50 protein-coding genes and 1 tRNA gene (1 of these 51 running past the window's edge) are annotated in these 50,760 nt (G+C 67.1%); 33 read left to right on the top strand and 18 right to left on the bottom strand.

All coding sequences use genetic code 11. The annotated features are described in order from the left end of the window. Positions 1–152 precede the first annotated feature (152 nt). Together AUL30_RS07275 and AUL30_RS07270 are read right to left on the bottom strand one after the other, a co-directional pair. Positions 153–1,133 carry a tripartite tricarboxylate transporter substrate binding protein gene (locus AUL30_RS07275; protein ID WP_062227194.1) on the bottom strand — a complete coding sequence of 327 codons (981 nt, stop codon included), beginning with the start codon at positions 1,131–1,133 and terminating at the stop codon, positions 153–155. 51 nt (positions 1,134–1,184) lie between these two features. Then, the gene (locus tag AUL30_RS07270; RefSeq protein ID WP_062227193.1) at positions 1,185–2,585 is read right to left on the bottom strand and encodes an FAD-dependent oxidoreductase; all 1,401 of its coding nucleotides are present in this window, start codon (positions 2,583–2,585) and stop codon (positions 1,185–1,187) included. A 160-nt stretch (positions 2,586–2,745) separates the two neighbouring features. Between AUL30_RS07270 and AUL30_RS07265 the strand changes: the two genes are divergently transcribed. Continuing rightward, complete coding sequence (locus AUL30_RS07265) at positions 2,746–3,519, top strand: IclR family transcriptional regulator (protein ID WP_062227192.1); 774 nt, start codon at positions 2,746–2,748, stop codon at positions 3,517–3,519. 27 nt (positions 3,520–3,546) lie between these two features. Here the strand turns inward: AUL30_RS07265 and AUL30_RS07260 are convergent, their stop codons facing one another. The 5 genes from AUL30_RS07260 to AUL30_RS07240 all read right to left on the bottom strand — a co-directional run bounded on the left by AUL30_RS07260 (position 3,547) and on the right by AUL30_RS07240 (position 9,822). Continuing rightward, entirely contained in the window at positions 3,547–5,208 is a 1,662-nt protein-coding gene (locus tag AUL30_RS07260; protein WP_202814482.1) for a Na/Pi cotransporter family protein, read from the bottom strand. 75 nt (positions 5,209–5,283) lie between these two features. Continuing rightward, positions 5,284–6,105 (bottom strand): ethanolamine ammonia-lyase subunit EutC, encoded by an 822-nt coding sequence (gene eutC / locus AUL30_RS07255; RefSeq protein ID WP_062227190.1) that lies wholly within the window; start codon positions 6,103–6,105, stop codon positions 5,284–5,286. Positions 6,106–6,109: 4 nt separating this feature from the next. After that, positions 6,110–7,501: an ethanolamine ammonia-lyase subunit EutB gene (locus tag AUL30_RS07250; protein WP_062227189.1), complete on the bottom strand. Its 1,392-nt coding sequence runs from the start codon at positions 7,499–7,501 to the stop codon at positions 6,110–6,112. Between the two features lie 112 nt (positions 7,502–7,613). Beyond that, entirely contained in the window at positions 7,614–8,867 is a 1,254-nt protein-coding gene (eutH, locus tag AUL30_RS07245) for an ethanolamine utilization protein EutH (RefSeq protein WP_062227188.1), read from the bottom strand. An 82-nt stretch (positions 8,868–8,949) separates the two neighbouring features. Continuing rightward, positions 8,950–9,822, bottom strand: coding sequence for a helix-turn-helix domain-containing protein (locus AUL30_RS07240; protein ID WP_083507736.1), 873 nt, complete (start codon positions 9,820–9,822; stop codon positions 8,950–8,952). A gap of 109 nt (positions 9,823–9,931) precedes the next feature. On the opposite strand from AUL30_RS07240, the gene AUL30_RS07235 reads away from it, so the two are divergent. Together AUL30_RS07235 and AUL30_RS07230 are read left to right on the top strand one after the other, a co-directional pair. Then, positions 9,932–10,696: an SDR family NAD(P)-dependent oxidoreductase gene (locus AUL30_RS07235; protein ID WP_062227224.1), complete on the top strand. Its 765-nt coding sequence runs from the start codon at positions 9,932–9,934 to the stop codon at positions 10,694–10,696. Positions 10,697–10,710: 14 nt separating this feature from the next. Continuing rightward, positions 10,711–11,955 carry a D-arabinono-1,4-lactone oxidase gene (locus AUL30_RS07230; protein WP_062227187.1) on the top strand — a complete coding sequence of 415 codons (1,245 nt, stop codon included), beginning with the start codon at positions 10,711–10,713 and terminating at the stop codon, positions 11,953–11,955. Here the strand turns inward: AUL30_RS07230 and AUL30_RS07225 are convergent. Genes AUL30_RS07225 through AUL30_RS07215 form a run of 3 tightly spaced genes read right to left on the bottom strand, consistent with a single transcriptional unit; the run spans position 11,952 to position 14,337 of the window. Continuing rightward, complete coding sequence (locus AUL30_RS07225; protein ID WP_062227186.1) at positions 11,952–12,629, bottom strand: aspartate/glutamate racemase family protein; 678 nt, start codon at positions 12,627–12,629, stop codon at positions 11,952–11,954. The two genes, AUL30_RS07230 and AUL30_RS07225, sit on opposite strands and share 4 nt — an antisense overlap. After that, positions 12,626–13,591 carry a polysaccharide deacetylase family protein gene (locus tag AUL30_RS07220; RefSeq protein WP_244490735.1) on the bottom strand — a complete coding sequence of 322 codons (966 nt, stop codon included), beginning with the start codon at positions 13,589–13,591 and terminating at the stop codon, positions 12,626–12,628. The genes AUL30_RS07225 and AUL30_RS07220 overlap by 4 nt, the downstream gene beginning before the upstream one ends. Positions 13,592–13,596: 5 nt before the next feature. Next, complete coding sequence (locus AUL30_RS07215) at positions 13,597–14,337, bottom strand: GntR family transcriptional regulator (RefSeq protein ID WP_062227185.1); 741 nt, start codon at positions 14,335–14,337, stop codon at positions 13,597–13,599. 216 nt (positions 14,338–14,553) lie between these two features. On the opposite strand from AUL30_RS07215, the gene AUL30_RS07210 reads away from it, so the two are divergent. From AUL30_RS07210 to AUL30_RS07160, 11 genes are all read left to right on the top strand, one after another. Continuing rightward, a complete protein-coding gene (locus tag AUL30_RS07210) occupies positions 14,554–15,609 on the top strand; it encodes an extracellular solute-binding protein (protein WP_062227184.1) in 1,056 nt (351 codons plus the stop codon). Continuing rightward, positions 15,609–16,709, top strand: a complete 1,101-nt coding sequence (locus AUL30_RS07205; RefSeq protein ID WP_062227183.1) for an ABC transporter ATP-binding protein — start codon at positions 15,609–15,611, stop codon at positions 16,707–16,709. The genes AUL30_RS07210 and AUL30_RS07205 overlap by 1 nt, the downstream gene beginning before the upstream one ends. Then, on the top strand, positions 16,706–17,551 hold the full coding sequence (locus tag AUL30_RS07200) for an ABC transporter permease (protein ID WP_062227182.1): 846 nt from the start codon (positions 16,706–16,708) through the stop codon (positions 17,549–17,551). Before AUL30_RS07205 ends, AUL30_RS07200 begins: the two co-directional genes overlap by 4 nt. Next, positions 17,548–18,348 (top strand): ABC transporter permease, encoded by an 801-nt coding sequence (locus AUL30_RS07195; RefSeq protein ID WP_062227181.1) that lies wholly within the window; start codon positions 17,548–17,550, stop codon positions 18,346–18,348. Before AUL30_RS07200 ends, AUL30_RS07195 begins: the two co-directional genes overlap by 4 nt. A gap of 11 nt (positions 18,349–18,359) precedes the next feature. After that, complete coding sequence (locus AUL30_RS07190) at positions 18,360–19,103, top strand: aspartate/glutamate racemase family protein (RefSeq protein ID WP_062227180.1); 744 nt, start codon at positions 18,360–18,362, stop codon at positions 19,101–19,103. Next, on the top strand, positions 19,096–20,463 hold the full coding sequence (locus tag AUL30_RS07185) for an amidase (protein WP_062227179.1): 1,368 nt from the start codon (positions 19,096–19,098) through the stop codon (positions 20,461–20,463). Before AUL30_RS07190 ends, AUL30_RS07185 begins: the two co-directional genes overlap by 8 nt. Positions 20,464–20,619: 156 nt before the next feature. After that, a complete protein-coding gene (locus AUL30_RS07180) occupies positions 20,620–21,687 on the top strand; it encodes an ABC transporter substrate-binding protein (protein WP_062227178.1) in 1,068 nt (355 codons plus the stop codon). Between the two features lie 74 nt (positions 21,688–21,761). Further along, complete coding sequence (locus tag AUL30_RS07175; protein WP_062227177.1) at positions 21,762–22,655, top strand: ABC transporter permease; 894 nt, start codon at positions 21,762–21,764, stop codon at positions 22,653–22,655. After that, positions 22,652–23,446: an ABC transporter ATP-binding protein gene (locus AUL30_RS07170; protein WP_062227176.1), complete on the top strand. Its 795-nt coding sequence runs from the start codon at positions 22,652–22,654 to the stop codon at positions 23,444–23,446. The genes AUL30_RS07175 and AUL30_RS07170 overlap by 4 nt, the downstream gene beginning before the upstream one ends. Then, the gene (locus AUL30_RS07165; RefSeq protein WP_062227175.1) at positions 23,443–24,261 is read left to right on the top strand and encodes a carbon-nitrogen hydrolase family protein; all 819 of its coding nucleotides are present in this window, start codon (positions 23,443–23,445) and stop codon (positions 24,259–24,261) included. The genes AUL30_RS07170 and AUL30_RS07165 overlap by 4 nt, the downstream gene beginning before the upstream one ends. A 24-nt stretch (positions 24,262–24,285) precedes the next feature. After that, on the top strand, positions 24,286–25,827 hold the full coding sequence (locus tag AUL30_RS07160) for an amidohydrolase family protein (RefSeq protein WP_062227174.1): 1,542 nt from the start codon (positions 24,286–24,288) through the stop codon (positions 25,825–25,827). Here AUL30_RS07160 and AUL30_RS07155 read toward each other — a convergent pair. Further along, positions 25,803–26,765, bottom strand: coding sequence for a LysR family transcriptional regulator (locus AUL30_RS07155; RefSeq protein WP_062227173.1), 963 nt, complete (start codon positions 26,763–26,765; stop codon positions 25,803–25,805). The two genes, AUL30_RS07160 and AUL30_RS07155, sit on opposite strands and share 25 nt — an antisense overlap. A gap of 399 nt (positions 26,766–27,164) precedes the next feature. Here AUL30_RS07155 and AUL30_RS07150 point away from each other — a divergent pair, with 399 nt between their 5' ends. After that, on the top strand, positions 27,165–28,217 hold the full coding sequence (locus AUL30_RS07150) for an AbrB family transcriptional regulator (protein WP_192843028.1): 1,053 nt from the start codon (positions 27,165–27,167) through the stop codon (positions 28,215–28,217). 60 nt (positions 28,218–28,277) lie between these two features. Continuing rightward, positions 28,278–28,577, top strand: coding sequence for a PRC-barrel domain-containing protein (locus AUL30_RS07145; protein ID WP_062227172.1), 300 nt, complete (start codon positions 28,278–28,280; stop codon positions 28,575–28,577). A 21-nt stretch (positions 28,578–28,598) separates the two neighbouring features. Here AUL30_RS07145 and AUL30_RS07140 read toward each other — a convergent pair whose 3' ends face one another. Beyond that, positions 28,599–29,087 (bottom strand): MarR family winged helix-turn-helix transcriptional regulator, encoded by a 489-nt coding sequence (locus AUL30_RS07140; RefSeq protein ID WP_157069974.1) that lies wholly within the window; start codon positions 29,085–29,087, stop codon positions 28,599–28,601. Positions 29,088–29,270: 183 nt separating this feature from the next. On the opposite strand from AUL30_RS07140, the gene AUL30_RS07135 reads away from it, so the two are divergent. The 14 genes from AUL30_RS07135 to AUL30_RS07070 all read left to right on the top strand — a co-directional run bounded on the left by AUL30_RS07135 (position 29,271) and on the right by AUL30_RS07070 (position 44,142). Then, positions 29,271–31,436, top strand: a complete 2,166-nt coding sequence (locus AUL30_RS07135; RefSeq protein ID WP_244490732.1) for a TonB-dependent receptor domain-containing protein — start codon at positions 29,271–29,273, stop codon at positions 31,434–31,436. A gap of 49 nt (positions 31,437–31,485) precedes the next feature. Then, entirely contained in the window at positions 31,486–32,412 is a 927-nt protein-coding gene (locus AUL30_RS07130; protein ID WP_062227170.1) for a siderophore ABC transporter substrate-binding protein, read from the top strand. A 17-nt stretch (positions 32,413–32,429) separates the two neighbouring features. After that, entirely contained in the window at positions 32,430–33,443 is a 1,014-nt protein-coding gene (locus AUL30_RS07125) for an ABC transporter permease (protein ID WP_244490731.1), read from the top strand. Next, positions 33,440–34,426 (top strand): iron chelate uptake ABC transporter family permease subunit, encoded by a 987-nt coding sequence (locus AUL30_RS07120; protein WP_407638269.1) that lies wholly within the window; start codon positions 33,440–33,442, stop codon positions 34,424–34,426. Before AUL30_RS07125 ends, AUL30_RS07120 begins: the two co-directional genes overlap by 4 nt. Next, positions 34,423–35,181, top strand: a complete 759-nt coding sequence (locus AUL30_RS07115; protein ID WP_062227169.1) for an iron ABC transporter ATP-binding protein — start codon at positions 34,423–34,425, stop codon at positions 35,179–35,181. Before AUL30_RS07120 ends, AUL30_RS07115 begins: the two co-directional genes overlap by 4 nt. 93 nt (positions 35,182–35,274) lie before the next feature. Then, a complete protein-coding gene (locus tag AUL30_RS07110) occupies positions 35,275–36,300 on the top strand; it encodes a LacI family DNA-binding transcriptional regulator (RefSeq protein ID WP_062227168.1) in 1,026 nt (341 codons plus the stop codon). Positions 36,301–36,328: 28 nt separating this feature from the next. Next, complete coding sequence (locus tag AUL30_RS07105; RefSeq protein WP_062227167.1) at positions 36,329–37,099, top strand: glutamine amidotransferase; 771 nt, start codon at positions 36,329–36,331, stop codon at positions 37,097–37,099. Between the two features lie 15 nt (positions 37,100–37,114). After that, positions 37,115–37,888, top strand: a complete 774-nt coding sequence (locus AUL30_RS07100) for an ATP-binding cassette domain-containing protein (protein WP_062227166.1) — start codon at positions 37,115–37,117, stop codon at positions 37,886–37,888. Positions 37,889–37,917: 29 nt separating this feature from the next. Further along, positions 37,918–38,904, top strand: coding sequence for an autoinducer 2 ABC transporter substrate-binding protein (locus tag AUL30_RS07095; RefSeq protein ID WP_062227165.1), 987 nt, complete (start codon positions 37,918–37,920; stop codon positions 38,902–38,904). 81 nt (positions 38,905–38,985) lie between these two features. After that, a complete protein-coding gene (locus AUL30_RS07090; protein ID WP_202814481.1) occupies positions 38,986–39,957 on the top strand; it encodes an ABC transporter permease in 972 nt (323 codons plus the stop codon). After that, complete coding sequence (locus tag AUL30_RS07085) at positions 39,954–40,901, top strand: ABC transporter permease (protein ID WP_062227164.1); 948 nt, start codon at positions 39,954–39,956, stop codon at positions 40,899–40,901. The genes AUL30_RS07090 and AUL30_RS07085 overlap by 4 nt, the downstream gene beginning before the upstream one ends. Then, positions 40,898–42,226, top strand: a complete 1,329-nt coding sequence (locus AUL30_RS07080) for a M20 family metallopeptidase (protein ID WP_062227163.1) — start codon at positions 40,898–40,900, stop codon at positions 42,224–42,226. Before AUL30_RS07085 ends, AUL30_RS07080 begins: the two co-directional genes overlap by 4 nt. Before the next feature lie 30 nt (positions 42,227–42,256). After that, the gene (locus AUL30_RS07075; RefSeq protein WP_062227162.1) at positions 42,257–42,802 is read left to right on the top strand and encodes a GNAT family N-acetyltransferase; all 546 of its coding nucleotides are present in this window, start codon (positions 42,257–42,259) and stop codon (positions 42,800–42,802) included. 263 nt (positions 42,803–43,065) lie between these two features. Further along, a complete protein-coding gene (locus AUL30_RS07070) occupies positions 43,066–44,142 on the top strand; it encodes an acyltransferase family protein (protein ID WP_157069972.1) in 1,077 nt (358 codons plus the stop codon). Positions 44,143–44,220: 78 nt separating this feature from the next. On the opposite strand, the gene AUL30_RS07065 is transcribed toward AUL30_RS07070, so the two are convergent. Then, positions 44,221–44,296: transfer RNA gene (locus AUL30_RS07065), tRNA-Ile, on the bottom strand. A 131-nt stretch (positions 44,297–44,427) separates the two neighbouring features. Between AUL30_RS07065 and AUL30_RS07060 the strand changes: the two genes are divergently transcribed. Beyond that, positions 44,428–45,180: an SIMPL domain-containing protein gene (locus AUL30_RS07060; protein WP_062227160.1), complete on the top strand. Its 753-nt coding sequence runs from the start codon at positions 44,428–44,430 to the stop codon at positions 45,178–45,180. A 19-nt stretch (positions 45,181–45,199) separates the two neighbouring features. Here the strand turns inward: AUL30_RS07060 and AUL30_RS07055 are convergent, their stop codons facing one another. Then, complete coding sequence (locus tag AUL30_RS07055; RefSeq protein ID WP_083507729.1) at positions 45,200–46,216, bottom strand: DUF2125 domain-containing protein; 1,017 nt, start codon at positions 46,214–46,216, stop codon at positions 45,200–45,202. A gap of 66 nt (positions 46,217–46,282) precedes the next feature. On the opposite strand from AUL30_RS07055, the gene AUL30_RS07050 reads away from it, so the two are divergent. Then, a complete protein-coding gene (locus AUL30_RS07050) occupies positions 46,283–46,837 on the top strand; it encodes a gamma-glutamylcyclotransferase (protein WP_062227158.1) in 555 nt (184 codons plus the stop codon). Here AUL30_RS07050 and AUL30_RS07045 read toward each other — a convergent pair. Both AUL30_RS07045 and AUL30_RS07040 read right to left on the bottom strand, forming a co-directional pair. After that, positions 46,828–47,772 (bottom strand): SMP-30/gluconolactonase/LRE family protein, encoded by a 945-nt coding sequence (locus tag AUL30_RS07045; RefSeq protein WP_062227217.1) that lies wholly within the window; start codon positions 47,770–47,772, stop codon positions 46,828–46,830. The genes AUL30_RS07050 and AUL30_RS07045 overlap by 10 nt on opposite strands. Before the next feature lie 88 nt (positions 47,773–47,860). Further along, on the bottom strand, positions 47,861–48,412 hold the full coding sequence (locus AUL30_RS07040) for a DUF924 family protein (RefSeq protein WP_062227157.1): 552 nt from the start codon (positions 48,410–48,412) through the stop codon (positions 47,861–47,863). Between the two features lie 104 nt (positions 48,413–48,516). On the opposite strand from AUL30_RS07040, the gene AUL30_RS07035 reads away from it, so the two are divergent. Continuing rightward, entirely contained in the window at positions 48,517–48,738 is a 222-nt protein-coding gene (locus AUL30_RS07035) for a sulfurtransferase TusA family protein (protein ID WP_062227156.1), read from the top strand. Here the strand turns inward: AUL30_RS07035 and AUL30_RS07030 are convergent. After that, entirely contained in the window at positions 48,725–49,870 is a 1,146-nt protein-coding gene (locus AUL30_RS07030) for a CobW family GTP-binding protein (RefSeq protein WP_062227216.1), read from the bottom strand. The two genes, AUL30_RS07035 and AUL30_RS07030, sit on opposite strands and share 14 nt — an antisense overlap. Before the next feature lie 12 nt (positions 49,871–49,882). Further along, positions 49,883–50,760: the 3' portion of a D-alanyl-D-alanine carboxypeptidase family protein gene (locus tag AUL30_RS07025; protein WP_244490730.1), read on the bottom strand. 301 nt of this gene lie beyond the right edge of the window; the window shows 878 of its 1,179 coding nt (coding positions 302–1,179); its start codon lies beyond the right edge, outside the window; the stop codon is at positions 49,883–49,885.

The following is a 50,760-nucleotide window of genomic DNA, read 5'->3' as shown; positions in this document are numbered from 1 at the left end:
TCTGGTCGTCACCACCGTCGCCAGCCTGATCAAGAGCCGGCACAGCGCCGGCAAGGAATGACGGCGCGGCCACAGGCCGGCGTACAAACGGAAAAAGGGGGGCGCCGTCGATCGGCGCCCCCCTCTCTTTTTTGCCGGGTTGGATAGCGCTCTTACTGCATGCCGAGTTCGATCCCGGTCTCGTCGATCAAGGATTTCCATTTGTCCATCTCGGCACGGATGAAGGTGCCGAAGGCTTCCGACGTCGTGTGGATCGGCTCCACACCCATTTCGGTGAGCCGCCCGGCCACTGCGGGATCGGCCATGGCCTCCCCCATCGCTGCGTTGAGGCGCTCTATGACAGGCTCCGGCGTTCCGGCCGGCACCAGGAAGCCGAACCATGCCGTCGCCTCGAAATCGTCGATGCCCGCCTCCTGCATGGTGGGCACATCGGGCAGGCTCGGCGCGCGGGATGCGGTGGTGACGGCCAGGGGCTTCAACGTCCCGCGGGCCAGATGCGGCGCAAGCGGCACGATATTGTCGAACATCACGTCGGAGCGCCCGGAGATCAGGTCCGTATGCGCCTGGGCGCTGCCGGCATAGGGCACGTGGAGCATCTCCACACCGGCCAGCGACTGGAACAGTTCCCCGGACAGATGGTGGGTGGTCCCAATCCCGGAAGAGGCGAACATGATCTCGCCGGGCCGCTCGGTGGCAAGCGCCTTCAGCTCGGCCACCGTGTCGACGCCGAGCCCGGGATTGGCGACGAGCACCAGCGGCGTGACGGCGAATTGCGACACCGGAACAAGGTCCGTCAGGGCATCGAAGCTTTGTTGATGGGTAAAGGGCGTGATGGCATAGGCGGCGGAGGCGAGGGTCACCGTATGGCCGTCCGGCTCGGCATGGACGCCTGCCGTCGTGCCCACGCTGCCGCCCGCTCCGGGGCGGTTCTCCACGATGATCGACTGCCCGAGGATCGATCCCAGGCGCTGGCCGATGATCCGCACGATGACATCCGAGGCCTGCCCTGCCGGGAAGGGAACGATCACCGTCACCGGCTTGGTGGGGTAGTCCAAGGCCTCTGCCCGCCCATGCGGAACGAGGGCCGTTGCGAGCGCGCCGGCAAGCGCGCAGGTGATGACGAGATGTTTCATCGATCCTCCCAGATCATTCTGTTGCTTCGTCCTCCCGGGCCGGCGGGGCGTTCAGGCCGCGCCGGCCAGTTCCGCCGCGTGGATCGGCACGCCACTGTCGCGCAGGATCTTCTGGACCTTGTCGATCGGCACGTCGCGCACGCTGGTCCCCTCGTCGATCGCGACGGCCGCCGCCACGCCGGCGGCCTGACCCGTCGCCATGCAGGCGGGCATGTTCCGGCTGCGCGCATGCGCATCGTGATCGGCCGAGATGCAGCGCCCGGCCACCAGCAATTGCTCGACGCCTTTCGGGACCAGGGTCCGGTAGGGAATTTCGTAGGCATCCAGCCCGCGGAAATCGACGTCGCCGCCGCGCGGCTCGTGAATGTCCAGCGCCGAGGTATCGGCCGCGATACTGTCGGCAAAATGCGTGCCGCCCAGGACGTCCGGACCGGTCAGGACGTAGTCGCCCTGGATATGACGGGTTTCCCGCACGCCGAGCACGGGCGCGATCTGCAGGATGCGCGACGCCTCGAAACCGGGCACGCGTTCGATGAGGAAGGCCGCCACGGCCTCGATCTGGCGGTAGCATTCCACGATGGCCGCAGTGAACTCGGCATGGTCGAACACGTCGACGCCCATCACCCGCGTGGCATTCACATACATCAGGCCCCCGGCGGTCTTGAGCGTGATGTTCTCACGCTGGAGGCTGACGCCGGTTTCCCGTCGATAGGCCAGGAGCGCGCGGTTGAAGCCGGTCAGCCACAGACCGAAATCCAGCCCTTCCGGGGTCTCCGGTATGGAGCGGGCGGGAATGTCGTCGCTGTTGCGGGCCCAATCCGCCAGACGGGCGATGTCGACGCCGCTCATGGTGAAATACATGGAGACCGGCTGCGTCGTTTCCTCCGCATCGCCCGCGCCCATGATGAAGGGCGCGCCGGCATGGGCGGCGATGTCGGCATCGGCCGAACAGTCGATCACCACCTTGGCCGCGATGAACTGGCGGCCGGACTTGCCCTCCACGACGACGCCGGTCGTGCGTCCACCCTCCACGATGGGGCAGGATACGAAGGTCTCGAACAGGATGTCCACGCCGCAATCGACACAGAGCCGCGTGAGCAGCATCTTCATGGTTTCCGGATCGCAGGGCGAAGCGATCTTCACATCCGACGTCTTGGTCAGGGCCATGTAATCCGCGCCGGCGCCACCCGCCGAACGGGCAAGGTTCCAGACCTCCAGCGGCAGGCCGCCGTTCAGGGCGCCCGATGGCTTGGTGTTGAGGCCGAGGGTGAGATTGCCGCCGAGGGAGCCGAAGCGCTCGATCAGGACCACCCTCTTGCCCTGGCGGGCCGCGGCGATGGCTGCGAATGGCCCGGTCGTTCCGCCGCCCACCACGACGATGTCGGTTTCCATCAGGCAGGGAATGTCCCGCGCGCTTTCGCGGTAGGTCCTGGCGGTGGCGGTGTCGAGCATGCGGCTCTCCTTGCTTTCCTAATAAAACAATGCTTTTTATAAGAACCAGCATTTCGTGATGCCTGCTGCCTGTCAAGGGCGCGGCATGGTGCAGCGCAGCGTTTGGCGTGGCGCCTTCGATGCGCTAAGGCGGACAGGATCAGGCAGCGGGGTCGAGCCCATGGTGGATACGCAAGAGCGCTATATCGTCCCGGCTTTGCGGCGCGGCCTGGCAATCCTGCGCATGTTCGACCGCGCGCGGCGCGTCGTGACAGTGCCCGAGATGAGCCGGGAACTCGGCATTCCCAGGGGCACGGCGTTCCGGCTGGCCGTCACGCTGGAGGCGGAGGGCTTCCTGCAGCGCGCGGCCAACTCCAACGCGTTCCAGCTCGGTGTCGGGGTGCTCGGTCTCGGCTTCGACTATCTGGGCTCCCTCGACGTGGTGGAGATCGCCCGGCCGATCCTGGAGGCGCTGCGCGACGAAACGGATGCCTCCGTGCACCTGGCGATCGGCGACGGATGGGATGTCGTCTACCTCCTGAGCCTCTCCTCGCGCCATCGCATCAGCGGCAACCTTGCCGTGGGGACACGCATGCAGGCGCATGAAAATTCCATCGGACACGCGCTTCTCTTCGATTGCTCGGCGCAGGAACTGTTCGGCCTGGCGCGGGCCGCCGGCGTCACGCTCGATGGCGATGAAGCGGAACGGCTTCACAAGACCATCGCCGCAGAGGCGGCGCGCGGCTTCGTCTTCTTCCGGGGACTTTACGTCCCCGGGATCGCCAGCGTGGCCACCCCCGTGCGGGATCGGGCCGGGCGCATCGTGGCCGGCATCAACGTATCGGATTATGAAACGCTGCCTGCGTTCCAGGATGCCGAGGGCGCCTTGGCAGAGGCGGTCGGGCGGTCCGCGCGGCGCATATCGCAGGGGCTCGGCGCCAGCGGACTCGCCTGAGCGCTGCGCACCGACCCATGTGGCTTATCAGCCTTCGCCGTCGCCATCGACCGGCTTGAGGCGCGTTTCCCGCAGGGCGCCGAGATCGTCCAGAATGGGATAGGCGACCGAGATGAGGTGCGCGTTGACGCGCCGCAGGTCGCGCAGGACGTCGAGGTGCATGCCGGAGGTTTCCATCGTTTCGGTCCGCTGGGCGCGCAGGCGCTCCATATGCCGCTCGGCGGATTCGCTCTCCAGCCGCCGGACATCCGGCTTCTGCGCCACGAGGCGGCGTGCCAGATCCGCATCCCGCGTGAAGAAGACGCTCTGCGCCGTCTGCATGATGTCGAGCGTCTGGCGGTAGAAGGCGGTGATTTCGCTCAAGCCCTCGGCGGAGAACTTGTAGCCGCGCCGCGCCTTGCGGATCGACAGTTCGACAAGCCCCGTATCGACGATATCCCCCACATGCTCCAGATTGACCGCATAGGCGAGGACCTCGTCGGCCCGCTTGATATCGTCGGCGTCCATATGGGCGCGGTCGAGCCGCGCGATGTAGGATTTGATGGCAAGGTAGAGCGTGTCGACGTTCTCCTCGATCCGGGTCAGCTTGCTGCCGGCCCCGGGATCGTCGCCCTGCAGGGCATGCATGCTGCCCTCGATCTGGTCGTGGATCATGTCGCCCAGCCGCAAGGTTTCACGCGCGGCGGCCGCAACGGCGATGGTGGGCGTGGCCAACGCGGCCTCGTCCAGATAGCGCGGACCGAACACATCCATGCTGCCGGCCGGCAACATGCGTTCGACCAAGCGCGTCAGCGGCGTCAGCAACGGCATGAAGATGACGAGCAGCGTCAGCGAAAAGCCGATATGCGCGGCCAGGGCCATGTGGCCGGTATCAGGGAACATACGGCTGAGCCAGGGCGCCAGCCAGGGTGCGGACACGGTCAGGACCAGCGCCCCCAGCGTGCGCACGGCCAGATTGGCCGTGGCGACGCGGCGCGCCTCCACCCCCTCCCCGGCAATGGCGACATAAGGCGGGATCGCCCCGCCCAGATTGGCGCCCGCCACCAGCACGAGGGCGGCGACGGGCGTGATCACGCCGCTGTCTGCCAGAAGCACGACGAAGAGCACCACGGCCAGGCTCGACGATGCCAGGAAGGCGAGGCCGCTTCCGAAGATAAGGCCGAGGAACGGCGCCTGCGAAATGCTGCCGAGGATCGTCGCCACGACGGGCGAATCACGCACCGGCTGCGTCGCCTCGCCAAGCAGGTTGAGCGCCAGGAGCATGAGGCCGAGGCCGAGGACGGCCCGTCCGATGCCCTTGCCCCGCGCCTCGCCCGAGCGGGAGAAGACGGTCACGCCGATCAGGATGAGGAGCGGTGACAGCCAGTGCAGGTCGAGCGACAGGAAGGCGGCGGCAAGCCCGGTGCCGATATTGGCGCCGAGCATGACCGCCTGCGCCATGGCGCCGGACATCAGATCGCGCGCGGCGAAGGACGCGGTGATGACGGCTGTCGCGGTGCTGGACTGGACGGCCAGCGTGGCGAGCAGGCCGACGCCGGCGGCGGTAAAGCGGTTCGAGGTTCCCCAGGCGATCCAGGCGCGCAAGGATGCGCCGAAGGCCCGCAGCATGCCCGTCTTGATCATGCGCAGGCCCCACAAAAGAAGGGCGGCCGCGCCGAGCATGTCGATCAGGACCAGATTAGCACTCACGGTCCGATCTCCCCCCTAATCGCTGGACAGGAGGACAAGATAGAGCGCCCAATCGCCTGCGCTATAGGCACGGCGTCACCGCTCGCCCGTCAGGAAATTTCCGGCTCCCGCCTCCACGCTGGACTGCGGTGCGTCCTCCTCGTCCTTCAGGGCGACGCCGGACAGATTGCGCCGGAACGCTTCGCGCATCAGGTAGCGCAGTTTCTGCGCGGCGCGTGGTGGCGCAAGGCCTTCCGCCCGGACATTGGAGATGCAGTTGCGCGCTTCGTCCGTCAGGCCGACACGGGGCGACAGGGTCATGTAGATGCCCAGACTGTCGGGCGACGACAGGCCGGGCCGCTCGCCGATCAGCATGACGGCCATGCGGGACTTCAGAATCCCGCCCACCTCATCCCCCAGCGCGACACGCGCCTGCCGCGCCACGACGAGCGGCGCGCATGTCCACCCTTCCGCATCCAGCATGGGCATGAGCGCGCCGAGAAGCGGCACGATATTTTCTTCCACCGCAAAGGCGGAAAGCCCGTCGGCAACGATCAGCGCGACATCCGGGCCGGTGCTGGCGGCGGCCTGGGCCTGCAGGCGCTCGGCCGATTGTGGCGCAAGACGCCGCCCGGCATCCGGCCGCTGGAGATAGGTGGCCCGGTCGTCCGCCCGGCTGTCCAGAACCAGCGCGTCCTGCCCGAGCGGGCCGAGGGCAGCCAGGAGCTTATCCGTATCGAGCGCCCGGTGCACGGCGCTGCGGGCCCGGGCATGGGCGAGCTGGAACTGAAGATGCGGGCCTGTCGGCAGGCTCGTGCCGGCGCGCCCGAGCGCGATCCGCGCCGGGGTGTGGCGCCGGAGCGCTTCCCAGCCGCTGGGGATCACGACCGGCGGGCGGGCATCGTCGTCCTTGGCCATGGCGTCAGCCCCCGACGACGGACAGTGCGCGCTCGAAGGCACGCGGAAGGGCGGTTCCGAGCCGTCCCGGTTCGCCCGGCTCGAAAATGCCGGCCTCTTCCAGCCAGGCCTCGAACTCGGGCGCAGGTCGCAGCCCGACGACCTTGCGGGCATAGAGGGCGTCGTGGAACGAGGTCGTCTGATAGTTGAGCATGATATCGTCCGAGCCCGGAATGCCCATGATGAAGGTGACGCCGGCCACCGACAGCATGGTCAGAAGCGTGTCCATGTCGTTCTGGTCGGCCTGCGCATGGTTGGTGTAGCAGATGTCGCAGCCCATCGGCACGCCGAGTAGCTTGCCGCAGAAATGGTCTTCCAGCCCGGCCCGGATGATCTGCCGTCCGTCGTACAGATATTCCGGCCCGATGAAGCCGACCACCGTATTGACGAGGAGCGGCCGGAAGCGGCGGGCAACGCCATAGGCCCGCGCCTCCAGCGTCTGCTGGTCCACTCCATGATGGGCATCGGCGGACAGGCAGCTCCCCTGCCCCGTCTCGAAATACATGGCATTGTCGCCGACGGTCCCGCGCGACAGGCTTGCGGCCGCGTCATACCCCTCGGCCAGGGTGGACAGGCTGATGCCGAAGGAGCGGTTGGCGCGCTCGGTGCCGGCGATCGACTGGAAGACGAGGTCCAGCGGCGCGCCGCGATTGATCACGTCGATCGAGGTGGTGATATGCGTGAGCACGCAGGACTGTGTGGGGATCGCGTAGCGCTGGATCACCTCGTCCAGCATCATGACGAGGTTGCTGACGGCGGGGATGGAGTCGGTCGCGGGGTTGATGCCGATCGTGGCATCGCCGCTGCCATACATCAGCCCGTCCAGGATAGAGGCGGCGATGCCCGTCGGGTCGTCGGTCGGGTGGTTCGGCTGCAGCCGCGTGGACAGGCGCCCGGCAAGGCCGATCGTGTTGCGGAAGCGTGTGACGACGCTGCACTTGCGGGCGATGAGCACCAGGTCCTGGTTGCGGCACAGCTTGGCGACGCCCGCCACCATTTCCGGTGTCAGGCCCGGGGCCAGCGCGGCCAATGACTGCGCATCGGCGGCATCGGACAGGAGCCAGTCCCGCAAGTCCCCCAGCGTCATATGGGCCACGGGCCGGAAGGCCTGCGCATCGTGCGTGTCCTGGATCAGCCGGGTGACCTCGTCATCCTCGTAGGGGATGACGGTCTGCGACAGGAAGGTCCGCAGCGGAAGGTCGGCCAGAGCGAGCTGGGCCGCGGCGCGCTCCTCCTCGTCGCCGGCGGCGACCCCGGCGAGCACGTCTCCGGAGCGTTCCGGCGTGGCCTTGGCCAGAAGCTCCTTCAGATCGGCGAAGTGGAAGCGTCGTCCTGCGGTGTCGAAGCGATAAGCCATGTCAGCCCTCCGGAAAGGTTCGGCGCCGCGCCGGTTCTGCGCCCCGCCGCAGCGCCATCATGCCATGCCGGGCCGTGGAAGGCGAAGCGGCAGCCACGCCGCCGCCGTCCTGTCAGCCCATCGGCACCGCCGATCCCTTTGCCGCGGCCGGATCGGGCGCGCTGGCGGCCACCCGCGCCGCCGCGCCCATCATCTCGGCCCGCGGCACGGCGATGTAGAGCGCGATGGCAAAGCCTGCCAGCGCGCCGGCAATCTTGCCGATCATGATGATGATGATGAGGCTCGGCTGGAAATTCGCCGTGAAGGCGAGATGGTCGCCGAACAGGAACGCCCCGCAGACCGCAAAGGCCAGGGTGAGCACCTTGTCACGCGGGGTCATGTCTTGGACCAGCCGGAACAGGGCGATGATGTTGGCGCAGGCCGCCAGAAGGCCGGCCGCGCCTTCCGCCTGCAGGCCGAGCCGCCGCCCGAGCCGCTCCATGGGCGCCGACAGGTAGCGGGTGATGAGATGGACCATCGGAAACGCGCCCGCCAGCATGATGCCGATATAGCCGGCAAGCTCCAGCGCGCGGAACTGGTCCGCCTCGTCGGCGATGATCGGATCGAAGCCCCAGCCCCCGAACAGGGTCGAGAAGGCGCTGGTGAAATATTCGATGATCGACAGGACCAGAATGATGCGCAGCACCGCCGTCAGCACCCGCCCGAAGATCAGGAAGCCGCGGATCATGGCGGCGGGGATCAGGGCCAGCCCTGCCGCGAAGGCGGCGCAGATGATGGCGAGCGGAATGAGATTGGCGATGAGCTGGCCGAAGGTGATCGCCAGCGTGTAGGTCGCCTCCGCATTGGTGGAGACGGCCTCACGCACCACCGGGTCGGTGACGATCAGGAGGATGCCCGCCACCAGGGCGCCGACCGGTATGGACAGGAAGCCCGCCATGGTGCCGAGCGCCATATAGGGGCGGTCCTCTTCCCGCAGCATGGTCAGGCCGATGGGAATGGAGAAGATGATGGTGGCGCCCGCCAGATAGCCGACCACCATGGCGATGATCCAGTCCTCACGCGAGCGGGCAATGGCGTCCGCAAGCTGGTAGCCGCCCATGTCGACGGCGATGAAGGTGTTGGCCGCCACGGCCGGGTCCGCCCCGACCGCCGCGAAGGCCGGGCCGAAGATCGCCGGTATGGCGGCCGAGACATAGGGTTGCGCAGCCATGATGCCGGCCACCGGCACGAAGATGATGCCGATCGTATAGATGCCCGACAGGAACTCGCGGCCCAGCGCGCTGTCCTCATCGATGATGGATGCGATGGCGCCCGCCAGGGCGCAGGCCATGATGATGTAGATGACGAGATTGCCGACGAATTCCATGGGATCACCTCGTGTCGAGAATGCCTGAGGTTAAGGCACTGCTCGATCGGGAGGCAATATCCGCCCATACCTGCCTTTTGGCCTATTGCGCTGGCAGGCCTTCTGCGATCCCACCCGCTGGCCGGGGCCGATTGCCCAAGGCGGGCGCCGTGGCGGCGGGGCGCCTGCCGAGATGGTCGATGAAGAGCCGGAACAGTTCCCCCTGGCTGGAAATGTTCAGCCGCTTGTAGATGTTGGCGCGGTGGTTCTTGGCCGTACCTTCCGAAATGCCCATGGTCATGGCGATGGACAAGGCGCTGTGGCCGCGCAGGAGAAGGGACACGACACGCCGCTGCGTCACCGTCAGGCAGTCCGAGAACAGCGCCGCGAAGAGCGTTTCCATGTCCTGCCCGGCACAGATGCCCTGGTTCTGCGGCGGTTGCCGCAGGCTCCACTCATCGGCGATCGACCGGCGCAATATGGGCTCGATGGCGCGGAGCGCCTCGAACTCGGCGGGCGAAAAACCCTGGCCTTGCACCACGCGCATCAGCGAATAGGTGGCGGTGACGCCGTCCTGAAGCGGAATGAGGAAGCCGACCTCCTCGGCAAGCGTCCCGGCCTCCGTGGAAATGCACGGATGCACGTCCGGCGCCGTCATGAAGCCGGATGCGAAGAAGCTGTCCGGGGCAAGGTCGCCCATGCGCCACAGGCCGGGCGGATGGCCGCCGACACTCGCCACATAGAACGGGTCGAGAAGGTAGGCGTGGTCAAGGTAGGCGTCGAGCGCCGGCTGCGAGATGCGGTCGGTATAGCCGTCATGGATCAGCACCGGCCGGCGCCGTGGCGAGTAGACGAGCAGCACCGACATGTCGAAGGCGGCCTGCCTGCGCGCGAGCGCGTCGAGCGCCGCGCCGAAGCCGTCCGTCCCGGCAGCGCCCATCAGCCGTGCGATCGATTGTGCTTCGCCTGCGTCCATGCGTCTGCCCGGCCATCCATATGCCTTGGAGCATATCGACCGTCTCTCGCGGTTCAAGAAATTTGTTCCCGTGGGTCCGGCATGGACCATGGTTCAGGGAACGTCTTCGATGTCCAGGCTCGACGGTAAGGTGGCGATCATATCCGGCGGCGCGGGCGGGTGCGGGCTGGCTGCCTCCGAACTCTTCGCCGCGCGCGGCGCTGCCGTGGGGATCGTCGACCTTGCCTCGAGCGATGGGGCGGAGGTTGCGGAACGCATCCGCGCGGCCGGCGGGCGGGCCGTCTTCGCGGCGGCCGATGTATCGCAGGAGGATGCCGTCACTGCTGCGGTGGGAAGCATAAAGGGCGCACTTGGGCCGGCCACCGTCCTGTTCAACCATGCCGGGACGATCACCATCAAGCCGTTCCTGGAAACGAGCCTTGCCGAATGGGACCGGCTCATGGCGATCAACGTCCGGTCCATGTTCCTGATGACGCGCGCCGTGCTGCCGCAGATGATCGCGGCCGGGGGCGGCTCCATCGTCTGCACCTCGTCCATTTCGGCACAGGTGGCGACCCCCATGGAGGTCCTCTACAACACGACCAAGGGGGCCTGCCACATGTTCGCGCGCGCCATCGCGGTCGAGTTCCGGGATCGCAATATCCGCTGCAACGCCGTCTGCCCGGGCTTCATCGCAACGGCACACGGCCGGCGGGAGGTCGAGGAACTGTCACGCTACGGCGTCGACGTTTCGGATGCGGCCATCGCCGCGCAGCAGGGCCGCATGTGCCGCCCCGAGGAGGTGGCCCAAGCGGCGCTCTTCCTGGCCAGCGACGACGCGAGTTTTGTGTCGGGCACGCATCTCTTCGTCGACAATGGCTTCACCGCGATCTGAGAGGGGACAAGGGCATGGAGTTCGAAAAGGGCGGCGTCTGGCGCAACTGGGTGGGCAACCAGTATTGCGTGCCGCAATTCAGGGCCTCCCCTTCGAGCGAGGCGGAGTTGAGCGAGGCCGTGGCACAGGCCGCGGCGCAATCGCTGCCGGTGCGCGTCGCCGGGTCCGGCCATTCCTTCACGCCGGTCGTTGGAACCTCGGGGCTGCTCCTGTCGCTCGAAAATCTGGCCGGCATCCGCTCCGTGGACAAAGCGGCCCGGCAGGTCACGGTGGCGGCGGGCACCCGGATCAACGCCGTGGGCAAGGCGCTGAAGGCCGAGGGGCTCTCGCTTGTCAACCAGGGCGACATTGACAGCCAGGCCGTGGCCGGCGCCTTCACCACCGGCACGCACGGGACGGGCCTGAAGCTCGGCAACCTCGCCTCCTCCATCGCGGGGATGCGGATCGTTACGGCGGACGGTTCGGTCATGGTGATCGACGGCAGCGATCCGGACCTTCTCCATGCGGCGCAGGTTTCCATTGGCACGCTCGGCGCGATCTCCGAACTCACCCTGAACGTCACCGACAGCTACAATCTGCACGAGCGCCTGTGGCGCGACGATTTCGAGACCTGCATGGAGCGCCACGACGAACTGGCGGCGCAGCATCGCCATTTCGGGTTCTTCTGGTGTCCGGTCCCGGAAAGCCGGCACCTCTACTGCCTTGCCGATACGTCGGACGCGCCCTGGTCCACCACCCGCAAGGACGCCGATATCTGCGAGATGAAGGTGATGGACATCACCGATGCGCCGCCGATGACATCGGCGTTCGAGACGATCGCCTATTCCTCCGATGTCTACCCGATCGAATATGTGCCCAATTTCGTGGAGCTCGAATATGCCGTGCCGCTGGAGCACGGCAAGGACAGCATCCGCGCCGTGCGCGAACTGATGCTGACGCGCCATACGAACTGCATCTATCCGATCGAGTACCGCTTCACCGCAGGCGATCCCGCCTGGCTCAGCCCCTTCCACCGGCAGGATTCCATCACCCTGTCGGTTTCCGGCGGCCCGGGCATCGATTACTGGGCCTTCCTGCGCGACACGGACGCGATCCTGCGGCGCTACGGTGCACGGCCGCACTGGGGCAAGATGCACTTCCTCGACCGGGACGACGTCACGGCGCTCTATCCGCGCGCCGACGATTTTCGCAAGCTGCGGCGCGACCTCGACCCGCAGGGCCGCTTCCTGAACGACCATCTCCGGCCGCTCGTCGGCTAGGGTTTCGCGGCCGGGGCGTGAATGAGCCAGCGCATGGCCTCACGAATGGGCTCGATCACCGGAACGGGCAGATGCTGCCCGAGCGAGCGCGCGGCACGTCCGAGCGGACCGCCCCCGATGATGATGGCCTCGACGCCCTCTTCTTCGTGGACCCGGCCGCACAGATGCAGCAGCGCATCGAGCAGCCGCGGCGGATCGATCATGAGCGAGGCCGGGTCCTGCGTGGTGCAGAAGGTGCCGGCATAGGCCGCGGCATGGCCGTGGCCATGCGCCGATGCGGTGATGAGCGGCGCAAGCTCCGGCGTGGTCGTGACCACGCAGAAGCGGCGCCCTCCGGCACCGGCCCGGGCCATGGACGCCTCCCCAAGCCCAGCGACCGGGCAGGACAGGCTCGCCCGCAGCGGTTGCAGGGCGGGATCGCCGAAAGCCGAAACGATGACGCCTCGCGGCGCGGCCGCGACCAGCCCCGGCACGAGATCCAGAACGGCGCGCCGACTTATCGCAAGGGCGGCCGGATCGAGGATGAGCGGCGCGCCGAAGGCGGCCGTCACGCCATCGACCCGCCAATCGGCCGGCGCGTCCTCTGCCGCGATCCGCACCATCTCGGCCGTCACCGACGCGCTGGTGTTGGGGTTGATCAGGATGATGCTGCGCGGCGCAGCGCCCGTCGTCACGGGGTGGTGGCCATGTCGGGGGTTGCGTGCGCGGGCGTCCAGCGCGGCAGGCTCAAGCCCTGGCGCCAATGATGGGCGATGTCCTCTCGACGTGCGAACCAGACGCCCTCCTGCGCCAGCGCATGGTCCAGAAAGGCCTCCAGCCCCCCGATCCGCGCCGGCCGGCCGATGATGCGCAGATGCAGCCCGATCGACAGCATGCGCGGCGCACTCGCGCCCTCGGCCAGCAGACGGTCAAACGCGGCGGTGCAATAGCGGGTGAAATCCTCCGCAAAGACGAAGCCGCCGCCATTCTGGAAGCGCATATCGTTGGTGTCGAAGGCATAGGGCAGGACGATATGCGGGTGGCCGCCGACATCCACGCAATAGGGCAGATCGTCGTTATAGGCGTTGGAATCGTAAAGGAACCCGCCTTGCTCCACCAGCAGATCGCGCGTGCGGGCGCTGGTGGCCGAGCGTGTGTGCCAGCCGACGGGCGGGGCCCCGGCCGCTGCCGTGATGGCCGCGATGCTGCGCTGGATGGCAAGGCGTTCCTGCGCCTCGTCCATATGGGCGTGGCGCTCCCACCGCCATCCATGGGCGGCCACCTCGTGCCCGTCCGATACTGCCTCCTCTGCAATCCAGGGCGACAGGGCCAGCGCCCGGCCATTGGCATTCAGCGTGGCCGGAATGGAGCGGGACGCCAGCGCGTTTCGGATGCGCGGCCAGCCCGCCCGCGTCCCGTATTCGAAATGGCTTTCCATGCACAGGTCGGGCACATCGTCCACGCGTTCGACCGCCTCGTAGACATGCTCGTTGCGCTCGTCGCCCATGCCGATGGACAGTTCGGCGCCTTCCTCGACATTCACGACGATGGACAGAGCGAGCCGCGCGCCACCTGGCCAGGCAATCGCGGGCGGAGCATTGCGGTAGCCGGCGAAGTCACGTCCACCGGAGGGCACTGGCAGCATGGTCGATCGCATGCGCGTCACGTCGCTCCGACGGGGGTGGGCTGGTCTTCGTCAGCGCGCTCCGGCGCGGCGGTCACGGGGCGGACCGTGCGGGCGATCTCGTCCCGCACCAGCGTGTCCAGATCGACCGTCTCGCAGCGCGGGCGCATGCGAAGACGCGTTTCCACAAGGGACAGATGCGAGCACATCGCCTCACGCGCGCGCATGGGATTGCGGGTCGTCACCGCTTCGATGATGGAGCTGTGTTCCCGGCAACTGCAGGCCGGACCATCGCGCGGACCGAAATAGGACAGGAGCGTCGATGTCCGGTGCACCATGGAGCGCAGCGTATCGACGATCAGGGAATTGTGGGTCAGTTCCGCCAGGCCGAGATGCAGCGCGCCGCCGAGCCGCATGGCCGCCGCATCGTCGCCCCGCTCGATCGCATCGCGCTCCTGAGCGTGGAGGCTTGCAAGTGCTTCGATCTCGTCCGGGGTAATGCGCTCGGTGATCGAGAAGGCGATGCCGCCTTCCAGGACGCGCCGCGCCTCGTAGACGATCCGCGCATCCGCATGGCCGGGATCGATGACTCGGGCACCCCGGTTGGGGACCAGCGCCAGCCGTCCCTCATGCCCAAGGCGGTGGAGGATACGCCGCATCCTGTCGCGCGAAATGCCGAACCGATCGGCCAGGTGCTGCTCCGCCAGCTTGGTGCCGGGCGCAATCACCCCCGACGCCAGGATACGGCTCATGATCTCGTGTACCTGGTCGTCTTTCATGATCAGCCGGTGATGTTGCAACCGGATACAGCCTAAAGGCCTGCCCCCGCGGACACTAGAGACGTGCTGCGGATGTTTTGTGCACAAAACAAAAATTATTTGCACAAAAATGGCGCTGCATTCTTGCGCATTTGAATGCGTCCCCCTGCCGAAAGGGCATCCAGCGTTTGGCACGAGGATTGCAGAGGTTGTGGCGGAACCTCTGAGGAGTACAGAATGACCGGAACCTTCCCCACGACCACACTGAACCGCCGCAGCTTCCTCACGGTGGCTGCCGGGGCCGCGGCCGCGCTGTCCATGCCTTCGATCCTGCGCGCTCAGACACGCGAGATGGTCGTGGGCGGCGCAGCCAGCCATCGTGAATGGGTGGAGGGAATTTTGATCCCGGCCTTCGAGGCCAAGCATGACTGCCGGGTCCTCTTCGAAGGCACCCGCTCGCTCGTCAACCTGGAGAAGATGCAGCAGAACCGGGACCGGCCGTACCTGTCCGTCGTCCAAATGGACGATCCGGTCATGATCCTCGCCAACGAGGCCGGGCTCATCGAGCCGATCAGCGCGGGGGAGGTTCCTAACCTTTCGGCGCTCGTTCCCAATACGGTCCATGCCGATGGAGCCTGGGTCAACTATCTCCGGCCATTCCAGGCCATCGCCTACAATACCGAGGCGCTGCCCGACGGCATCGGCTCCTGGACGGAACTGTGGGAGGAGCGCATGGCCGGCCGTGTCATCCTGCCGTCGCTTCAGAACACCGAGGGCGTCTTCCCGCTTTTCATGGCTGCAGCTTTGCAGAGCGGCAAATCGCTCGAGGACGCGCAGTACGACATCGATGCCGGCTTTACCAAGCTGCAGTCACTCAAACCCAACATCCTGACCATCTACACACAGATGCCGCAGGCCTTCAACCTGCTGGAAACCGGCGAAGCCTGGGCTGTCGCCGGCGCCCTGTCCTCCTTCACCATGCCGCGCCAGAACGACGGTGCGCCGGTCGCCCTCGCAGTCCCGAGCGAGGGTGCCTTTGCCAGCCCGTCCGGGGTCTGCGTGGTGAAAGGCGGTCCGCATCCGGACCTCGCCCGGGCCTGGATCGACGATCTCCTGTCCGCGCAGATCCAGGAGCAGATCGTCGGACCGACCTTCTCCTTGTCCACCAATGCGTCGGTGCCGGCACCGGACGGCATGCCATCCATCGACTCCATCCATGCGGTCGACTGGCAGAATGTCGCCGAGAACCGGACTGCCTGGGTGGAGCGCTGGGATCGTGAGATGGCGATCTGATGCGGAGCGTACCTGATCCGCGCCGCGACGGCGCCTTCCTCGACATCCTCGCGGCCGGCAAGTCCTTCGGCGATGCACGCGTGCTCGACGGCGTGGACCTGTCGATCGCGCGGGGTGAGTTCGTCTCGCTGCTGGGCCCGTCGGGCTGCGGCAAGACGACCCTGTTGCGGATCGTGGCGGGGCTGCTGGCGGCCGACGGCGGAAGGGTGCGGCTGGACGGTGACGACATCACCGCCCGCCCGCCGCACAAGCGCGACGTCGGCGTCGTCTTCCAGAACTACGCGCTGTTCCCGCATCTCACCGTCGCCGAGAATGTCGGCTTCGGTCTTGCCGCGCGCCGCACCCCGAAGGAGACGACCGCGCGCAAGGTGCGCGAACTCCTCGATCTCGTCGGTCTGGCCCACATGGCGGACCGGTCGGTGCGCGGTCTGTCCGGCGGGCAGCAGCAGCGTGTTGCGGTTGCCCGCGCCCTGGCGCCCGAACCCAAGCTCCTGCTTCTGGACGAGCCATTTTCCGCGCTCGACCGGAAGCTGCGCGAGACGATGCAGATCGAACTTCGCCGCATCCTGCGCGATGTCGGCACAACGGCCATCTTCGTCACGCACGACCAGGACGAGGCGCTCGTCATGTCGGACCGTATCGCGGTGATGAACCGGGGTCGCATCGAGCATCTGGACGTTCCGCAGGCCATTTATCACCGCCCGGCAACGCCCTTCACACTGGACTTCGTCGGCCTGTCGACGCGGCTCGACGGCACGGTGGAGGCCATGGATGCCGACCACGCCCTCGTCGCCACGGCCTTCGGCACCCTGCGCGCGCGTGCATCCTACCGACCGGGCTCCAAGGTCACGATCGGCATCCGCCCCGAGCGGATCGCACTGGGCACCAAGCATCCCAACAGGCTCCGCGCGCGGCTTGCCGATGCGATCTTCCAGGGGTCGCGGGCTCAGCTCCACTTCCAGTCAAAGGGAAGCGACCGGATGATGGTCGAAACGCTCGACGTGCCGGCCGCCATCGCTCCCGGGCACGAGTTGGACATATCCTTCGCCGTCGAGGATACGCTGATCTACCCGTCCGAGCCGGCAGAGGCCGTGGCATGACCGCGCTTGCCCGCACCCTCGCGGTTCATGGCGGCGCGGCGCTCATCGCGCCGGCCCTCTTTTATCTGAGCCTCGTCTATCTCGCCCCGCTCCTGTGGCTCCTGGCGCGTAGCGTCATCGGTGCGGACGGGCCGACGCTGGCGCCCTATGTCGATCTCCTGTCCGATCCCTTCACCTGGCAGGTGATCGGCAACACGCTGCGCATCGCCGCCCTCGTCACGCTGCTGACCCTTGTGATCGGATATCCGACCGCAATCGCCCTCAGCCGCGCGCGGGGCTGGCCGCAGATCCTGCTGCTCGTCGCCATCATCCTGCCGCTGTCCGTCGGGGTGGTGGTCAAGGCTTTCGCCTGGCAGATCGTCTTGGCGCGCAACGGGGTGATCGGCCAGCTCCTGGTTGCCACCGGGCTGTTCGAACAGGCGCCGCAGCTTCTCTTTACGCAGGCGGGCCTCGTGGTCGGGGCGGCCAATGTCTTCCTGCCCTTCATGATCCTGCCGATCTATTCGGTCCTCAACCTGATGGACCCGCGGCTGCCGGAAGCCGCCGCCACCATGGGCGCGAGCCCCTTCTATCGCTTCACCCGCGTCACGCTGCCGCTGACCCTTCCCGGTATCGTCGCCGGCGCGGCCTTCGTCTTTTCCATGTCGGTATCCATGTATGTCATCCCCAGCCTCCTGATCGGCGACCGCTTCCAGACGCTCGCCACGCTCACGGGCCGGTCCTTCCTTTTCATGCGCAACGAGCAGCTCGGCTCCACTACGGCAGTGCTGCTGCTGGTCCTGTCGGTAGCGATCATCCTGGCCGCCAGCGCCCTCGCCCGGCGCGTCGGAGGCATGCGATGACAGCCACCGAACGCCTGATGTCCGGCCTCATCACCGTGCTTGCGGGGCTGGCGGTCATCTTCATGCTGACGCCGCTCGTCGTAACGGTTCTCGTCTCCTTCGGCTCGGCCTCGGTTTTCACCCTGCCGCCTCCCGAATGGTCGCTGCGCTGGTACGAGCGCCTTGCCACACTGCGCGGCCTGGTGCCGGCAGTGGTCACCTCCGTGCAGATCGCCGCGCTGTCGACCGTCATCGCGCTCGTCCTCGGAACGCTCTGCGCCATCGGGCTCACGCGCTCGTCGGTGCGGGGCTCGGAGGCGATCATCTCCTTCCTGATCTCGCCGCTCATGCTGCCCGGCCTCGTCATCGGCATCGCGCTCCTGCAGTTTTTCCGCGAGTTCGGACTGCGCGATGCCTGGATCAGCCTCCTCCTGGCGCATGTGGTGATCACCTTGCCCTATGTGGCGCGCACGGTGATCGGGGCCCTGTCGCTCTTCGACTTCACGCTGATCGACGCCGCGCGCACGCTCGGCCATTCCTACCCGGCCGCCATTCGCAAGGTCCTCGTGCCCGTGCTGGCGCCGGCCTTCATGACATCGGGCATGTTCGCCTTCCTGGCATCGATGGACAATTACCCGATCTCCATCTTCTTCTCCGATGCCTGGACCAAGACCCTGCCCATCCAGATGCTGCAATATGTGGAGGAGCGGCCCGATCCCACCATCGCCGCCATATCGACCTGCCTGATCCTTCTGGCGACGCTCGCCATGATCGTCGGCGACCGCCTCGTCGGCATTCGCCGCATGGCGCAGTTTTAAGGGCGGCGGCGATGCGGATTCTCCTGATCAACCCCAACATCACACAGAGCGTCACCGAGCAACTCGCGCGCGTGGCCGAGGCCGCTGCGCTGCCCGGCACGCGCATCACGGCACGCACGGCACCGCGCGGCGTGTCCTACATATCCGATCGCGCCGAAGCGCAGCTTGCGGGCGCGGTCGTCCTGGAAGTGCTGGCGGACGAGGCAGCGCACCACGACGCCGCGATCATCGCGGCCTTCGGCGATCCCGGGCTGTGGGCCGCCCGCGAGCTTTTCGACATCCCCATCGTCGGCATGGCGGAGGCCGCCCTGCATACGGCCGCCATGCTGGGCGAGCGCTTTTCCATCGTGACCTTCGCCCCGGCGTTGGGGTCCTGGTACCGGGACTGCGTGCGCGATTGCGGCCTGGCCTCGCGCCTGGCCGCCATCCGGTCGCTGACCTCCGCCTTCGGCAGCGTGGAGATGGTGGCCGACGAACAGGAGGCCGCGCTGGCCGATCTGTGCCGCCGGACGGTGCGCGAGGACGCGGCCGATGTCGTCGTTCTGGCCGGGGCGCCCCTGGCGGGCCTGTCGGCACGCATTGCCGGCTCGGTGGGCGTGCCGCTCGTCGAACAGGCCGCCGCCGCCGTTGCGCAGGCGGAGCTCCTGGCGCGGTTGCACCCCGCAGCCCGGGGCGCCGTCCGGAACCGGGCCGGGAAACAATCGCTCGGTCTGCCCGCCAGCCTGACGCGCCTTCTGGGGCAGGACCATGGTTGAGGGGATCGGCGCCATCGCCCGCAGCGTCAATGCGGGACAGGCCAGGGCGGTGGACCTGTGCGTTCAGGCCTTGGACCGCCTGGAAGCAGCCCGCCACCTGAACGCCGTCGTGGCAATCGATGGTGCGCGCAGCCTGCGCGAGGCCGCGGCTGTGGATGAGCTGTGGACAACAGGTGCACGGCCTGTGCTGGCCGGGGTGCCGCTCGTCGTCAAGGACCTCATCTGGGTGGAAGGCCGGCGCGTCACGCAGGCATCGCGGCTCTTTGCCGATTTCGTCGCGCCGCAGGATTCCATCGCCATCCGGCGCCTGAAAGACGCCGGCGCCGTCGTGGTCGGCATGGCCAACAGTTCCGAGTTCGGCTGCAAGGGCGTCACCACCAACCCGCTGCATGGACCGACGCTCCATCCGGCCGATGACCGGCTGACGCCGGGGGGCTCGTCTGGCGGCTGCGCCACGGCCGTGGCGGCGGGCCTTGTCCCGGCCGGGATCGGCACGGATGCGGGCGGCTCCAGCCGCCGGCCGGCGGCGCATGTCGGCTGCGTCGGCTTCAAGCCGAGCGCCGGCGCCATTCCCGGCGGTCCGGGCTTTCCCGCCCTGGTGCCTGCGCTCGAGACGACCTGCCCCATGACGCGGGACGTCGCCGATGCGGCGCTTCTGTTCCGCGTCATGGCCGGCCTGGCGGACACGCCGCAGGCACCTGCCGCGCCGCTGCGCCGCCTGGCCCTCAGCCCAAGCTTCGGGCTCGGCGGCCCGATCGACCCGGAGGTCGCGGCGCTCCTGGACAGTGCCGTCGCGCGGCTGCGCCAGGCCGGGCTGACGATCGAGGCAGCGGACCCGGCTTGGCCCCAGGCCGCAGAACCTGCTGCGCTCATGCCCCTGCAGCATGCGGCGCTGGCACGCGTGCACGGGGCGGCCTTCCGGCGCGACAGTTCCGTCTTCGACCCGGACATCGCCGTGCAGATCGAGGCGGGGCTTGCCCTCGGCCAGTCGCAGATCGACGCGGCCCGGGCGCTTTCGGATGAGATTCGCCTTAGGCTCAACGCCTTCCTTTCCGGTTACGACGCGATCATCGGCCTGACCGCGCCCTGCTTCGCCTGGCCGTGGCGCGATCTCGGACCGGCCACGATCGATGGCCAAGCGGTCGGACCCCGGGCCCATGCGGCCCTGACGCCCTTTGCCAATCATGGCGGCAACCCCGCCATCTCGATTCCCATGGGAGTGGGAACGGCAGGCCTTCCCGCAGGCCTGCACATCTGCGCCCGACGCGGCGAGGACCTCGCGCTCCTCGACCTCGCCGGACGGATCGAGTCCGTCCTTTCCGTCGCCTGGCAGGAAGGGGGCCGGACAGAACATCGGTGACACTGAACTATCCTCATGCCGGGGAAGGGGCTGAGGGAGCATGCAGACAGCAGGAAGCGCAGGGCGGCGTTCCGCCCTCAGGGTTGGCGTGCCCGTCCATGCATGACTGCGACCCGTGCGGCGTGTCCCCGGGCGCTCAGACGATTGGAGACGACCATGTGTGACCGCGATGGCCACTTCTATGCGAACTTTTCCCGCCGCAACTTCCTCAAGACCACGGTTGCCGGCGCGGCGACCATAGCGCTCCCCGCGCATCTGGCGGGCCTGGCCGGCCTTGCCGGATCGGCCGGCCCGGCCGCGGCCGCCGAGGCGACCATCCGTGCGACGCACGGAACCGGCTTCTGCAACATGGGCATCTTCCTGGCCAAGGAGCGCGGCCTCGCGGCTGCCGAAGGCGTCGACCTGGAATTCGTGGTGACCCCGTCCAACGCCGAGATCACAACCATGTTCGGCGCGGGCCTCGTCGACATGTCGATGATCCCCTATTCCAACTTCATGACGCTCTACGACGCGGGCGCGCCGGTGCGCATCGTGGCCGGCGGCGGCGTCCAGGGCTGCATCATCGTGGCACGGGAAGGGATCAACAGCGCCGAGGACCTGCGCGGCAAGTCCTTCGGCACTTTCCAGGCCGATACGCTGGAGGTCCTGCCCTACGACTACCTGAAGAAGGCGGGCATGAGCTTCGCCGATGTCGACATCCGGTATCTGAACACGTCTCCCGAGCTGGCCCAGGCCTTCATGGCGGGCGCGCTGGATGCGATCTGCCATATCGAACCCTATGCCACGCAGTGCGTGCAGGGCCGGCCGGGCTCCAAGGTCCTCAGCGACGGGATCGACTTGTACGGACCGGGCTATTCGGACTGCGTCCTTGCCGCGCGCATCCCGCTTCTGGAAAGCAATCCGGAGGCCGTCACGGCAATGATCAAGGCGCTGATGGAGGCGCAGGCCTCGGCCGAGGCGGATATGGAAGCGGCGCTCGCCTCCACGGTCGGCACCTACTACAAGACGACCCTGGAAGCCGCGCGTGACGCTGCCTCCAAGCAGCCGATCGTGGTCGATCAGCGCAACCAGACCCAGTTCATCATCGATCGCGGCAACTCGATGAAGGAGCTCGGCTACGTACGCGCCGTGCCGGACGAGAAGGCCTTCGACTGGTCCTTCCTCGACGCGGCCATCGCGCAGAATGCCGACCTCTACGCCTCGCTCAAGCGCAAGTCCGCCTGAGGCCTGCGCCCGATGCGGCTCCGGCCTGTGCCGGAGCCGCTCCCTTATCCCGATCTTCGAGGATCCGACACCCGATGGTGACCGTTCCCTTCGCCACCTTGCGCAAAGCAAGGCCACGCCCCGCCACGGCCGGGCCAAGCCGCGTGATGGACGTCCTGGCCGGGCTGGCCTGGGCCGTCCTGTCCATCGGCCTCTTCGCGGGCCTGTGGGAACTGGCCTGGGCCATGGGCTGGGCCGACCCGCTCCTCCTGCCCCCGCCGCATCTCTTCCTGTCGGATTTCGACCGGACGCTTTCCTACTTCTCGAACCGCAACCAGATCGGCGTCGCCGCATCGGGCGGCGGTATCGGCGGCCTTCTGACGACGGCCCTCTTCACCACGCTGCGCGTCGTGGCGGGCCTGACGCTCGGCTTCATGGGCGGCGTCGGCGTGGGCGCGCTCGTCCATTACGTGCCGACCGCACGCAAGCTCCTGATGCCGACCATTCTTCTGCTCACGCCGATCTCTCCGGTCGCCTGGCTGCCGGTCGCCATCTTCCTGTTCGGCATCGGCGATGTTCCGGCCATCTTCCTGGTCTTCATCACGATCTTCTTCGCCATCGTCCTGTCGACGGCCTCGCAGCTCGAAAGCGTTCCGCGCTCCTATCTGAACGTCGCGCGGATCATGGGCGCCAACCGCCACCAGCTCTTCTGGCGCGTCGTCTTCCCCTCCATCCTGCCGGGCCTGTTCATGACGCTGCGGCTCAATCTCTTCGCCGCCTGGATGGTCGTGCTCATCGCCGAAGCCGTGGGCGTGGGCTCGGGCCTCGGACAAATTACCTCCGTCGCGCGCTCGACCTTCAACGCCCAGCTCACCTTCTTCACCATGGCCGTCATCGGTGTCCTCGGCTTCACCTTCGACTGGACGTTACGGCAGATCCAGCGCCGCCTTCTGTGGTGGATCGAACCTGCCGGAGGAGCCTCCAAATGACCGTTCCCGCACTGTCCTTCCAGGGCGTCGACAAGATCTTCACGCCCCGCGGCCGCAGCCCGGTGCAGGCCCTGTCCGGCTTCGACCTCGACATTGCCCGCGGCGAGTTCATCGTCTTCCTCGGCCCGTCGGGCTGCGGCAAGTCGACCCTTCTCTATATGGTCGCCGGCCTGGAGGAGACCTCCGGCGGCACGATACTGGAAGAGGGACGTCCCATCGACGGGCCGTCCTCCGAGCGCGGGCTGATCTTCCAGGACGCGTCCCTGTTCCCGTGGCTCACCATCGCCGACAATGTCGGTTTCGGCCTGTCGCTGCGGGGCGTCGCGCCGCAGACGCGCAAGGAGGCCACGGAGCGGCTCCTCGTCTCGGTCGGCCTGGGCGGAATGGGCGACAAGCGCCCGGACGAGTTGTCCGGCGGCATGCGCCAGCGGGCTGCGTGCGCCCGCGCGCTGGCCATGCGACCCCGCGTCCTGATGATGGACGAGCCCTTCGCCGCGCTGGACGTGCAGACCCGCAACAAGATGCAGGACTTCCTCCTCGACCTGTGGCGGGAAAGCGGCGCCTCGATCATCCTCGTCACCCATTCGATCGACGAGGCCATCGCGCTGGCCGACCGGGTGGTGGTCTTCACGGCGCGGCCGGGACGGGTCAAGACCATCGTGCCGATCGAGATGGAGCGCCCCCGCCCCTCGCGCGATCCACGCTACCATCGCTACCGGGACATGTTCACCGACCTTCTGGCCGACGAAGTCGATCGTGCCTTCGCCGAGCAGGAGGGGCGCGCGCGATGACGGCTGCCTGCCGGGTCGCGGCACTCAGCATCGGGCCCTCGCACGGGGAGGCGACCCCCCTTCTCGACGAGGCTGAGGCCGGCATCGCCGCTCTTGCGGCAGATGGCGCGCAGCTGGTGCTCCTGCCCGAGCTCTTCGCTGCGCCCTTCTTCGCCGCCGACGACCCCGCGCGCTGGGCCGGGCTGGCCGAGACGCTGGACGGCCCGACCTCAGCCTGGGCCCGCCGCGTCAGCACGCAGACGGGCGCCGCAATCCTGTTCGGCATGATGGCCGTGGCTGGCGACGGCGGGCAGCCGCACAATGCGGCCGTCCTGGCGGTGCCCGGCGCGGCGCCGCGCATCGTCCAGCGCAAGGTTCACCTTCCGCCGCGGGGCGATGCCGCCTTCGGAGAGGCGGATCATTTCGCGCCGGGGAATGGTGGCATTGCCGTCTTCGACCATGCCGGCGCGCGGTACGGCGTCCTGATCTGCTACGACCGGCGCTTTCCCGAATGCTGGCGGGCCGCTGCACGCCAGGATTGCGACGCCATCCTGGTGCTGGTCGGTGGCCCCGCTGCCGATCCGCCCGGCCAGTTCGAGGCCGAGCTGCGCACCCATGCCCGTGCCAATGCCGTCTACGCACTCGCCGCGGCGCGCTACGGCGTCGAAGAACTGACGGGCCTGTCCCACCGCCATGACGGGGAGACGCTCGCCGTCGGCCCCGACGGCGCCCTCCTGACCGCTGCCGGCCGGACGGCCCGGCTCGATATCGACCGCGCCGCCCTTCTGGCGCGGCGCACGCAGAACCCCACGCATCGCCAACTCCGCCTGCACTGACAGGCCATACCGAAGGCATAGACAATGACCGACATGATCACCTCCGCCGGCTGGGTCGTCACCGGCATCGAGGATCGCAACAAGCCCACCATACTGGAGAACGGGGCCGTCCTGTCGCGCGACGGCGCCATCGTCGCCACCGGCTCGGTGGACGAACTCCTCCGCCTGTCGCCCCATGCCACGCGCCGCCATTACGGCGACCATGTCATGCTGCCCGGCTTCGTCAACGCGCACCACCATGTCGGCATGACACCGCTGCAGCTCGGCTCGCCCGATCACGCGCTGGAGCTCTGGTTCGCCAGCCGCATCCCGGCGCGCAAGCTGGACCTCTACCTCGACACGCTCTACTCGGCCTTCGAGATGATCGCCTCGGGCATCACCACCGTCGCGCATATCCATGGCTGGATGAGCGGCGGCTACGAGGCGATCCACGGCGCCGCCACCAAGGTCCTGGATGCCTACCGCACCATCGGCATGCGGGCCTCCTACTCCTATGCGGTGCGGGAACAGAACCGGCTCGTCTACGAGGCGGACGAAGACTTCTGCGCCCGCCTGCCCGAGCCGCTGGCCGGCCGCCTGGCAACCTATCTGCAATCGCAGGTCCTGTCCTTCGACGGCTACATGAAGCTCTTCGACCAGCTCACCGCCGAGAATGCCGGCCAGGGCCTGACGCGGATCCAGCTTGCGCCGGCCAATCTCCACTGGGTCACCGACGAAAGCCTGGTGGAGATGAACGCCCGCTCGCTGAAGCACGGCGTGCCCATGCACATGCACCTCCTCGAAACCGCCTATCAGAAGGAATATGCGCGGCGCCGGACCGGCAAGACCGCCGTGCGCCATCTGTACGACCTCGGTGTGCTGTCCCCGCGCATGACGCTCGGCCACGGTGTCTGGCTGAACCAGGAGGATATCGAGATCGCCGCGGACACCGGCACCTGCGTGTGCCACAACTGCTCGTCCAATTTCCGCCTGCGCTCGGGCGTTGCCCCGCTGAACCGGTTCGAGGCGCATGGCCTCAATGTCGGCATGGGCCTGGACGAGGCGGGCATCAACGACGACCGCGACATGCTGCAGGAAATGCGCCTCGTGCTCCGCGCGCATCGCGTTCCGGGCATGGACGATGCCGAGGTGCCGAGCTGCGGGCAGGTTCTGCGCATGGCCACCGAAGGCGGCGCGAAGACCACCGCCTTCGGCACCGAGATCGGCCGGCTCGAGCCGGGCCGCCGCATGGACGCCGTCCTCATCAACTGGAAGACGGCGACCTACCCGTTCCAGGATCCGGACGTGCCGATGCTCGACGCCCTCATCCAGCGCGCCAAGCAGAACGCCGTCGATGCGGTCATGGTGGATGGCAAGGTGATCTACGAAGAGGGCCGCTTCACCAACATCGACCGGGACGCCATCCTGGAGGAGATCGCCCGCCACTATGCCGCCCCGCGCACGGAAGAGGAAACCGCGCGCCGGCAGCTCGGCCACGACGTCTTCCCGCATGTGAAGGCTTTCTATAACGGCTACCTGGACGCTGAGGAACGCGTGCCCTTCTACGCGCCGTCCTCGAGCATCTGAGGCGGCGATGCAGCAGCGCCCTGGCCGGCCGGGGCGCCTTGCCCCTGCCGGGCCAGCGCCCGGAAATGCTCCACTGCCATGTTGGCTTGCGTCGTCGCGCGCCAGACCAGCCGCATCGATCGTTGCGCCCAGGCATCGGCCAAAGGCGCGGCGACGAGGTCGGTGCCGGCCAGGAGGTGCAGGCTCGTCGCCCGCAGAAAGCCGATGCCGAAGCCTGCTTCCACCAGGCGCACGAGAGAGGAGAAGGTTTCGGCCTGGATCCGTTTGCCGAGCCGTCGGCCGAGCCGGCGGGCCGCATCGGCCAGGAGCCGGTCGAGCGCGCCAGCCTCGTGGAAGCCGACGAGCTCGTGATGTGTCACCGCCTCGAAGGGGATGGGGCGCCGGATGTCGAGGACGGCGCCCAGCGGATGATCGGGCCTGGCGATCACATAGACCCGGTCATCTTCGAGCGCTTCGGTTTCGAAGTGGGAGAAATCGTGGTTGTCGGCAATGGCCGTGATGTCGACCCTGGCATCCGCCAGTGCGGCGAGCGCCGTATCCGACGCCATCTCATGCAGCTCGATCGCCACCTGCGGATAGGCCGCGCCGTAGGCGGCCAGAAGTTCAGGAAGGCGGCCCGACAGGGCCGATGTCGTGGCCGCCACCCGCAGGACCCCGGAGCGGCCATCGGCAAGGGCCCGCATGCGCACGTCCAGATCGGCCAGCATGCGCATGATCCGGGAGCATTCGGTGGCGTAGACGGCACCCGCCTCGGTCAGCCGGACGCCTTGTGCGCTGCGGTCGAAAAGGGTCAGGCCGAGCCGGCCTTCCAGATCGGCGATGCGGCGGCTGATCGCCGACGGGGCGATGTTCTCGCGCTCGGCCGAGCGCCCGATGGAACCATCGCGCGCCAGGGCCAGGACCAGACGCGCCGTCACGGCATCGAAGATCAGGCTCAACCGAACTCCCTTCCCGGCGGCGGCTCGCCCCTGCGGGCATGGCTTGAGCGCGCAGGCCAGCGCGTCGAATCGACCGTGAGTGCCACCAGAAGAGCCGGGGGCACGCGGTCCGGTGACGGATAGACCCCGATCTGACGGCAAAGCGCAAGGAGGTTCAAGGCCCGCCGGCTGCGTTTGACGAGAGGATGAAAGGCAGAATGAAGCATAGGAACGACCCTTGGGTCTGGGCATGGCCGGGACAGGCGGCATCGTTGCGGGCGCGCGCGCCATTCGCGTAGCGACGCTTGGCGAGGGGGCCTTCGCAAAGCGAGAAGGCCGCTCTGGCGTACCCTCTGCTACACCGCCGGTGCGGCTCCCGCCCCTTCGCGCGCGGCGCCGGCGGAACATATGGATCCCTCGATGCAGAATGCCTTCCTGCCGAATATGCTGCGCCTCCTGCCCTTCCTGGCGGTCGGCCTTGCCGGGGCGCTGACCTTCGCCGCGCTCGGCGTTCCGGCGGCCTACCTGTCCGGCGCCATGGTGCCGGTGGCCATGCTGGCCGTCGGCACGAAGTGGGGCCCCCGCCCGCCCGATGCGCTCCTGACAACGCTCTTCACCTTCATGGGCCTTTCCATGGGCGCAGGCGTCACCCCGGACGTGGTGGAGCGCGCCCACACCTGGCCGGCCAGCCTCGCCTTGCTGCTGGTCAGCCTCTTCGCCATTACGGGCTCGGTCTTCGTCTTCCTGGTGCGCGCGGCGCGTTGGGATCGGCACTCGGCCTATTTCGCGTCCATTCCGGGCGCTTTGTCCTATGTGCTCGCCACGATGCAGGGCCTGCGGGGCGACGCGACCAAGGTCGTCCAGTCGCAAAGCGTGCGGGTCTTCCTTCTGATCGCCATCCTGCCGACCATGATCGTCACCCTGGGCACGGCCCATGGGCATGTCCCACCGGCGAGCCATCCTGAGACGACGGACTTTCTCATCATGCTGGCCGGCGGCATCCTTGGCGCGGCGCTTGCGATCCGGTCCGGCTTTCCCGGCGGGGCGCTTGTCGGATCCTTTCTGGCCAGCGCCATCCTGCATGCCACGGGGATCGTCGAGGGGCGGCCGCCGCAGGAGCTGATCGACATCGGCTTCGTGGTGCTCGGCACGGTGATCGGGCTGCGCTTCCGCGATACGACGCCGCGCCAGATCGCCGCCAATTTCGCGGCATCGATCGGCGCCTTCGCCGTTTCCATCAGCGTGGCCGCCGCCTTGGCCGTCCTGGCGGCGCAGGCGCTGTCGATCTCCTTCGGCCAGGCCATGATCGCCTTTGCGCCCGGTGGACTGGAAGCCATGGTCATGCTGGCCTTCATGCTGGATCTGGACCCGGCCTATGTGGCGCTCCACCAGCTCGGCCGCTTCTTCGTGATGATCCTGCTCGTCCCGGTCTTTGCCCGCCTGCTGCTCGGCCCGGGCTGGCGGGCGCCGTAGCGCCACGGAACGCTTCGCCCCTTCGGCCAGTTCTTCCTGTCACAAGCAACGGAGGCAATCATGGATCATACGAACCACGTGCGGCTGACCAGCGACGAGCTCACCCCGGCCCTTCTGGAAAACGCCACCATCTACGGCCCGGACGATGAAACCGTCGGCACGGTTTCCCACGTTCATGGCAGCGGCTCCTCCGCCAAGGTGGTGATCGATGTCGGCGGCTTCCTCGGCATCGGTGCCAAGCCTGTCGCCATCAACGCGGCCGATTTGGATTTCATGCGTGACGAGGATGGCGACGTCCACGCCGTCACCAGCTGGACGAAGGACCAGCTGAAGGAACTGCCCGAGCATCGGGACGCCTGAGCCATCCACCGCACGCACCGGTCAGGGGTCGCCCGGCATGTCCCGCAGGCGGCCCCGTATCGTCTGGAGCACCCGGCGCAGTTCGACCAATTCCTCGGCGCTGAGGTCGCACAGCATGTCGCTTGACAGCGCGGCCCGCCGCTCCAGCATATGGGCGAACAAAGTCCGCCCTTTGCGCGACAGCTTGAGATTGACGGAGCGCCGATCTTCCACCGAGCGCTCGCGCTCGACGAGGTCGAGCCCTTCCAGTTCGGCAACGAGCCGCGTCACCTGGCCGGGATCGCGGCCCGTCCGCTCGCTGACACTGGCCGGTGAACAGCCCGGGCGCCGGCCGATCCGCACCAGCACATCCCGCTGCGGCAGGCTGAGATGCCGGGCCGGACTGTCGGCAAGCCCCCGCAACTGCGCCTTGAACGTGCGTCCGATCTCCGACAAAAGATCGGCGATCTCCTCACCCTCGCGTGTCGCCGCGTCATCGTGATGGGCCATACCGGCCTTCGCGTCGCTCACCCCGCACCCCCTTTGTCGCAGACCCGGAGCCGAGCGTGCGAACTTGCGCAATAGCAAGTTTTTCGAGCGATTCCAATGTTATGGCATCGCGCGTCTTTTTATTGACTCTGTCAATCAAGTTTGATTACCCATGCCCCAAGGCCGGTGCAATGGATGCGGCGGCATACAGAGGGGACAGGGGTTATGAGGGGAACGCGCTCGCGTCGTCGGCAGTGGATTGCCGGCATTGTCGGCATGTCCGCCATCGCGCTCGATGCCGGCACGCTGGCCCATGCGCAGGCCGTGGCCGACGTGCCGGCGGAGAGCGAGCCTGCCGTAGACGATACGGCGGCGCAGGGGCAATCCATCGCCCTCGATACCGTTGTCGTCACCGCGTCGGGCTTCGAGCAGACGGTGGCGGACGCTCCGGCCTCCATTTCCGTCATCACCCGGCAGGATCTCGACCGCGGCCAGTTCCGCGACCTGACGGACGCGCTGCGCAACGTCCAGGGCGTCTCCGTGACGGGCGTCGCCAACGAGCGCGACATTTCGATTCGTGGATTGCCCGGCCAGTACACGCTCATCCTCGTGGACGGCGTGCGCCAAGGCACGCGCGATGCGCGCCCCAACGGCTCGGCCGGCTTCGAGCAGAGCTTCATCCCGCCCCTCAACGCGATCGAGCGGATCGAGGTGGTGCGCGGTCCGGCCTCCACGCTCTACGGCTCCGACGCGGTGGGCGGCGTCATCAACATCATCACGCGGGCGGTCCCGGCAGAGCCCGCCGCCTCCATCACAGTGGAGGCGCTGGCCCAGGGGAGCGGGCGCCACGGCAATGCCGGCCAGGCCCAGCTCTATGCCGCAACGCCCCTGATGCAGGATATTCTGGGCCTGCAGGTCTGGGGGCGGGCCTATAAGCGCGGCGAGGACAGGCTCATCGCCGGCGAGACGGAGCGCGAGGAAGGGGACTTCACCGCGCGCCTTTCCTACGCACCCAATCTCGACCATCGCTTCTTCCTGGAAGGTGGGGCCACGCGGCTGGAGCAGACATCCTCGGCCGGGCGGACCCTGGCGGACGGAACGCTCGGCCGCATCGGCAGCAACAGCCGCGATCATCTGCGGGCCAATTACGAAGGCGCCTACCGATGGGGCGAGGTAACGGCCTCGCTCCAGCGCGAATGGGGCGAGCGCGTCACCCTGAATGAAGAGGCCGGCCTCTCGCGCTTCCTGGAAAACCCCCGCTCGCCGGAAATCACCAATACGGTCGGCGATCTGAAGGCGATCATCCCGTTCGATGCGCTCGGCGGCCACCGCCTGACGCTCGGCTCACAATATATCGACAACGATCTGAGCGACCAGAATCCGGGCCGGCGGACCGGGTTGGACGAAAATTTCGGCCTGTACCAATATGCCGTCTTCGTGGAAGACGAGTGGCAGATCACCGATACATTCGCGCTGACCGGCGGTGTGCGCCTCGATTACCACGAGATCTACGAGGAGAACCTGTCACCCCGGCTCTACGGCGTCTGGCGCCCGCTCGACATGTGGACCTTCAAGGGCGGCATCTCGACCGGCTTCCGCGCGCCGGATATCCGCTCCATCGCGCCGGACTACGCCTACACGACCGGCGGCGGCGGCTGCTTCTACGGGCCGGAATCGCGCCGTGGCAGCCGCAACCCCTGCGGCGTGATCGTGTCGAACGAAGATCTGTCCCCGGAAACCTCGACCAATTACGAGGCGGCCGTCCTGTTCGACGACCTGGCCGGTTTCACGGCGGGTGCGACGCTCTTCTACACCGACTTCGACGACAAGATCGACAATGACCGGGTCTACAATGCGGACGGCTCCTTCGCCCGCTGGGATATCGATCCGAACTACACACTGTTCCGGGTCTTCAACATCGACTCGGCCGTGATCCGTGGGGCCGAGTTCACGCTGGGCTTCGACGCGACCGACACCGTCTCGGTGATCGCCAGCTACACCTATACCGACTCGCGCCAGAAGGGGGGCGCCTATGACGGGCTGCCCCTGACCCGCACACCCGAGCACGCCGCCAATCTGCGCGTCGACTGGCTCACGCCCATCGAAGGCCTGAGCGCCTTTGCCGCCGGCTTCTACGAGGGCGAGCAGATCAATGCGGGCCTGCGCGTCGGCGCCAATGGATCACCCGTCTTCAATGGCGACGGGGACATCGTCGCCCGTCGCTATCCAGGCTACTTTACAGCCGATATCGGGGCCTCCTACCAGATCAACGACACGCTCACGGTGAACGGGACGATCTACAATCTGTTCGACGAGGAGGTCCTGCCGGATGCCTACAACACGGTCGTCGAGGGCCGCCGCTTCTGGGCAAGCCTGAATGCCAGCTTCTGAACCTTGCGCCACCGGGCGCGGACGATCCGAAAAAACCGATTGGAAACCGATGATGTTCCGCAAAGCCATCCTGGCCAGGCTTCTCATGGCCGCCCTGTCGCTGGCCGCCGCACAGTCCCCGGCCCTTGCACAATCCGTCACCGTCGAGCACCCGCAGGGAACGACGGTCATCGAGGGCGTGCCGCAGACGGTCATGGTCGCCGACTGGGCGGCCTACGACAATCTGACCGCGCTCGGCGTCCCCGTCGCCGGCGTGCCGTCGACGGCCATGCCGTCCTATCTGGCCGATACGGTCCCCGCCGGCACGCAGCGGATCGGCTCCCTGCAGGAGCCCGATATCGAGGGCATCGCGGCGGCGGCGCCCGATCTGGTGATCGTCGCCGCGCGCTCGCGCACGGCCTATCCCACCCTGTCGGGCCTGGTGCCGACCATCGACATGTCGGTGGACAATGCCCGGCTGGTCGAGGGCGTGAAGGACAATCTCGCCACCTATGGCCGCATCTTCGGCCGCCAAGAACAGGCCGATGCACTCATCGCCGCGCTCGACGACAAGCTGGCGGTGGCGCGGGAGGCGGTCAAGGGTAAGGGCCGCGGCCTCGTCGTCATCACCAATGCCGGGCGCCTCGGCATTTACGGCACCGGATCGCGCGTCGCCTGGCTGCACAGCGCCATCGGCATTCCGCCCGTCGCCGACCAGGTGGATGACCGCCGCGACGGAGGCGACGGCGCCTCCTTCGAATATCTCCTGGAAACCAATCCGGACTGGCTCTTCGTCATCGATCGCGACGCCGCCATCGGACGCGAGGGTTCGGCGCGGGCCACGCTCGACAACGAACTCATCCACCAGACGCGCTTCTGGCAGAATGACAGGATCATCTACCTCGATCCGGGCGCGGCCTATGTCACTATGCACGGCTATAGCGGCTTGATGCTGCTTCTCGACCAGGTGATCGAAGGCTATGCACGTGCGGAGTGAACTGCGGAGATAACACCATGCCCGCACTGCGGATGAGGCTGGCGGAGGGCTCGTGGACGGGCCCTCTTCTCTTATGCGCCACACTGGCCCTCACCGCCGCCCTGGCGGTGGCGAGCCTGCTCGTCGGCGTGAGCGAGGTATCCCCCGCGACGCTCTTCGGCGCCGATCCGCAGGCCCGGGCGATGCAGGTCCTCCTGGTCAGCCGTATTCCGCGCACGGCCGCCATCCTGCTTGCCGGCTCGGCCCTCGCCATTGCCGGCCTCGTCATGCAGATGATCGTGCGCAACCGCTTCGTCGAGCCGTCCACTGCCGGTACGACGGAATCGGCGTCGCTGGGTTTCCTGGTGGTCACCATCCTGGCGCCCGGCTGGCCGCTCCTGGCCAAGATGGTCGTGGCGGCCACCTTCGCCATGGGCGGCACGGCGCTGTTCCTGCGGCTTCTGCGCTTCGTGCCGCTGCGCGATGCCATGCTCGTTCCCCTGGTCGGCATCATGCTCGGCAGCGTGATCGGCGCCGTGACGACCTTCTTCGCCTATCGCTACGGCCTCATGCCTTCGGTCCTCGCCTGGACGATCGGCGATTTCTCCGGCGTGCTGCGCGGCCGCTACGAGCTTCTCTGGCTCGGCCTCGGGGCCACGCTCCTCGCCTATCTGGCCGCCGACCGATTCACCGTCGCGGCCATGGGGCGCGACGTCACCGTCAGCCTCGGCCTGAACTACCAGGCCGTCACCCGCTTCGGGCTGATCCTCGTCTGCGTCATCGCATCGGTGACCCTGGTATCGGTCGGTTCGATCCCCTTTCTGGGCCTGATCGTGCCCAACCTCGTCTCCCTGATGGTGGGCGACAATATGCGCATCACCGTGCCCTGGGTTGCCGCCCTCGGCGCGCTCTTCGTGCTCGTCTGCGATATTGCAGGACGGCTGGTGCGCTACCCGTACGAGGTGCCGATCGGGGTCGTGGTCGGAACCATCGGATCGGCCATGTTCCTGTATCTGCTCCTGCGCCAGCAGGGACGGCGGGCCGGGCCATGATGGCGCTCCTGCCCTCCCTCGCCTTACACCGGCCGCCGCGGGCGAAGCTCGTCATCGTCCTTCTGGCCCTGCTGGCGCTTCTGTCCGTTGCCGCCTTCATGACGCTGGGGGCGCGCGGCTCCTGGAGCTTTGTCCTCGCCTTTCGCGGGCGGCGGCTTCTGGCCCTGATCCTCGTCGCCTATGCCGTCGCCGTATCGACCGTCCTGTTCCAGACGGTCACGAACAACCGCATCCTGACGCCGTCCATCATGGGTTTCGACGCGCTCTACGTCCTGGTGCAGACGAGCCTCGTCTTCTTTCTCGGCACGCAGGTGCTGGCCCTTGCCGATCCCCATCTCCGCTTCCTTCTGGAAGTGGCTCTGATGACGGGCTTCGCACTGGTCCTGTTCCGGTGGCTGTTCCTGGGCGAGGAGCGCAGCCTGCACCTCTTGATCCTGGTCGGCATCGTCTTCGGCATCTTCTTCCGCTCCCTGGCAGGCTTCATGCAGCGGATCCTCGATCCGAACGCCTTCCAGGTTCTGCAGGATGCACTCTTTGCCAGCTTCCAGTCCGTCGACACGACGCTCTTGTGGATCTCCATCGCCCTCGTCATTGCCGTCACCCTGGCGCTCTGGCGGATCGCCCACACATTCGACGTGCTGACGCTCGGGCGGGCGCAGGCCATTAGCCTCGGCGTCGATTATTCGCGAACGGTCCTGTTCATCCTGTCCATGGTGGCGGTGCTGGTGGCCGTCTCCACCGCGCTGGTCGGGCCGATCACCTTTTTCGGCCTTCTCGTCGCAAGCCTTGCACGGGCCCTTCTGGGCGACAGCTTGCACCGGCACGTCCTTCCGGCATCCGTCCTCCTCGGCATCATCGCGCTGGTCGGGGGGCAGACCGTCCTGGAGCGGGTCTTCGCCTTCGATACCGCCTTGTCGATCATCGTCGAGTTTCTCGGCGGGCTCGTCTTCATCCTTCTGATCGTCCGTGGAGCAGCCCGTTGATCGACGCCCGCCATGTCACGAAACGCTATGGCGACACGCTCGTCGTGGACGGCGTCAGCCTGACCCTGCCGCAGCGTGGCATCACCTCCATCATCGGCCCCAACGGCGCCGGCAAATCCACACTCCTGTCCATGATGGCCCGGCTGACGGGCATGGATGCCGGCGCGGTCACGATCGACGGGCTCGACGTGGTGACGACGCCGAGCGAAGTGCTGGCCCGCCGCCTCGCCATATTGCGGCAGGACAATCACATGACGGCGCGCCTGACCGTGCGCGATCTCGTCGCCTTCGGCCGCTATCCCTATTCGCGCGGGCGGCTGACACCGGCGGACGAGGCTCATGTCACCCGTTCGCTGGACTACATGAACCTCGGCGATCTGGCCGGTCGCTTCCTGGACGAGTTGTCGGGCGGCCAGCGCCAGCGGGCCTTCGTCGCCATGGTCCTGTGCCAGGACACCGATTACGTGCTCCTGGACGAGCCCTTGAACAATCTGGACCTCAAGCACGCGGCGGCGATGATGCGGCTCTGGCGCGATGCCTGCCGGGATTTCGGCAAGACGGTCGTGATCGTCCTGCACGATATCAACTTCGCCTCCTGGTATTCGGACCATATCGTGGCCATGCGCGACGGGCGGATCTGCCGGCAGGGCCCGCCGGACGACATCATCGCCACCGACAGCCTGCGCGACATCTACGGCATGGAGATCGCCGTTCACCAGATCGAGGACCGGCGGATCTGCCTGTTCTACGACTGAAGCGTGCACTGCGTCAGTAGCATGCCCAGTTATGCGGCACTGCGGCGCAATTAAGCGCTTTACTAAAGCGCTTTACAAACGCAAGTTCGATTCATGGAACGGATCGAACGCAGGAAACGGGTGACGCTGGGAGAGGTGGCCAAGGCCGCCGGACTGTCGCCGGCTGCCGTCTCCCGCTACCTGTCCGGGCAGCTGACCTTGCCCGAGACGACCAGCCGCCGGATCCAGAAGGCCATACGGGACCTCGGCTACCGGCCCAACCACCATGCACGCAGCCTCAGCCTCGGCCGCTCCAATGCGATCGGGCTCGTTGTGCCGGATATCAACAACCCCTTCTTCTCGCACCTTGCCGCGGCGGTGGAGCGGGCCGCGCAGGCGCGCGGGCTGTTAATGATGCTGTGCGCCACGTCCAATCGGCTGGAGCGCGAACTGGAATATCTGCAACTGCTCGGCGCCGGCGTCGTCGACGCGCTCATCTTCGCCACCAATCACGACGATGCCGATGGCCAGCTGGCTGGCATGCTGAACGGCGATCGCCGCGTCGTGCTCCTGGACGAGGACGTCGCCGGCACGAGCCTCTTCAAGGTGTTTTCCGACAATCACCAGGGCGGGTTCCTAGCAGGGCAACACCTGATTGAGAACGGGCATCGGCGGATCGCCTATATTGGCGGCCCGTGCGACCTGATGAGCGCGCGCGAGCGCGCCGAAGGGCTGCATGATGCGGTCCGCACATCGGGCGGCAGCGCCGCTGTCGTGTCCGAACTCTTCGGCAGCTACGCCATAGACCATGGCGCCAGCGCCATGGAAGAGATCCTCGACACCATGCCGGGCGTAACCGCGGTGTTCAGCGCCAGCGACGAAATCCTCATCGGCATGCTGCGCGTCCTGCGGGCCCGCGGCGTCACCGTCGGCCGCGACATCTCCATCGTCACCTTCGACGATGCCGGCCCGCTCGAGCTCCTGGCCGTGCCGGTGACGGCCATCCGCCAACCCCTCGAGGCCATGGGCGAGCGGGCGCTCGACATGGCGCTCGATTCGCTCGCCGCAACCCGCAGCCCGACCGTTGCGCGGCTGCCTGTGGAACTCGTCCGGCGGGGATCCGTCGCCACGCTGGCCTGAACAATCCGGACCCAAAAGGGAAGATCGCATGACTGAGCGTAAGAAAGTGCTCCTCGTGGGCGAGAGCTGGATCAGCTCGGCGACCCATTACAAGGGCTTCGACCAATTTGGCTCGGTGACCTTCCACCTGGGTGCCGAGCCGCTGGTCGCCGCCTTGAAGGACAGCCCCTTCGAGCTGACCTACATGACCGCGCACGAAGCGGTGGAGAGCTTCCCCTTCGAGCGCGCCGGGCTGGACGCCTATGACGCGATCATCCTGTCCGATATCGGCGCCAATTCGCTGCTCCTGCCGCCGGCCGTATGGCTGCACAGCAAGACGGTCCCCAACCGTCTGAAGCTCCTGCGCGAGTGGACCAAGGATGGCGGCGGCCTCTTTATGATCGGCGGCTATTTCTCGTTCCAGGGGATCGACGGCAAGGCGCGCTGGCGCCGCACCCCGGTCGAGGAAGCGCTACCGGTGACCTGCCTTCCCTATGACGACCGGGTGGAGATACCGGAGGGCACCTCGCCGGTCTTCGTGGCCGATCATCCCACGCTCGCCGGCCTGCCGAAGGAGGGGTGGCCGCTCCTGCTCGGCGTCAACGAGGTCGAGGTCAAGCCCGGCGCCGAGCTTCTCCTGCGCTTACCCGACGATCAGGGCGCCCATCCGCTGCTCGTCACCGGCACTTACGGGAAGGGGCGCACCGCGGCCTGGACCTCCGACATCGGCCCGCACTGGCTGTCCCCGGCCTTTTGCGAATGGGACGGTTACGGGCGGCTCTGGAGCAACATCCTCGCCTGGCTGACAGACGAGCGCTGAGCGGGAGGACAGGAGATGAGCGACCGACCCCTGATCGAAGCCAAAGGCATTTCCAAGCGGTTCGGCGCTCTGTCCGCGCTGACCAAGGTGGATCTGTCGATCCGCAGCGGCGAGGTCCTGGCGCTCCTGGGCGATAACGGCGCCGGAAAGTCGACTTTCATCAAGGTCCTGTCCGGCGCGCATCCGCCCAGCGACGGCGAACTCCTGATGGACGGCGCACCGGTCTCCATGTCCTCGCCGCAGGACGCGGCGGATCTCGGCATTGCCACCATCTTCCAGGAACTCGCGCTTTCGGAGAACCTCTCCATCGCCGAGAACGTGTTTCTGGGGCGGGAGTTGACCCATCGCATCCTGGGCGTGCCACTTCTGCGGCGCGGCGCCATGAAGCGACGGGTGGGCGAACTCCTGGAGGAGCTGGACGCCCACATATCGGACCCCGAGGCCCCCGTGGGCGCGCTGTCCGGCGGGCAGCGGCAGGCGGTGGCCATCTGCCGGGCGCTCAACCTGAACGCCCGGCTCGTGATCATGGACGAGCCGACGGCGGCCCTCGCTGTCGCCGAAACGCGCAAGGTCCTGCAGCTGACGCGGCGCCTGGCCGATAGCGGCCGCGCGGTCGTCCTGATCAGCCACAACATGCACGACGTCTTCGACGTGGCGGACCGGATCGTCGTGTTCCGTCGCGGGCGCAAGATCACCGAGAAGCGCCGTGTCGATACCAATCCTGAGGAGATCGTCTCCTTCATCACGGGCGCACATCCCGACGTGCGCGCGCTCGAGATGCGCAATTGACCCCGCACGTCTGACGAAAGGCCATACGCATGATCAAGAGATCGCATTTCGCCCTGGCCCTCACGGCCCTCCTGGCCTCGGCCGCCACCGCTGCGGTCGCGCAGGACAAGCCGAAGGTGGCCTTCGTCCCGCAGATCGTCGGCATTCCCTATTTCGATGCCATGCAGGCCGGCGGCAACAAGGCCGCGGAGGCGCTCGGCGTCGACTTCATCTATCAGGGGCCGGTCGATACCAACCCCGTCGATCAGCTCCAGATTGTGCAGAACCTCATCAATCAGGGCGTCGGCGCCATCTCCGTCAGCGTGCTGGACGCATCGAGCCTGACCCCGGTCGTCGAAGCCGCCAAGGCAAAGAACGTCCAGCTCTTCACCGCTGACAGTGACGCGCCGGACTCCGGCCGCGCGCTCTATGTGGCCCAGGCGACGGACGAGGGTCTCGGCTACGCCATCATCGACCAGATGGTCGAGCGCACGGGCGAGGATGCGACGATCGCCATCATTTCGGGCGAGGCGACGGCCTCCAACCTGAACGCCTGGATCGGCTTCATGCAGGAGCGGGCCAAGGAAAAGTACCCCAAGCTTACGCTGATGGAGCCGCAATATGCCGGCGGCAGCGCCGAGCGGGCCGCGCAGATCGCCACCGACCTGATGACGGCCAATCCGGAGCTGAAGGGCATCATCGGCGTCGCCTCCACGACATGCCCGGGCGTTGCCCAGGCCATCGAGACCGCGGGCCGTGCCGATGACGTCGTCGGCACGGGTTACTGCAGCCCGAACACGGCGCGCAGCTACCTGAAGAGCGGTGCGCTCGACTATACCGTCCTGTGGGATCCGGCGGAGCTCGGCTACCTGACCGTGTGGGCCGGCAAGCAGCTCATCGACGGGACGGCAATCCCGGCCAGCGTGACGCCGGAGGGCATGAGCCACCCCGTCACCTACGACGCGGCGACCGGCATCTTTCTCTTGGGCGAGCCCGCCATCTTTACGGCGGACAATGTCGACGCGTTCAACTTCTGACGCGCCTTCCCCTCGTCGGACCGGCGCGCCAGATGGCCGCCGGTCCCCCACCCTTCGCATGAGCGGGATCGACTGGAGACGATGATGACCAGGCTGTTCGGCACGCGGGAAGCGCTCCTGGCTGCGGCGATCATCGCTTGCGCGCTCCTCTTTTCCCTTCTCTCCCCCAATTTCGCCACCAGCGCCAATGTCAGCACGGTCCTGCGCAATTCCACCGAACTGTTCCTGATCGGGCTCGGCATGACGCTTCTCCTGGGCGTCGGCGCCATCGACGTGTCGGTGGGCGTCGCCATGGGGCTGGCCGCCATTCTGGTCGGCAAGCTTCTGGAGGCCGGAGCGCCCTGGTATGTCGCCGCCCTGGCAGGCCCCCTGTCCGGCGCGGCATTGGGGCTTCTGGCATCGCTCGTCGTCGTGGTGGGGCGCGTGCCGGCCATCGTCGGCACGCTCGGCCTCTTCGGCATGTACCGGGCCGCGATCTTCCTGGCGCTTGGCGGCAGCTGGCTGTCCGGGCTCCCGACCGGGCTGACGGACATCTTCGCCGCACGCCCCTTCGGCGTTCCCGCCGCGCTGCCGCTCATCGCCGCATCCTATCTCCTGGTCTTCGTGGCGGTGCGCATGACGCCCTTTGGCCCGCATCTCCTGGCCGTCGGCCAGTCGGAGCCCAAGGCGCGACTGGCCGGAGTGCCCGTCCGCGCCACCGCCTGCATCGCCTTTCTGATCAGCGGGCTCCTTTGCGGCCTGGCCGCCGTCTTCTACATCGCCACCTATCGCAACGTCGCCATGACCATCGGCGGGACGCTGGCGCTGGAGGCCATCGCGGCCGTGGTGCTGGGCGGCACGAGCATCCTAGGCGGTCGTATCAGCCTGATCGGAACGGCGCTGGGCGTCCTGCTCCTGCGCATCCTGCAGAACGGGCTCCTGCTGATCGGCGTGCCGTCCCTGTGGCAACCCGTCGTCACCGGCGCGCTCATCCTTATCGTTCTCGGTGGCGAAGCCATGTCCGGCCGGCTGCGCCTGCCTGGTTTCCTGCCGGCTACGGGACCTCAGCAATGATCCGGCGGACCGATATCACGCTCTTCCTCCTGATCGGGCTCTGGCTCATCGTCATCGCGCTTCTGGCGGCCTTCCAGCCGAGCGCCATGGCCATGTCGACGGTCACGACGATCCTGCAATTTTCCACCATTCTGGCGCTGGTGGCCCTGGGTCAGGCGCTCGTCATCCTGTGCGGCGGCGCGGGGATCGATCTGTCGGTCGGCGGCACCATGTCGCTGACGGCCATCCTCGCCATGCTGGGCGTGGAGGCTGGCCTGCCCGCGGCGCTCCTAGTGCCGGGCTGCCTCCTGATCGGCGGCCTTCTCGGCACCGTCAACGGGCTCGTCGTCACGCGCCTGCGCGTCCTGCCGCTGATCGCCACGCTCGGCACCTTCTACGTCTATTCCGGCTCGGCGCTGGCGATCACCAGCGGCGCCAATATCGGCAATGTTCCGGCGGGGCTCACGGCCTGGGGGCGTGGTCTGGTCGTCGGTTTCCCCCTGCCCTTCCTGACCCTGGCTTTGCCGCTCTTCCTCATCGTCGCGCTGATGCTGCGCTTCACGAGCTGGGGGCGCTGGGTCTACGCCACGGGCTTCAACGAGCGATCCGCCCGGCTCGTCGGCATTCCGGTGGATCGCCTCCGGCTCGCCGCCTATGCGGGCAGCGGCGTCCTGGCGGGCACGGCGGCGCTGGTCAGCCTGGCCTGGCTGGGGAGTGCCCGGCCGAATATCGGCCAGAATCTGGAACTGACATCGCTGACGGCCGCTATGCTGGGCGGCATTGCAATCTTCGGCGGACGCGGCGGCGTCATCGGCGTTCTGGCCGCCGTTCTCCTGCTGGTCACGGTCCAGACCGGCCTGCTTCTCGTCAACATCAACAGTATCTGGCAGGTCGGCATCGTGGGGGCGCTTCTCGTCGCCGTGCTTCTGGCCGACACACTCGCCATCGCCCGGAGGTCCTCATGACGCTATCCACGCAAACCATTTCGCAGGCCGTCGAAGCCCGTGCGGACCGCATCGTCGAGACACTGTCCCGGCTGGTGTCCTTTCCGTCCATCGTGATGAACGATCCGCGGCAGGCCGGCCCCGGCGAGCGGGACTGCCAGCTCTACCTGCAGCAGCGGCTGGAGGCGATCGGCTTCACCACCGATCTCTGGGACCCGGACGGCCCTGCCCTCCTGGAAAAATATGCCGGCAGGCCCGGCGCCAACAAGGGCCGCACCTTCGACGGCCGGCCCAATCTCGGCGGTACGCTGGCCGGCAGCGGCAAGGGCCGGTCGATCATGCTCACCGGCCATATCGACGTGGTGCCGCCGGGCCCCGCGACGCATTGGACGAGCGATCCTTTCGTTCCCATGGTGAAGGACGGTTTCGTCCATGGCCGCGGCACGGTCGACATGAAGGGCGGCGTCGCCTGCATGCTCATGGCGGTCGAGATCCTGAAGGAGATCGGCGCCGAGCTGAAGGGCGATGTCGTCTTCACCACCGTCGTCGACGAGGAGATCGGCGGCATGGGCTCCCTCGCCATGGTCGACCGCGGCTTCAAGGCCGATGCCGGCATCATGACCGAGCCCACGGCCAACCGGATCGCGCCACTCTGCCACGGCATCCTGTGGGGGCGGATCGTGATCGACGGGATCAGCGGCCATGCGGAGCTGACGCCGAATGCCTGGCATGCCGGCGGCCCGGTCGATGCCGTGCAACTCTGCCGGCAGATGCTGGACGGGCTCGACATACTGAACCGCCGCTGGATGTACGAGCCGCGCAAGAACCATCCGTTGATGGCCATGCCGAACCAGATCATCGTCACCCAGCTCCATGTGGGCGAGCACCCCTCCTCCATGGCCGGCCGTGCGGAAATCACCATCGACGTGCAATATCTGCCGCATGAGAAGGACGAGTTCGGCCTGGGCGGCCATGTAAAGCGCGAGATCGAGGAGCATGTCGCGGCGCTGTGCCTGTCCGACCCCTATCTCCGGCAGCACCCGGCGCGCGTCGAATGGATTCTCGATGCGGACTGCGCCGAGGTCCCGGCCGATCACCCCTTCGTTGAGACCTTCCAGGGCGCCGTCGCCGCCGCCACGCTCGACCCGGCGCTGGCCGGCTTCGGCGCGCATAGCGACATCGGCCTGCCGACCGGCCTCGGCAATACGCCGACCGTCAATTTTGGCCCGGGCGACCCGGCCCAGAGCCATCAGCCCAACGAGCGCGTCTCGATCGAGGATCTCGTCGCCTGTACAAAGGCGATTGCCCTTGCCATCTACGGCTGGACCAACCTCGAAAAGGCCTGACCCGGATCGAGCAGCATCAGGAACGTGCGCATGGACCCGACGATCGTCGAACTGGACGCCACGATCTCGAGTGCACGCGTGGAAGCGCTGAGCGCGATCCTGTCCGAAAGCGTCAATGCGGGGGCCGCGATCGGCTTCATGGCCCCGCTCTCCCTCAGCGATGCCGCGGCCTTCTGGCTCGAGGATGTCCTGCCGCAGGTCGCACAGGGCAAGCGACACCTCTTTGCGGCGGAACAGGCAGGAGAGATTGTCGGCACGGTCCAACTCATCACCGCCACGCCGCAAAACCAGCCCCACCGCTGCGACGTCGCGAAAATGATCGTCCACCCCTCCGCCCGCCGCCTCGGCATCGGCCGGCGCCTGATGACGCACGCCATCGCCAGGGCCGGCACATTGGGCAGGACGCTGCTTACCCTCGACACGCGGACGGGCGACGTGTCCGAACCGCTCTACCGATCCCTCGGCTTCCAGGTCGCCGGCACGATCCCGGACTATGCCTTCGACGCCGACGGCAAGGCCCTGCATGCGACAACCTACATGTACCTCCTGCTTCGGGCCGAGAGCCGAAACCTGTAGCGCGATCCGCGCTGCTCTTATCTGGCCACGAAGCCGTCTGATACTTTCCGGGGGGTTTTGTGCGTGGAATTCGCTGTGCCGGCCTCGTTATCGCAATCTGCAGCCAATGCATGGCCCGGCCGGCTGCCAAGTGCCGGTTTGCACGCACACTTTCACAACCATCTTCTAGCGACGGCGCATCGATTCTGCGCTACCAGTGATTGTTTTCATGGCGAATGCACCGAAGGGTGCGGTCTCCAGTTCGATCATAGCGCAGGAAGATTGTGCAAAACGCCATCCACAGCCCGACGAAAAACGTCAATATCCAATGGATGCGGGCAATGGCAGCGTTATCTGTCGCAACATACCACATCTCATACTATATTTTAGACAGATACGATTACCCGTCTTTCTTCGAAGTATTCGACGGCAAGTTTGGGCTGATGGGGGTCGCAATTTTTTTCGCCATCTCGGGTACCTTGATGGCCGACCTCATACACCGAAGCACGCCCACTGTGTTCCTTGCACATCGACTGGTACGCATCTACCCGCTTTTCATCATGGTTTTCCTGACTGTTGCGCTTCTGCGGACTGGGGAACTTAGTGCTGATGTGCGGGCTATGTCCCTGACGCTGGTCGGAACACGCGTTAAGCCTGAGCTGAATATCGAATGGACGCTGGTTCTGGAGGTTTTCTTTTACGTCGCCCTCTTCCTCTTGGCGGCCTTCAAGGGCGGACGCTACATCGTCCCGCTTGCACTTTGCTGGCTAATATTGATCGTTGCTGCGACGATAATTGAACCCGTTCAAATGGGCTCCACCTTATCTCCAACGCTTCTTCAAGCGCTCTTCCTTCCTGGGAACGCCGCGTTTGCTGGGGGATTGCTGATCCCGGCGATCCTGCGGCGCTGGCGGGTCGAGCCTAGCCTTGCGGTCGTGGCGTTTGGCTTAGGGGCAGTCACCATGTCTGTCGACCTTGCCTGGGGACGTATTGTGGGTTCTGTTGCCGCAGTTATCCTCGTAGCGATGGTTTACGGCGTTTCGTCGCCAAGACAACGCCGCGGCAGTATTGGATGGGCATTCGAGCGCCTAGGGGATTACAGCTATGCGCTTTACCTGATCCATGTGCCGGTAACGCTCTTAGTGCTGAACTACGTCGACGCGTCACCGCTAACGCTATGGGTGATGTGTATTGGATCCGTGCTCGTAGCGTCCATACCAATCGGCATGATGGATGTGATGCTGTACCGCCGACTTCGGGCGCACGTCGATATGGCGAACCCCCAACGCTTATTCGCGGCAGTTTGGCTCTACGTCGCAGCTTACTTGCTGATCGGCTTCCTGTTCATCTTCAAGCAATAAGCCCAACCTGGCTCACGCTAGAACAGCAGCGCCGTTCTTTACCTTACGATGGACGAAAACACTGCGCATCAATTGCAATGGTGGGCCCGGAGGGACTCGAACCCCCAACCAAGCGGTTATGAGCCGCCGGCTCTAACCATTGAGCTACAGGCCCCACCCGGGACCGCTCTAGCGGAAAGGGGGCGACTTCTCAAGCGGGATGGCGGCGTTCGATCGGGCTGTCATGCCGCGTTCAGACTCATTGTGGTGTCATGCATGCCGAATCAAGCAATCGGAGGTTCACTCATGCTGTCCAGACACCTGTCCCTGCCCCTCGCCGCGCTGATGCTGGCGAGTGTCCCTATGGCCGCCATGGCGCAGGCGCCGGGGGGCGAAGAACGGTCCACGTTGACCATCGTGGGTGCGGGCCAGGCGACGGCAGCGCCCGATATTGCGTTGACGACGCTGACGGTCCTGCGCAGCGCCGCGACCGCGCAGGAGGCGACGCAGGAGTCGAGCGCCGCTGTGACGGCCGTGACGCAGGCCATGCGCGATCTTGGCATCGAAGGCCGCGACCTGCAGACGAGCGGCTTCTCCATCAGCCCGCAATACCAATATGATAACAACCAGAACGGGCAGCCGACCCGTCCGCCGGAGATCGTCGGCTACGAGGTGCGCAATTCGCTGACGGTGCGCGTGCGCGATATCGCCAAGGTCGGCGCCGTTCTCGACAAGGCGATCTCGCTCGGCGTCAACCAGGGCGGCGACATTACCTTCACCATCGAGAACCCGGCGCCGCTGGCCGACGCGGCGCGCCGCGATGCCATCGCCAAGGCCAGGGCGTCGGCGCAGGTGATGGCTGATGCGGCGGATCTGGAACTGGGCGATATCGTCTCGCTCGTGGACGAGACGAACACCGTGGCGCCGCCCCGGCCCATGATGGCCGGCGCCATGATGCGGGTGGCCGCCGAAGACGCCAGCGTGCCCGTCGAAGCGGGCGAGAACACGGTGAGCGCGCAGGTCCGCGTGACCTTCGAGATCGTGCCTGCCGCGCAGTAAGCGTGGCGATCCCGCCCCGTCACAGGGGCGGGATATTGCCGAGGGGGATGAAGCCGAGCCGGGCGCGCCCGTCGCGCACCTCCACCTCGATGACGGTGCGTCCATCGACCTGCCGCCCGACCAGGCCGACGCCGCCGGCGATCGCATTCGCGATGCCGCCCGCCGGCGGCAGGATGCGGCTGACGAGGTCGGCGATGGCCTGCGGGTTCTGCAGGGCGATCTCGTAGGTCCCCGTCAAAAGCCCCTCCGCCGAGAACTGGAACGGCCCGGATATCTCGGCCGCGCCGCCGCCCTCAAGGCTCAGGCGAAGGCTGCGCAAGGAGCCGGAACGGCCGCGCAGTGCGGTTTCCAGACGCCCGCCCGGCAGGACGCCGTGCAGCCATTCAGCGCCCCCCGCCACCGACAGGTCGGCCGACAGATCGAAGGGCGGCAGCGGGCCAACACCCGGCGGCGTGGCGGTGACGGCGATGTCCGTCAGCGCCAGATCGAGATCGTCCGCGTTCTGCCGCGCATGGACTTCCAGCCGCTGCGACTGGACGAGCGGCGCCGTCGCGCCATCCGGCATGATGGATGGTGCGTCCAGGACCATGGAGAAGCGCTGCAGCCTTCCGTCCGAAAGGTGGGTCGACGCCTGGGCGAGCGTCCAGTTCATGGCGATGGGCGGCAGCTCGGGCGCGGCGAGCCGGAGCGGCGCATCGAGCTCGGAGACGATGAGATTGGGATTATAGATCTGCGCCACGGCGCGGAAGCCGCCCGCCGCGGCCGACATGCCGCTGGCCGGCGCCTCGACGCCGACCCTGTCGCAGGCCAGCCCCATGCGGAAGGGATAGCCGAAGACCCGGCGCCCATCGCAGGTGATGGCGGTTCCCCCGCCGGCCGCCCGGTCGACGATCTCCACTACGCGCCGATCGACCTCGCCGGCAAGATAGAACCACGCACCGGTCAAACCGGCCGCCAGTAGCAGCGCCACGCCGGCAATGCCGATCATCGCCCGAACCGAGCGACTGCCCTTTCCCGCACCACGAGACTGGTTCATAAGGCACACTCCTTTGCGTAGGCGCAGACGCCGATCCGGCGTCGGCACATTCTTTGCCGTGTGGACATGACCGATTTATGGGTTTTTGGCTATGGGTCGCTGATCTGGCGCCCCGGCTTCGCCTTCGAGGAAAAGATCAAGGCGCGCCTGTCGGGCTATCACCGCGCTCTGTGCATTCGCAGCTTCGTGCATCGCGGCACGCCGGAGCGGCCGGGCCTTGTCTTCGGGCTCGACCGTGGCGGCTCTTGCGTGGGCATGGCGTTCCGTGTCGCCGCCCCCCTCAGGGAGGAGACGATCGCCTATCTGCGGGAGCGCGAACTCGTGACCAGCGTCTACCGGGAAACCACTCAGGCTGTCCGCCTGTCCGACGGGCGCCTGGTGCACGCCCTGGCCTATGTCGCGGTGCCGAGCCATCCGCAATATGCCGGGCGGCTGACGCCGGAGGAAGCCGCCGAGCTCGTGGCGCGCTCGCATGGGCAATCCGGGCCCAATATCGATTACGTCACGGCCGCACACCGCGAGATCGCGGCGCTCGGCCTGCGTGACGCCTGGCTGGAAGAGGTGGTGGCGCGGTTGCCGCCGCCGCCGCGCCCGCCCCTTCGAAGCGGCGATCAGCCGTAGATGCGCCGCGCCGCGGCGGCGGCATCCTGCCGGCGCGTGCGGACGGCATAGATGGACGAGGTGCCACAGATGAACAGGTGCCGGCCATCGGCGCCGCCGAAGCACAGATTGGCGACCGTCTCCGGCACGTAGACATGGCCGATATGACGCCCGTCCGGCGCGTGGCAGTGGACGCCGTCATCGGCGGAGATCCACAGGAGGCCCTCGCGGTCCACTCGAAGCCCATCGGGAACGACGTCGATCTCGGCCACGCGGCGCGAAGCACCGAGGCGGCGGCCATCGACGACCTCCACCGCACGGACCTCATGCGGGCAGCTATCGTCGAAGCCGAAGCCGTGCCCCCGGGCGCGGCCGCTATCGGCGACGTAGAGGACGGATTCGTCCGGCGAGAAAGCAAGGCCGTTCGGGCGGTCGAAGGCGGCGCTCACAGCCTCGACGTCACCGGTCTGCGGATCGATGCGGTAGATCTGGTTGGCGCCGATCTCGCTGTCGGCACGGATGCCTTCGTGGTCGGAAACGATGCCGTAGGGAGGGTCGGTGAACCAGATCGAGCCATCGGACTTGACGACCACATCATTGGGCGAGTTCAGGCGCTTGCCGTCCCAGTGGGTGGCAAGGACGCTGTAGGCGCCGTCCGGTCCGGTGCGGCTGACGCAGCGGCCCCCATGCTCGCAGCTGATCATGGCCCCCGTCAGGTCCAGCGTGTGGCCGTTGGTGCGCTGGGACGGCTGGCGGAACAGCCGCAGGCCCCCTTCCGGGGACCAGGCCATGATGCGGTTGTTCGGAATATCCGAAAAGCGCAACTCCCCGGCATCCGCAACCCAGACCGCTCCCTCGGCCCAGATGAAACCCGTGGCGATCCGCTCCAGCGACGCGCCGGGCTCGAACATCTCCGCAAAGGACGGATCCTCCGCCCGCAACCAGTCTTGTACCATCTTGGCCAGTCCCCCCATGTCACGCAAAGCGCCGATGAACGCGCCCCATGTTCGACACGCTCGACTGCCGCTGCGCAAGGGCAAAAGCTCAGCCGGTAAAACCACCATCCGCAATGAATCTGCGTTCTTCCGCAGTCGACTCGCGGTCCAGTATGGCATTGCGGTGCGGGAAGCGGCCGAAGCTTGCGACGATCTCCCGGTGGTGGCGGGCGAAGTCCTGGTTCTCCTGCGTGCCGATCCGCTCCATCCATGCGACGCAGGCATCCTGGTCCGCGAGCGCTTCGGAATGCATCAGGGGAAGCACGAGGAACTGGTTGACGTCCTCCGGCAGATGTTCGGCGTCCCCCCGCTCCAGCGCCGCCAGGGCGATATCGCGTGCGCGCGCGTCGGTCGCGTACATGCGCGGCGTATCGCGGAACATGTTGCGCGGAAACTGATCGAACAGGAGCACCAGCGCCAGGGCGCCGATCGGCTCCTCGGCCCAGACATCGAGATCCCCCAAGGCGGCGCGCTCATAAACATCGCCGAAACGCTGGCGGATGGTCTCGTCGAAGGCTCCGTCCTTCTCGAACCACTTCTGCGGCCCGGCATCCCGCCAGAAATCCACGATCTCCTGCGGATCGAGAATGGTCTCACTCATCGTCGTGACAGCTCCTGACACTTGTCTGCGCCCCCAGGCTCAAGATAGAGCGGAAAGCGTGCTTGGAAAACGCCGGCACGATCCTCGTTGCAGACTGAGGCGAGATGACGGAACTGGATCTTCTCGGCCTGAAATGTCCGCTGCCGGCCCTGCGCACGGCAAAACGGCTGGAGCTGCTGCCAAGCGGCGCAGAGCTCGTCCTTCTGGCGGACGACCCCCTCGCCCCGCTGGACATCCAGCATCTGTGCAATGATGGCGGCCACGGGCTCCTATCCCGGGAGCCGCTGGCGGCGGGCGGCTGGCGCTTCGTGATCAGACGCGGCTAAGGCCGGGGATGGCCAGCGGATTGTCGAGGAGCGCGGCGCGGTCCGGGGCGTCGGCCATCGGCCGCCCGGTAAAGGCAGAAAAGAGAGCCCGGATCTGAGCCCCGTCGAGCCGCTCGCCGATCAGCACGAAACGGCTGTGCGGCTTGAGCGATGCCGGCCATTCCGGCAGGAAGGCGGGCGGGTGGAGATAGCGCCGGACGCCGTGGACGACCAATGGACGGGTCGGATTTTCACGCGTTAGAACCATCGCCTTCAGCCGCAGCAGCCGGTCCCCATGCAGGGACAGGAGGAGATTGACGAACTCCTCCACCTGGCCGATCGGCAGCGGCGTGTCCTCCACCAGCGATATCGTCCCGACCGCCGCGTGGGCGCTGCCATGATGGCCGTGGTCGTGGCTGTGGTCGTGATGGTGACCATGGTCGTGATGGCAGGACGGATGGTGGTGGCCATGATCATCGGCGCCGCAGTCGCAGCGGCCGGCTCCCAGCCATTCTTCGAGCTGCGCAGTCCGGGTCGACCGGTCGAACGATCCGGCATTCAGGAGCGCGCCCGGATGGGCCTCTCCCGCCGCTGCATCCAGACGGCGCGCCCGCGGATTGAGTCGGTCGAGCCAGGCCAGAAGCTGCGGGTCCGCCGGGCTGAGATCGGTTTTCGTCAGGACCAGCCGATCGGCCACGGCAACCTGCCGCTCCGCCTCGATGCGCCCTTCCATGCCCGCAAGGCCGGCCCGTGCATCGACCACCGTCACGACGCCGTCCAGCGCATAGGCCATGGACAGGATCGGGTGTCCCATCAGCGCGGAGAGGACCGGCGCGGGATCGGCCATGCCGGTCGTCTCGATCACAAGGCGCTCGACGGAAGGCATGCGCTTGGTCTGGATGCGGTCGACGATATCGGCCAGCCGGTCCACCAGTTCGCCCCGCACGGTGCAGCAGATGCAGCCATTGGACAGTTCGACGATATCCTCCGACGCCCGCTCCACCAGGAGGTGATCGAGCCCTATTTCGCCGAACTCGTTGACGATCACCGCGCAGCCGGCCATGGCGGGATCCTGCAGAAGCCCGTTCAGGAGCGTCGTCTTGCCGGCGCCCAAAAAGCCGGTCAGCACGGTCACGCGGATCGGATCAACCATCATGCATATCCATCATTGGGCCTGCGTTTCCACCACGCGCCCGCCGCGGTCGGGGGTCGTGGCGGGAGCGTCGCCCGTGGCGGTCTGCGCCGGCGGCTCCGGGCGCCAGGTCGGGATCGGGATTCCGTAGCCGGCGATCGCCGCGATGCCGGGCGCCACGCCGCGGGCCCCGGCCGCGTTGCCGAGTTCGACCGGATAGGTCACCGGGTCGCGGTCGAGCGCCGTCAGGTAGGGCGATCCGAAGGGCTGCTCGCGGTTGTTTTCGAGCTGCCGCTCGTTGGCGCGGGCGGTCCTGGCCGCGTCCGAGCAGATCGTGTCCGAAATATCGAAGGGCGGGCCGCTGGATGTCGGCAACTGGCCGATCTCCAGTGTGACCTTGGCCGGATCGACGCGGAAGGCCTCTTCCAGTAGCCGTGCGGAATCCCGCTCGCGGGAGATGGGCCCCTCCGCCCCCAGCACCACGGCGAGCACGGTGCGGCCGTTGCGCGTGGCGGACGAGACGAGGTTGAAGCCGGAGGCGCAGATATAGCCCGTCTTCATGCCGTCGGCGCCGTTGAACCGCCCCAGGAGCCCGTTGCCGTTGACCATGGTCGCATCGCCGGCGCGGATCGCCTCGGTCGAGAAGTAATTCGTGAAGGCCGGGAATTCGCGCCGGATGGCGATGCCGAGCATGGCCAGGTCCTTGGCGCTGGAATATTGCCCCGGGCCGGGCAGGCCGTTCGGGTTGACGAAATGCGTATCGGCCATGCCGAGCCGCGCCGCCTCGGTGTTCATGCGCGCCACGAAGGCTTCGTTGGAGCCCGCCAGCGTCTCGCCGATGGCGACGGCGATATCGTTGGCGGATTTGACGAGCATCATGCGCAGCGCCTTGTCGAGACGCATGACCGAGC

The organism is Aureimonas frigidaquae, from assembly GCF_001463905.1.
GTDB classification, from domain to species: Bacteria; Pseudomonadota; Alphaproteobacteria; order Rhizobiales; family Rhizobiaceae; genus Aureimonas; species Aureimonas frigidaquae.
This window is presented reverse-complemented; position numbering and strand designations above follow the sequence as displayed.

Excerpts from the sequence above, each read along its gene's own strand:
- AUL30_RS07275 (WP_062227194.1), bottom strand. The coding sequence starts at position 1,133 with ATGAAACATCTCGTCATCACCTGCGCGCTTGCCGGCGCGCTCGCAACG.
- AUL30_RS07270 (WP_062227193.1), bottom strand. The coding sequence starts at position 2,585 with ATGCTCGACACCGCCACCGCCAGGACCTACCGCGAAAGCGCGCGGGAC.
- AUL30_RS07265 (WP_062227192.1), top strand. The coding sequence starts at position 2,746 with ATGGTGGATACGCAAGAGCGCTATATCGTCCCGGCTTTGCGGCGCGGC.
- eutC (WP_062227190.1), bottom strand. The coding sequence starts at position 6,105 with ATGGCCAAGGACGACGATGCCCGCCCGCCGGTCGTGATCCCCAGCGGC.
- AUL30_RS07250 (WP_062227189.1), bottom strand. The coding sequence starts at position 7,501 with ATGGCTTATCGCTTCGACACCGCAGGACGACGCTTCCACTTCGCCGAT.
- eutH (WP_062227188.1), bottom strand. The coding sequence starts at position 8,867 with ATGGAATTCGTCGGCAATCTCGTCATCTACATCATCATGGCCTGCGCC.
- AUL30_RS07240 (WP_083507736.1), bottom strand. The coding sequence starts at position 9,822 with ATGGACGCAGGCGAAGCACAATCGATCGCACGGCTGATGGGCGCTGCC.
- AUL30_RS07235 (WP_062227224.1), top strand. The coding sequence starts at position 9,932 with ATGTCCAGGCTCGACGGTAAGGTGGCGATCATATCCGGCGGCGCGGGC.
- AUL30_RS07230 (WP_062227187.1), top strand. The coding sequence starts at position 10,711 with ATGGAGTTCGAAAAGGGCGGCGTCTGGCGCAACTGGGTGGGCAACCAG.
- AUL30_RS07220 (WP_244490735.1), bottom strand. The coding sequence starts at position 13,591 with ATGCGATCGACCATGCTGCCAGTGCCCTCCGGTGGACGTGACTTCGCC.
- AUL30_RS07215 (WP_062227185.1), bottom strand. The coding sequence starts at position 14,337 with ATGAAAGACGACCAGGTACACGAGATCATGAGCCGTATCCTGGCGTCG.
- AUL30_RS07210 (WP_062227184.1), top strand. The coding sequence starts at position 14,554 with ATGACCGGAACCTTCCCCACGACCACACTGAACCGCCGCAGCTTCCTC.
- AUL30_RS07205 (WP_062227183.1), top strand. The coding sequence starts at position 15,609 with ATGCGGAGCGTACCTGATCCGCGCCGCGACGGCGCCTTCCTCGACATC.
- AUL30_RS07200 (WP_062227182.1), top strand. The coding sequence starts at position 16,706 with ATGACCGCGCTTGCCCGCACCCTCGCGGTTCATGGCGGCGCGGCGCTC.
- AUL30_RS07195 (WP_062227181.1), top strand. The coding sequence starts at position 17,548 with ATGACAGCCACCGAACGCCTGATGTCCGGCCTCATCACCGTGCTTGCG.
- AUL30_RS07190 (WP_062227180.1), top strand. The coding sequence starts at position 18,360 with ATGCGGATTCTCCTGATCAACCCCAACATCACACAGAGCGTCACCGAG.
- AUL30_RS07185 (WP_062227179.1), top strand. The coding sequence starts at position 19,096 with ATGGTTGAGGGGATCGGCGCCATCGCCCGCAGCGTCAATGCGGGACAG.
- AUL30_RS07180 (WP_062227178.1), top strand. The coding sequence starts at position 20,620 with ATGTGTGACCGCGATGGCCACTTCTATGCGAACTTTTCCCGCCGCAAC.
- AUL30_RS07175 (WP_062227177.1), top strand. The coding sequence starts at position 21,762 with ATGGTGACCGTTCCCTTCGCCACCTTGCGCAAAGCAAGGCCACGCCCC.
- AUL30_RS07170 (WP_062227176.1), top strand. The coding sequence starts at position 22,652 with ATGACCGTTCCCGCACTGTCCTTCCAGGGCGTCGACAAGATCTTCACG.
- AUL30_RS07165 (WP_062227175.1), top strand. The coding sequence starts at position 23,443 with ATGACGGCTGCCTGCCGGGTCGCGGCACTCAGCATCGGGCCCTCGCAC.
- AUL30_RS07160 (WP_062227174.1), top strand. The coding sequence starts at position 24,286 with ATGACCGACATGATCACCTCCGCCGGCTGGGTCGTCACCGGCATCGAG.
- AUL30_RS07150 (WP_192843028.1), top strand. The coding sequence starts at position 27,165 with ATGCAGAATGCCTTCCTGCCGAATATGCTGCGCCTCCTGCCCTTCCTG.
- AUL30_RS07145 (WP_062227172.1), top strand. The coding sequence starts at position 28,278 with ATGGATCATACGAACCACGTGCGGCTGACCAGCGACGAGCTCACCCCG.
- AUL30_RS07135 (WP_244490732.1), top strand. The coding sequence starts at position 29,271 with ATGAGGGGAACGCGCTCGCGTCGTCGGCAGTGGATTGCCGGCATTGTC.
- AUL30_RS07130 (WP_062227170.1), top strand. The coding sequence starts at position 31,486 with ATGATGTTCCGCAAAGCCATCCTGGCCAGGCTTCTCATGGCCGCCCTG.
- AUL30_RS07125 (WP_244490731.1), top strand. The coding sequence starts at position 32,430 with ATGCCCGCACTGCGGATGAGGCTGGCGGAGGGCTCGTGGACGGGCCCT.
- AUL30_RS07120 (WP_407638269.1), top strand. The coding sequence starts at position 33,440 with ATGATGGCGCTCCTGCCCTCCCTCGCCTTACACCGGCCGCCGCGGGCG.
- AUL30_RS07110 (WP_062227168.1), top strand. The coding sequence starts at position 35,275 with ATGGAACGGATCGAACGCAGGAAACGGGTGACGCTGGGAGAGGTGGCC.
- AUL30_RS07105 (WP_062227167.1), top strand. The coding sequence starts at position 36,329 with ATGACTGAGCGTAAGAAAGTGCTCCTCGTGGGCGAGAGCTGGATCAGC.
- AUL30_RS07100 (WP_062227166.1), top strand. The coding sequence starts at position 37,115 with ATGAGCGACCGACCCCTGATCGAAGCCAAAGGCATTTCCAAGCGGTTC.
- AUL30_RS07095 (WP_062227165.1), top strand. The coding sequence starts at position 37,918 with ATGATCAAGAGATCGCATTTCGCCCTGGCCCTCACGGCCCTCCTGGCC.
- AUL30_RS07090 (WP_202814481.1), top strand. The coding sequence starts at position 38,986 with ATGATGACCAGGCTGTTCGGCACGCGGGAAGCGCTCCTGGCTGCGGCG.
- AUL30_RS07085 (WP_062227164.1), top strand. The coding sequence starts at position 39,954 with ATGATCCGGCGGACCGATATCACGCTCTTCCTCCTGATCGGGCTCTGG.
- AUL30_RS07080 (WP_062227163.1), top strand. The coding sequence starts at position 40,898 with ATGACGCTATCCACGCAAACCATTTCGCAGGCCGTCGAAGCCCGTGCG.
- AUL30_RS07075 (WP_062227162.1), top strand. The coding sequence starts at position 42,257 with ATGGACCCGACGATCGTCGAACTGGACGCCACGATCTCGAGTGCACGC.
- AUL30_RS07060 (WP_062227160.1), top strand. The coding sequence starts at position 44,428 with ATGCTGTCCAGACACCTGTCCCTGCCCCTCGCCGCGCTGATGCTGGCG.
- AUL30_RS07055 (WP_083507729.1), bottom strand. The coding sequence starts at position 46,216 with ATGAACCAGTCTCGTGGTGCGGGAAAGGGCAGTCGCTCGGTTCGGGCG.
- AUL30_RS07050 (WP_062227158.1), top strand. The coding sequence starts at position 46,283 with ATGACCGATTTATGGGTTTTTGGCTATGGGTCGCTGATCTGGCGCCCC.
- AUL30_RS07045 (WP_062227217.1), bottom strand. The coding sequence starts at position 47,772 with ATGGTACAAGACTGGTTGCGGGCGGAGGATCCGTCCTTTGCGGAGATG.
- AUL30_RS07040 (WP_062227157.1), bottom strand. The coding sequence starts at position 48,412 with ATGAGTGAGACCATTCTCGATCCGCAGGAGATCGTGGATTTCTGGCGG.
- AUL30_RS07035 (WP_062227156.1), top strand. The coding sequence starts at position 48,517 with ATGACGGAACTGGATCTTCTCGGCCTGAAATGTCCGCTGCCGGCCCTG.
- AUL30_RS07030 (WP_062227216.1), bottom strand. The coding sequence starts at position 49,870 with ATGGTTGATCCGATCCGCGTGACCGTGCTGACCGGCTTTTTGGGCGCC.